Below are 57,671 nucleotides of genomic sequence, written 5' to 3'. Positions count from 1 at the left end.
GGGTCAAATGATTCAAAGCTTTTCCGAGGAGTTTGATGGAGACGCCTATGACAGGGCCTACCCCGAGCGTCAAAAAGCAACCATCTACTAATCCCAGCATATCCCTTACTCATCCCAACCGGGTGAGTAGGGACACTCGCATAGGGCATCCCCTTGATTTTGGGGAATATAAATATTCCAGAGGCATTTCCTCCCTCATTCCCAGCGAAAGACTAAGCCACGAATCCATTGCTTTATTTTTTCTCTTTGGAGATCTTGAAACCTATTTTGACTGCACTACCTAAGTAACAGCGGAGGCCAAAAAGGATCCGCATCCCTCAATACCTTTGCCTGTAAAGGGAAGGTGATCGGGGATAGATCACAATTCGCATGTTTTACTTGCGAAGACATGTAGTGTTGCTCAAAAGAGGACAGATTATGCGTCACTTAGACTTTAGCCCACTCTACCGTTCTACTGTAGGATTTGACCGCCTGTTTAATATGCTCGACAGCGTGAACGGTGATCAAAACACCGCTTATCCCCCTTATAACATTGAAAGAACCGGTGAAGACGCCTACCGGATTTCTATGGCTGTTGCCGGTTTTACCGAGGACGAGCTGGAAATCGAGACCAAAGAACACTCTTTGATTGTTCGTGGAGAAAAGACTCCAGAAGGTGAGGACCGCGAAGTTCTTTACCGCGGCATTGCATCGCGCGCCTTTGAAAGAAGGTTCCAGATTGCAGAACATGTAAGAGTTACAAACGCTTCACTGGAGCATGGCTTGCTTCACATTGATCTTCTCCGCGAAATTCCAGAGGCAAAGAAGACACGCCGAATCGAAATTTCGAATGGCGGCGCGAAAACTGCGAAGCAGATTGAAGGCGAGACCAAGAGAACCCACTAATTATCAAAACATCCCCGAAGGTCCCCTTTCTCCCCCCGATACCTTCTGGGAACAAGGCGCCCCGCGATGAGCGGGGCGTTTGTGTATGACGCGCCCACTTTGCGTAATTTTTCCACGAAACCCTTGATAAGTAATATAGAATCTCCGCAATCAGACATAGTTTGCGCTCATGCGCTCAAGCTGCATGCAAATGTGATGGAGTGGATGCCCCACCCGGCGGCATCGCAATGTGCCATATTTACGATTGAAGCAATCGAAGATTGGGAAGGGACATCCATGGCAGAGGTTAGCATTATAGGTTTAGATTTGGCAAAGCACAGTTTTCAAGCTCATGGTGCGGCACCAGACGGCAAGGTTTTATTTCGACGGAAATTGTCACGCGGGCAGATGTTACCGTTCTTTGCCAAACAAGAACCTTGTGTTGTGGCAATGGAAGCTTGCGCTACTGCCCATAGTTGGGGGCGAGAAATTCGCGCTCTGGGGCATGATGTTAAATTGATTCCCCCAATCTATGTGAAACCATTTGTAAAACGTCAAAAAAACGATGCAGCTGACGCGGAAGCCATTGCGGAAGCAGCGTCGCGCCCCACAATGCGTACGGTTCCGATAAAATCAAAGGATCAGCAAAGTCGCGCCGTGTTATTCCGTAGCCGCGATCTTTTTGTACGTCAACGTACTCAGTTGATCAACGCCTTGAGAGCTCATTTGGCTGAGTTTGGCTGCCTCGCACCAAGAAAGGCGGTACACGTTAAGAAACTGGCTGAGGCTTTGAATGCTCCGAACAGTGACCTGCCTCCTGTGGTGCTTCAACTCGGTCAGATCTACCTGGAGCAAATTGCACTGCTCACAAACCGGATCCAGTCCCTGGAAAAGCAGCTTCGAATAGAAGCGAACCAGGACAAGGCTGCGCAAAGATTGCAAACCATGCCCGGAATAGGGCCGATAACGGCCATGGCGGTTACAGCATTTGCCCCATCAATGAGCACGTTCCGCCGAGGGCGGGACTTTGCCGCATGGCTGGGGCTTGTGCCAAAACAATATTCAACAGGGGGAAGGCAGATCTTGGGCCGAACCTCGAAAATGGGCCAGCGCGATATCCGAAGGCTTTTGATCATCGGAGCTATGGCACTCATTGGTGCTGCCCGGCGGACGGGGAGGCCAGAAAGCTTATGGCTTGGAAGAATGCTTGAAAGAAAACCAAGTATGGTGGTGGCTATCGCGCTTGCAAACAAAATGGCTCGTAGATTGTGGGCTATGTTGGTCAAAGATGAAGACTACCGAAACCTGTCCCCGGCTAAATAGGTGCTTCAGGACAGGTCCGTCGGGATGTGAGGAGGGCTTTGAGCAGTAAGGGTAAACGATCGACTAGATCCGACTTGGCATAACCAGTCTTTCGCACCGGGCAAAAAGCCCGCAAATGTGTATTGGAGCCAAGTTGCGTATCTCCATACCGGCCCGCGGCAAATGCAGCGCCGCACAACGAGGCCTGACAGATGACCGCAACCGATCACATGCCAAAATTGCTCGAAAAACAACTTGCAAAACACGGGGCATCCACAGATGCTCAATATGACGCAGGATCTGCCCTATGTACGCAATTCTTTATATAGGCGCGCATTGACACCGACAGCGTTCACATAAAAGGACCGCAGAAGTAAGCAATGTTTAATTTTAAATGGAAATGATGAATAATCTGCGCCACTTCAGCTGGCGCAGATTGATCTATAGAAGTCCAAGGAACTCCATGACAGATTCTTGTGTGGTGGCAAAACTTGTGACCAAGCGGATCATAGCTTCATCATCGGGAAGCCCTGGTGCGGGCCAGTCATAAAACCCCACGCCCGCATTTTGCAGTTTTGTAACCATGTCTTTTTTCAAGACCGGAAACAGCTCATTGGCCTCAGGCCAAACCGGCAGGTGAATCCCTTCAGCTGCAGAAAGTCCCTTTGCCAGAACTTGTGCCATTTTATTGGCGTGTCGCGCTGTGTGCAGCCAGTTGTCATTTTCGAAGTAGCCTTCGAACTGGGCCGAGATAAACCGGCTTTTTGAGAACAGCTGTGCGGACCGTTTGCGCAGGTATTCAAAGCCCAGGCTTTCTTGTGGGTTGAAAAACACCACAGCTTCCGCGCACCAGCAGCCATTTTTCGTTCCGCCGAAAGACAGAACATCGACGCCCTGTTTCCACGTCATCTCGGCGGGCGTTACATCCAGTGCCACAAGTGCATTGGCAAAGCGGGCTCCATCCATATGCAACGGAAGTTTGTTGGCTTTTGTCACGTCCGCAATTGCCGCAATTTCCGCGGGCGTATAGATCGTGCCGACCTCAGTAGACTGGGTAATGGAGACTGAAGCGCGCTGACCGTGGTGCACCACGCCCACAGGCACGGCCTCCATAGCAGCAAGCAGCCCTTCGGGGGTAATTTTACCGCCAGCCCCTGCAATACCTTTGATCTTGTTGCCCTGCGTTGTAAATTCCGGCGCATTGCACTCATCCACATTGATGTGTGCCTCTTCATGCGCAAAAATTACTCCACCGGGTTTGGCGTAGTGAGCCAAAGCCAGAGAGTTGGCAGCCGTGCCAGTAGACACGAGAAAAACTGCAACTTCTTTTTCAAAGACCTCATTAAACTTCTGCTCGATAGAGCAGCTTAACGGATCAACACCATAAGCGGGGGCAAAACCGCCTGTGTGGCGCCCCAAAGCAGCCATTACCGCCTCAGTTGCACCTGCCCAGTTATCACTCGAAAAGTTCATAGAAAGCCCTTAACAGCTGGCATTTTATTAGCAAGCCACTTTCTAAGATATAACCCCATTGGAAAACAGGTTCAAAGCAGTTTCTTAGATAACAACCTGTCTAAAGACACAGAACCCGCCCCTTTCAACACAAGGTATGCAAGAAGAAACACCCAAAACAACCTTTGGTCGGCAATAAGGTGATGGGGGTTGCTGTCAAAGAACCTGCCGATAGCTGTTTCATCAACCATATGACCGAAGATATCAACGTAAGTCATGGCCGCAAGGAAGATAATCATTCCAAAACTGGCCAACCTTGTAAAAAGCCCCAGCAGGATTAAGAGAGGTAGAACAAACTCGCCCCAGGTTCCCAAGATGACAATCACTTTCCAAGGGAAAAAAGTAATTTGCTCTGTATCGTAGCTCGCCGCTTCAAAGAGGCTGGGCAGAATCTGGGCGTATGCGCCACTTGAAGGCTGCACGAGACCAGACCAACCTTCCCCAAGCTTGGTAAAAGCGGAATTCCAGAAGAAATACAGCAAGGCACTTGAAAAAATAAACCGTGCAGAAAGGCCTAAGAACCACTCTCCAGCAAGCCGCTGCAACCAGCTGAAAAAGCCCGAATACATTGATAGGATCACGGTTCCCCCCTTATTAGTGTCACGCACCCGCCTTTATTGCACTCACCATACCCGAGCCTACAAGAATAGAAAGGCAATTGGAAAGCTCCAGATTATACCCCGCCGATAGCGTGTGCTCAGCCGCCTCTTCAATTGTTTGTCCCGCCTTCAAGGCTTTTAAGAACACAAAGCTGGCCATGTCCAGAACTGTCAGTTCCACATCTTGTGCGGGCCTGCATACCAGCACGTTTTCCCCGAAAAGGGGCGTGTCTTGGGGCCGATTATTCAACCGGTTCAGGTGAAAAAGCGTTGCAACTGGATAGTTCGAGGACAGTAAAAAGGTGGAGGGGTGAAACGCAAAGCGCACGCTCCCAAGGTTGGCAGGATCAAGCTGCGCAAATTGGTCCTTACTGAGTGGAGGAACATCCTCACTATGAAAGGCGCGCAGCCATGCCCATTCAAGGACCGCCACATCTTTCAGGTAGGCATAGTCTTTTAAGGGAGGAAAAGCCTCAATAAAGGCTGAAAACTCCCCGCCATACTCGCTTAAAACCGGCTGCCGAGGCGGGTGGGCACGGATAAACTCGGCGGCAAGAGCGGAAAAATACTCCTCCCCTACCATTTCCTTAATTGCCGGAAAGTTGGCCCCCAACGCTTCAACCAGACTGCTCATGACGTTGTTGCGGTAGACATTGAAACGCTTGTTGGAGACTTTTCCTTCGCGGCCCATAACCCCTTCGGGGATATCGGCGTTTGCATCCAAAAGCCCCTTGGAAAATTCAAGGAGCACAGAAGGTGCTCTGTCTTTATTCGGCAGCAATGGACTTTTCCCTGTCTTTCTCCAAGTTCCCTTGTCGGTTCAAAATAGCTTCGGCCCGATACGCTTCCTTTGCAAGGACAGGCCACTGGGGAACATTGGCATCCCACTCAATGAGCGTTGGCCGCCTGCCCGTCTTTTGAACCGTCTGCTCATAGAGAAGCCACACAGGATCACAGACCTCCCTGTCGTGGGCATCAATCAGCAAGTCATAACCATGTTCGTCTTCGTCTTGTGCATGCCCGCCCAGATGATACTGCTCAACATGCTCAAGAGGAAACGACGAAAGATAACCTTGAGCAGAATATCCGTGATTAGTGGCGGAAACGAAGACATTGTTGATATCCAGAAGCAGCCCGCATCCGGACCGGTTCACAACTTCTTTCAAAAAGTCGGTTTCTGAATATGTGCTTTGTTCGAAAACCACATAGGTACTAGGGTTTTCAAGAAGGATCTTGCGCCCGAGCACTTCTTGAAGCTGGCAAATGTGGGAGACAACACGATCCAGCGTTTCCCGTGTATAAGGCGCGGGAAGCAAATCGTTATAATAGTGAGTATCATGGGTGGACCATGCCAGATGCTCGGAGACTAAACCCGGCTCATAGCGATCGACCACACTTTTCAAACGCAGCATGTGATCACGGTTCAAAGAACCTTCCCCGCCAATGGACAGGCCAACACCGTGCACAGAAAGAGGGTAGCATTGCCGGATCTCCTCCAGATAGGCGTGGGGTGCACCACCAGCTCCCATGTAGTTTTCCGCATGGATTTCAAAGAAGGCCATCGGCGGTTTCGCCTCCAGAATTTCCCTGTAGTGCTCGGCTTTCAAGCCAACACCTGCCCCGCCTGACACAAGCGCCTCTACCCGCTGCTGGTTCGAGCTCATTCACTCATCCTTTGCTCTTTGAGCATTAACAGGAAAAGCCGCAGTAGGACCCGCGGCTTTCCTTCAAGATCTAAAAACTTTTAGGACTTTGGAAGATCACGGTCCAGAGCAGTGAGAGAGCCCATACGGCCATCTGGAAGCTTCATGTCTTCACATGTACCGGCAGGAACGAGCGTCCAAGCATTGCCCTGATAGTCAAGCGTGGAAGTGCCTGCACATGTTGTACCTGCTCCAGCTTTACAATCGTTTTTTCCAGCGAGAGAAACACCATAGCACTTTTCTTTGCCTGCTGCTTGAGCATCCACTGGAAGGCTCATGCCAGTTACGGCAGTTGCAAAGGCACTAGCGAGAACGGCAGCTGAAACATGTTTTTTTGACATAAAAATCTCCATAAAAAGTTGAGGGGCTTAGCTCTATCGGTTGCCCTTGAAGGAACAATGGCGCTTTTCCCGTTCAACTGGAATTCAAAGCAATGTTACAACCGCGTCAGAGAGATGGAAAAAAGCACTTTTTCTATCGTTTTATCAATAAAGGCAATAAAAAATTCTAATAAGTCTACTCAAATTACAACCAAGACAGCAAAAAGAAAAGAAATTTGATTTTTAATTCTCCGTGTATATCCTATTCTTGCTTGTCTGGGTAAAAAAAATCTGTAAAACTATGGGCATATCAGAGTTCTGATTATTTAGCACAACCCCCTATTGAAAGCATTGTGATTACTTCACTGCTGCAAAAGGGCGTGAGCAACGCCTCAACTTTACAACAGACTCTGAACTTTACTGCGTCTTGAAATGCCGCTCTCCGGTTTTGGAGACAAGGAACCGCTGGCCAAGAGCACAAGCCCACATTGATCGATGATCAACCACTGGCTTTTTCTTTATAGCGCATGTGCGCTTACTGGCCTGCACCGTCCTGACTCTCGTTTTTGTTTAAGCGTATCTTGTCCTAAAATCGGTATTCTAGTTTCGAAGATGCGCACTCAAAACAAAGCACCGCCCGTTTCAAAAGGCAGCACCCCTCCAATCGGGCGCTGCCTTTTGAAACCGGACGGTGTACGTGCCTTTAACCCGATTAAGACAGGCCTAGTGTATAACTGTCATATGGTTTGACCATAATCGGCCCGCTTACCAGATAGAGGACCTTGCGAATGAACCAGCTCCCCTCTGGCGAAAACAAAATTTCGGCCCCAGAAGCTGCTGTTAATCAAGGGTTATACCAGCCCTCCCGTGAACATGACGCCTGTGGTGTGGGCTTTATTGCCAACATCAAAGGTGTTGCCTCTCACTATGTGGTGCAAAGCGGGCTTCGCATTGTTGAAAACCTGACCCACCGCGGGGCCGTTGGCGCAGACCCGCTTATGGGCGACGGGGCGGGAATGTTGGTGCAGATACCCCATGACTTTTTTCGGGAAGAGTGCGCCAAGGCGGGATTTGATCTTCCTCCCAAAGGACAGTACGGCGCTGGCTTTGTTTTTTTACCCAGCGACGAAGCACAGGCTGCCCAATGCATCTCGGTTATAGAACGCTGCGCTCGTGAGATGGGGGTGCATATTTTGGGATGGCGCAATGTACCGGTGGACAACAGCCCCCTTTCCAAAAAGCCAGAGGTTGCCGCAACCGAACCCGTTTCAAAACAGGTTTTTGTGAGCGCCCCCAAACACACGGGAGACAAAAACGCAGGCGAGACCTGCCTGCTTGAAGGTGACGAGCTGATGCGCCGCCTTTATGTGCTGCGCAAAGTGATCTCCAATCAGATCCGCAAGGAGGTCACACAGCCGCTTTCAAACTTTTATATTGTCTCGCTGTGTAGCCGGACCATCGTCTACAAGGGCATGTTCCTCTCTTATCAGCTGGGTGCCTACTACAAGGACTTGACGGACCCACGTTTCACCTCCGCTATTTCACTGGTACATCAGCGCTTTTCTACAAATACCTTTCCAAGCTGGGAGCTTGCCCACCCCTACCGGATGGTGGCCCATAACGGGGAAATCAATACCTTGCGCGGCAACGTCAACTGGATGGCGGCACGCCAAGCCTCCGTCTCTTCCAAATTGCTGGGCGAGGATATCCAGAAGCTGTGGCCGATTTCCTATGAGGGACAATCCGATACGGCCTGCTTTGACAATGCCATCGAGTTTCTGGTGATGGGCGGGTATTCGCTTGCCCATGCAGCCATGACCCTTATTCCCGAAGCATGGTCACAAAACCCGCTTATGGATAACAACCTTCGCGCGTTTTACGAGTATCACGCCCAGATTATGGAGCCTTGGGATGGCCCTGCGGCCGTCACCTTTACCGATGGCAGGCAGATCGGCGCAACGCTGGACCGCAACGGCCTGCGCCCAGCGCGGTATATTGTGACCGAAGATGGCTTCGTGATCATGGCATCGGAATCCGGCACACTGGATGTTCCAGAAGAAAAGATTATCGAAAAATGGCGCTTGCAACCGGGCAAGATGTTCTTAATCGACTTTGAAGAAGGACGCATTATAGATGATGAAGAACTCAAGCAAAATCTGGCCAAAGCCCATCCCTATCAAAACTGGCTGCAACGCTCCCAGATTATTCTTGAGGATTTGCCGGATGTAGACGAGCGGGCCCCCGTTGCCGGCGAAACATTGCTCGACCGGCAACAGGCCTTTGGGTATTCGCAGGAAGATATCAAACTGCTTATGGAACCCATGGCCACCATTGGACAGGAAGCCATTGGATCTATGGGAACCGATACGCCGCTCTCTGTATTATCGGACAAGACCAAACTGCTTTACACCTACTTTAAACAGAACTTCGCTCAGGTGACAAACCCGCCCATTGACCCCATTCGCGAAGAACTGGTCATGAGCTTGAAATCTTTCATCGGGCCAAGGCCAAACCTGTTTGATATGGATAGCCCTTCATCGGTAAAACAACGCCTAGAAGTCCATCAGCCTATTCTCACCAACGCGGACCTTGAGAAAGTGCGCGCCATTGGGGAGCTTCCCGGTAGCCAGTTCCGTACGCGGACCCTTGATACCTCTTATAAGGTAGAGACAGGTGCTGCGGGAATGGAGCCTGCCCTTGAGGCTTTATGCCAGAAGGCGGAAGCTGCTGTGCATGATGGGGATACGATCATAATCCTTTCTGACAGACGGGCTTCGCGTTCTCGTATCCTTATCCCCATACTGCTAGCGGTGGCGGCGGTACATAACCACTTAATCCGCAAAGGGCTACGCACCTCTGTCGGGCTGGTTCTGGAAACCGGTTCGGCGCGGGAGGTGCACCATTTTTGTGTTCTGGCCGGATACGGCGCGGAAGCCATCAACCCCTATCTGGCTTTCGAGACCCTGCAATCCATGCAGTATGAAGGCCTTTTGCCGAGCGAAGTGGACGCGCAGGATGTTGTGACCCGTTACATCAAGTCCATCAACAAGGGCATCTTGAAGGTCATGTCCAAGATGGGAATCTCCACCTATCAATCCTATTGCGGGGCGCAGATCTTCGATGCGGTAGGGCTGAACTCCGATTTCGTGGATCGCTATTTCTTCGGCACTGCCTCTCTTGTTGAAGGTATCGGGATTGAAGAGATCGCTCAAGAGACTGTGCGGTGGCAAAAAGCGGCCTATGGGGATGGCCCGCTGCTGCGCCGCTCGCTTGCAGTTGGCGGCGAGTATGCCTACCGTATTCGCGGGGAAAACCATATATGGACCCCCAACTCCGTTGCTCACCTCCAGCACGCAGTGCGCAACAGCATGCCCGAAGAATACAAAGCGTTTGCCCGGGAAATAAACGGGGAAACCGGTCGCTTTACCCTGCGCGGCTTAATGCGCATTAAAAGCGCCGAGGAGCTGGGGCGCACGCCCTTATCCCTTTATGAGGTGGAGCCTGCCTACAAAATTATTCACCGCTTCTCCACGGGGGCCATGTCGTTTGGCTCCATATCCCGCGAAGCGCATACAACTCTGGCGATTGCCATGAATACGCTTGGCGGTAAGTCCAATACCGGAGAAGGGGGTGAGGAAGCACAGCGTTTTACCCCGCTGGAAGATGGCTCCCCCAACCCCGAACGCTCCGCCATTAAACAGGTTGCCTCCGGTCGGTTTGGCGTGACGGCAGAATATCTGGTGAATGCGGACATGATCCAGATAAAGGTGGCCCAAGGGGCAAAGCCTGGAGAAGGTGGCCAATTGCCGGGACACAAGGTTGATGCGGTTATTGCAAAGGTGCGCCACTCCACGCCCGGGGTGGGCCTGATCTCTCCTCCGCCCCACCATGATATCTACTCCATCGAAGATCTTGCCCAACTGATTTTCGATCTCAAAAATGTAAACCCTTACGCGGATATTTCTGTCAAGCTGGTGTCGGAAGTGGGGGTTGGGACGGTTGCCGCGGGCGTTGCCAAAGCGCGGGCGGACCATATTACCATTTCCGGCTTTGATGGCGGCACCGGTGCCTCGCCCCTCACCTCCTTGAAACATGCTGGTTCCCCTTGGGAGCTGGGCTTGGCGGAAACCCAACAAACCCTTGTACTGAACGGGTTGCGCTCGCGGGTTGCCCTTCAGGTGGACGGAGGCCTGCGTACGGGCCGTGATGTATTGGTCGGGGCTCTTTTGGGGGCCGACGAGTTCGGATTTTCCACCGCCCCCTTGATTGCTGCGGGCTGCCTGATGATGCGCAAATGCCACCTCAATACATGTCCGGTTGGCATTGCCACACAAGACCCCGTTTTGCGGCGGCGTTTCAAAGGCCTGCCTGAACATGTGATCTCCTATTTCTTTTATGTGGCGGAGGAGCTGCGCACCCTTATGGCCGAGCTTGGCGTGCAGACTCTGGGCGAACTAATCGGACATTCAGAGTATCTGGACCAGCAACAGGCCATTGACCACTGGAAAGCAAAGGGACTGGACTACACCAAGCTGCTGCACAGGCCGCAGGCCAGCCACGCCGAAAGCCACCACACTATCTCTCAAACCCACCCCATCAACCAGATTCTGGACCGGGCCTTGATTGACAGGGCGCACGCGGCTTTGGAAGGGGGGGAACCCGTTGAGCTGTCTGTGAACGTCAACAATGTAGACCGGTGTGTGGGCACCATGCTTTCGGGTGAGGTTGCAAGGCGCTATGGCGACAAAGGCCTTAAGGACGACACCATCAAGATTAATTTAAACGGAACGGCTGGCCAGTCCTTTGGCGCATTTTTGGCTCGCGGCATTACGCTGGACCTGACAGGAGATGCTAACGACTATGTGGGCAAAGGGCTTTCAGGCGGAAATATTATCATCCGAAAACCGCAGGAGACTCCGGTTGTAGCAGACCATTCCATTATCGTTGGCAACACGGTTCTTTATGGGGCCACCAGCGGTGAGGCTTACTTCAACGGCGTTGCAGGCGAGCGGTTTGCGGTGCGTAATTCCGGCGCAACGGCTGTTGTGGAAGGGGTTGGCGACCATGGCTGCGAATATATGACCGGAGGCATTGTTGTGGTTCTGGGCCTCACGGGACGCAACTTCGCGGCTGGCATGTCTGGCGGCGTGGCCTATGTGCTGGATGAGGATGGTTCCTTCAAAGCCCGTTGCAACCTTGCCATGGTAGATCTTGAGCCGGTGCCGGAAGAAGACGACCTGCTGGAAATGTTGCACCACCACGGCGGCGACCTTGAATCCAAGGGTCTTGTGGATCTGGATGCGGACATGACTATCCACGACAACGCCCGTCTACATTTCTTGATCTTCTGTCACTATGACTACACGGGCTCCCACAAAGCCCAGATGATCCTGAATCATTGGGAGGCCTATCGTACCCGTTTTGTAAAAGTGATGCCCGTTGAATACCGCCGCGCTCTGGAGGAGATGAAAGAAGCTCGGCTCGGGATGGAGGGCGTTCTTTAGGCCCCTTTTGACGCTTTTCGTGTCAATGGAACACATTGGACGCCCCTCTCCTTACGGCGTATCTGCGAAGACGGGAGACCCGCTTTGGGAAAAAGATACGCGTACACTCTGAGTTAAAGCGTGTTCACTTCGCTTGATTTTGTCCCGCACCAGCGGACCCCACGAGGAAGAGCAATGGGAAAAGTTACAGGTTTTCTTGAATTTGACCGGCAGGAACAAAAGTACCAGACCGCCTCTGACCGTATTCGCCATTTCAAGGAGTTCTCCGTTTCCCCAACCGAGGAGGATATCGTCCGCCAAGCGGCCAGGTGTATGGACTGCGGCATTCCCTATTGCCACGGAGATCAAGGATGTCCGGTCAATAACCAGATACCGGACTGGAATGATCTAGTCTATGCCGGTGACTGGCGCACGGCTTCAAGAAATCTGCACTCCACCAATAACTTCCCGGAGATTACCGGCCGCATCTGCCCTGCCCCTTGCGAGGAGGCCTGCACGCTTAATCTTGAAGATGTGCCGGTAAGCATCAAATCCATAGAAAAAGCCATCGCCGACCGGGCGTTCAAGGAAGGCTGGATCAAGCCGGAAAAAGCGGCCCGCAAGACGGGGCGCACTGTGGCGATCATTGGGTCAGGCCCTGCAGGCATGGCCGCCGCCCAGCAGCTGGCCAGAGCCGGACATACGGTGCACGTTTATGAGCGCGAAGCAAAGGCTGGCGGCCTGCTTCGCTATGGCATTCCGGATTTCAAGTTGGAGAAGGCCTCCATCGACAGGCGTATCAAGCAGATGGAAGCAGAGGGCGTCACGTTTCATTACAACTGTGATGTGGGCACGACCGTCTGCCTCCTTCATCTGCGAGACCGCCATGATGCCACCTTGATATGTACCGGAGCAGAACGCCCTCGTGATCCTCATATTCCCGGTATGGATCTGGAAGGTGCACATTACGCCATGCCCTATCTGGTGCAGCAAAACAAACGCATCGGCAAAGAAGCTAATGAACACGCGATACCAATTCTGGCTGGGGGCAAACATGTTGTCGTGGTTGGCGGCGGCGATACGGCCTCCGATTGTATCGGAACAGCTTTCCGGCAAGGCGCTCTTTCTGTCACCCAAATGGACATTCGCCCCATGCCGCCACTGCGTGAGGACAAGATGGCATTCTGGCCATACTGGCCCACCAAGTTCCGCACCTCCACCTCACAGGCAGAAGGGGCCGAACGGGAATTTTCCGCAGCTACACTCCAGGTCACCGGCGACGCTACCGGCAGGGTAACGGGGATCAAGTGCGCGAAAGTGAATGAAAAGCGCGAGCCCTTGCATGGCAGCACCTTTCACCTGCTTGCAGACCTTGTTTTGATCGCCATAGGCTTTTCCGGCCCCTTGCTGGGCACATACCTTGAAAACAGTGGGCTGGAGCTGGACGAGCGCACCAATATCAAAGCAGATACGCTTTCCTATACAACCAACATAGAAGGGGTTTTTGCCGCAGGCGATGCCCGCAAAGGGCAATCTTTGATTGTCTGGGCCATTCGCGAAGGCCGACAAGCCGCCTGCTCCATTGACCTGTTTCTTATGGGAGCTACGACCCTGCCGCGTTAAATTGGAGCTTTCTCACAGTTCACTTCATCCCCAAGATGTTCGTAACGGGTGCGGCAGTCTTCAAACGAAAGCTGTCCCTACTCCGCCGGATTATTTTCAAGGGCGCGCTGGGCGATGGCCCGTTGCATGATCCATTCGCTGCTTTGCTTTTCTTCAAAGCTCACCTCGTCAAGCCATTCTATGGCCTGCTGCCAGCGGCTCGCGCTGTCGTTGACAAATGGGTCTACAAAGCTGCTGCGCATCTCCGCAGGTCCATTATATAGTCCCATGGCAAAACTTTGCTGGGTACGCATCAAGCTCTTTGCCATACGCTGTTCATCTTCAGTGAACTGGCCACCTTCATTGCTGGAAACCGCATAAAGCGTCCTGCGATCGAAATCGGAAAACAGAGTGTTCATGTCCTTCCCCCCGTTTGCTCCTTGCAAATCATAGGGTTCACCGCTTTCCGAAGCAGCGCTGAGCTTTTCATCAAGGCTGGTGCGTGCGAGCCGCGCAACCTCGTTGAAGGTCCTGCCCTCAGAGAAGGTTTGAGAAGCGGCATCGTCAATAGATGCCGTCAAGGCAGAGGGGGAAAACCCTTCACGGACCGGGAAAAACTGGTCATAATAACCAGAAGTCTGCAGCTCTTCTTCCTGCATGGCGTTTTGAGCCGCAAGAGCTATGGAGACCTGATCCGTATAGGGCGTTTTAGTGGCTTTTTGAGCACTTTCAAAAACGCCGTTCGCTCCCTCCTCCACCTTGGAAGCGAGTTGTTCTGCATTACTTAAAGATGTCTGATTAACAAGATTGGTATAGCCAATTTTTGAAATCACCAGAGGAACTCCTCACCTTTAAGAGATCAATGAACAAAGGAAGAAAACTCCCGACAAACCAGAGCAGATTAAAAGGGGTACATTGCCCCAAGCTTTCCAAACTAGTTTGAACAACGCTTGCTCATGAAATAGGCTCTCGACCTGCCCCAAAAGTTTCTTACATGCTCTTAATAAAATCATTTGACCAATTGGTCAAAACACCATGTTTTTGCCATGATTTGTCACCAAATTAGTAAAAGTGATGGAGATACCATCATCGTTTGACAGACCAAAGCCGGTACCAACAGCATACAAAACAGTAGCTGGCATAGACTAAACTTTATTTTAGTCAAAAATCACAAGAATATAAACAAACAATAGCTTTGGTCTTCTTTAACACCAATATCAAACCACTCTGAAATCAAAGATTATTTCAGATGAGGACGAGTCATGTCTGAATTACATAAAAAGTACTTAAGAGTGCACAAGCTGACAAGTGTTCGGAAGCTGAAACAACCGGTGTGTTGGGGCTGCTGGCATCGTATCGCCCCTGCAGATTTCGATAGACTACAGGAACAAAAAGCATAGGAACGGAGAACATGCATGATAGATATCTTGAAGTGAGTAATGACTCGGTTTCCGATCTGGATCTGTCCCCTATACTCAAAAAAGTTACAGCTCCGGAAGATATAGGCGGGTATGGCTGGCCGCAAGAAGACGCACTTCGGTTATTAGAGGAATACCGTAACTTTCTTCGAAGGGTACAAGACAGGATCAAAAGTCCAGATAGCCATGCACTGGAGCGCCACTCGCCTCCCAGTGTAGAAGTCGACATTCTCTGGCACACACATATTCTTTTTACGAGTAAATATATGGAGGATTGCCAGCGTCTCTTCTCTTGTTACCTGCATCACGAGCCAAAGGTGCCGGAATAAACACCATAAGTGTGGCTGGTAGATTTAGAGAAGTACCAAGCTTGGCCGCTAACTTTAGGCTTAAATCAAATATAGTTTGTCGAAGACCGTCACCAGCCTTCGACACTAATTTAAGTCCCAATGGACTATCTGCTCCCTCTACGCAGCGCGAACAGAGCCCAGAAAGTCGGAAACCGCTGTTTTCAGTTCGGTAGATGCACTGCTCAGCTCACCTGCGGCCTGATGCAGGTGTGAGGAGGCTTCTTTGGTGTTCGTGTAACCACCATCCAGATCTGTCACACTGGACGCCACTTGCTGCACCGTGTGGTGAGCATCAGACAGGGAACGGGACATATCTTCTGTCGCCATTTTCTGATCTGAAGCAGCGGTACTGATAACCTCAGAGATTTCACTGATCTGGTTGATTGTGGAGCCGATGGTGCGAATGGCTTCCACGGCCTGTTCTGCCACTTTTTGAACGGACACAACCTGCCCCGCGATCTCTTCGGTGGCCTTGGAGGTCTGGCCTGCAAGGGTTTTCACCTCGCTAGCTACAACCGCAAAACCTCGACCTGCCTCGCCCGCGCGTGCCGCCTCAATGGTGGCGTTGAGGGCCAGAAGGTTGGTTTGCTCTGCAATCTGGTCGATCAGCTGGGTGACTTCGCCGATGGCCTTGCCGCTTTCCACCAAACGGCCAACAATCACATCGGTTTCCTTGGCATGGATAACCGCTTCCTTGGCAATGCTGGCAGCCTGAGACATGTCATCGCCAATGCTTATGGAAGATTGTGAGATATTGTCGGTTGCCTCAACAACATACTGAACGGAGCCTTGCGTGGTGATGGCCGCATCCTTGGAGGAGGCTATCGCCTGAGAGACGCCTTGAATGCTGCTATCAAGATCGCTTGAGCGGGCTTCCACTGTCTGGCTGATGGCCAGAAGCTGGTCTATGACACTGCCAACGCTCTGCTCGAACTTGGTTGCCACTTCCGCCAGTGTACGCTTACGCTGCTCGGCGCTTTCAAGGTCTTTGGCCACTTGGGCCTGCGCTTCCGCGTCTGCCTTTTCCTTCAACACGACCCGGAAGGTCGCTACAGAACGGGCAATCTCGCCTATTTCATCGCGGCGCTTTGTCCCCGATATATCAATATCCAAAGACCCCTCGGCAAGGCGTTCCAGATCGGCTTGCAACGCGCGCATGGCTTTCATCATGCTGCGGCCCATTTTGAAGGCCAAGCCCAAAAACACCAGACCAATGGGCGTACACACAAGCGCAATATAGCTGAGCTGGGAGATGATCAGTTCATTCAAGGTTTGCGTATTGCCACCCGAGCTCAACTCAACCCCAGCACCAATGGCATCCGTCAGGCTTTGGTACAGCGTGACAAATGAAAAGACCGTTCCGCCTCCCATAATGGCCAGTGCCAACAGAACGATAAAGACAAATTTCCCGATTATCGAAAGTTCGAGGATACGTGAGAGCCCTTGAACCATAATTCCTCCAGCTACAGCGTGATTCTCGCGGCACACTATTGGGGAACTTGGTAAATAACCCCTTTCTAAAAATTAGGTATATCTACTTTTGTTATAAATTATTTACAAAGTTTTACAGTATCTGAGACTTTAGTAGGGTGGCCAACGCGGGTCATCCACACGCCCCGCCACATTCGGCATGTCCTCACCCGAAATGGTGAGGGTGTGATGGGGGGTGCCGGGAATCGGTTCAAGCACTTCTTCCTCACCGGAAATCAGCTTCACTTCCGGAGATGTGAGACGTCCAGTAAGCACCATGAAGTTGGGATCATCCTTCACACCTTCAAAAATGAAGGCGCTGGCGCTGCCAAATACGCGGGCAATTTCCTTTTCAACAAAGTAGGCAATTTTCCGATAGCCGGACCATGTGAAGGAGTTGCCGTCTTTGGTGCGAAGCTGCCGTGTTTTACCCGAAACATCAGGACCTTCTCTGGTATAGATGCCATTTTCATCCAAAAAGGCCCTCCAGATGTCCACAAACACACCGCCCGCCGGTTCTACCTGCTCCACATAAAGGTCATTCAAAAAACTGAAGTTTGCGGATTTGGAGTAGTCTTCTGCCGGGGCAAGACCAACCCAGATAAGAGGCAGCTGCTCATTGCGTACCGCGGCAACCATGGAGGCAACCCGGTAGCGGTATTCTTTGGTCCAGTCCCGCGACTGAAAGGGAATCACATCTTCTTCAATGGAAATATCCCCATCATCGGAGAGCCCCAGCATGACAACAACCAGCCCCACATCTTCCTTTTCCAAGGTGGTGACGATTTCTTCCGGCCAGTCGGGCTCTTTGCTCTTCACCAACCCAACCCCGGGATAGGTGAGCTTTTTCACCTTGATGGAAGGCGTTTGCGCGTAAACAGCCTTCAAGCCATCAGCAACGCCTTGTGCCAGACCATCGCCCACCACCAAAAGGGTTTTGGCATCTTCGCTTTTGGCTTCTTCCTTGATAACCGGCGCGCTGGCGACCGCAGGGGCCGCCCTCCGGCTTTTGCGCCGCGTTGTGGAGCGTTTATAGCGGCGGGTTCGTTTTTGTCTGGCTTGAGGTTGTTTCTTTTTGGCCGAAAGCCCAAACAGGCGGGAGAAAAAACCGCCGCCCGTCGGCTTGCTCTTTTTCTGACTAACTTGTGCCTGAGCGGGAGTGGAAGAAAAAGGTTCGGCTGCGAACACGCAGGTCAATGCGGCCACTAACACAATGCTCCACAATATGCGGATCACTTTCATCTCAAACTCCCGGTTCAATGTCCCGGGAGCACCATAACCTTTATAATTACAACGGGAAATTAATTAGTTTTCCCGTTTCAACCTTTCCAGCAAAAGCTTTGAGTCATATCCGTCAGGCGTCATGCCTCTGGCAAGCTGGTATTTGCGGATGGCGGACTGGGAGCCTGGGCCGATTCTTCCATCAATCTTACCGACCGGATATCCATTGCGCGACAAGAGCTGCTGCAACTGCTTTCGCTCTGAAAAACTCAAGGGTGTATCGTTGCGCGGCCAGCTGGCCTGAAATGAGGATACTCCCAAGATCCTGTCACCCAGATGCCCTACGGCCAGAGCATAGGAGTTGGAGTTGTTGTAGCGCTTGATAACGTCGAAGTTTTTAAGTGTCAGGAACGCCGGACCTTTGGAGCCTGCTGGAAGGTACAACTTGGCATGATCGCTTTTGCGCGGGAATGCGCTGCCATTGGCCCGTGTTATGCCCAAGGTTTCCCACTCGCCCAAAGAGCGTGCGGACTTCTTGTTGGCAAGGGCGTAGTTAAAGCCACTTGGCAGCTGGACCTCATAGCCCCATGTCTTGCCGGTTTCCCAGCCCGATGCCTTGAGATAGGCGGCGGTTGAGGCCAACGCATCAGGCACACTGTTCCAGATATCGCGTTTTCCGTCTCCGGTAATGTCCACCGCGTAGGCTTGATAGGTGGTTGGGATGAACTGGGTGTGACCCATGGCGCCAGCCCACGAGCCGGTCATCTTGGAGTGGTGAACATCCCCGTTCTGCAAGATTTTAAGAGCGGCTATCAGCTGGGTACGACCGAATTTCTTTCGCTTGCCACCATCATAGGCAAGGGTTGCCAGTGAGCGGATGGTGCCTCTGACGATCTTCGGATTATCCAGAATATGGCCGTAGGAGCTTTCCATGCCCCAGATAGCCACAACCGTGTAACGAGAAACGCCATAGCGCTTTTCGATGGTATCCAGCCAAGCGGACCATTCCGCTTCAGCCTCTGTTCCGTTTTTGATACGCCTGTCGGACACAGCCCTGTCCAGATAACTCCACACAGCCTGTGTGAACTCCGGCTGATTTTCTGCGCGGCGCAAAATTTCCGGATCAGGCGTCATGCCTTTAAACACCTGCGTGTAAAGGGAGCGGGAAATACCGGCACTGCGTGCTTGTGGCCAGAAGCCTTCCACCCACCTGTCAAAAGCCGGAGCCGCCGCAGCCTGCCCCACTAAAATGCTGCCAACAAATAAGGCACCAAGTGCTGCCCTTATGACCCCAATTACCTGCAAAACCGTCTCCTGTTTCAGCCCGTCCAAGAACTCTTTGGCCCAATATAAAGTGATAGGGGCCCGTTTATTGACTAAAGCTTGTCTAAAACATGGCTATACTCCATGACAAGACAGAATTAACGCCAAGGCAGGCCAGATTTTGGATAAGAATTTAATGTGTTTTTTCTGTCAGTGCCTTATGCGAAGGCCAGCCTCTATAGTATTACTGTGAAAACTATTTGGACTCTCGGCTGCCCTGAAATTGCTATAGGTATAACGGGCAGTTAAAGCAGCACTTTTTGAAAAAGCCCAAAGAACACCAAGGGAACCTTGCATTTCCCTCTCCGAGCCGGACATCCCTTTATAATCCCTATAGGAATAGCTAAGGGAGGCATCAGCAACCAGATCCTGCGTTATCTGACGGGCATATTGCAACTCGCCTGAATAAAGGATGGAGCCGGAAACACCTTCTAAGTGAGAGCTGTCGAAGTAAGTAACCACGGACGCACTCACTGTATCGCGCCGCGTTGGAGACCACACAAAGGCAGTATCGAACAAGAGCCCTTGAAGATTTGGCAAATGGTGATCTTCTGGCCGTTCCTCTCGCCAGCCAACGGACACCTCTCCCCTCAGCTTGGGTCCACGGTCCAGATTAAAGCCCGTTCTCAGATGGTATCCAGTGGCATCCCGGTTAAACCCACCCGCACAGCACCGGTCATACTTGCGCAGCAAGACACCACCTTCAACAAACGGGGCCACCATTCCCCCTGCATTCATGGAGAGACGCAAGCTGGCGTCAAACAAGGAGTTGTCCCTATCTTCTTCAGCGCGATCACTGCCTTCATCATAAAATGTGCGCTCAATGCCAGCTTGGGCAGAAACCAGCATGGGACCTATTTCTTTTTCCACGCTCACCGCTCCGCGCAGGTCATGTACCAGATCTGTCCTGCCTGTTTCACTGGCATTTTCCGCGGAGGCCCGTTCTTCACGGGTCAGGGAATAGGATGTTTGCAGGCCGACTTCGAACCCGCCTTTCAAGTCCAGACGCAACTGCCCCCCTGCCCCCACCTGAGGCTGGTCATCTTCCGTGTCTTCAATGAACGACTGCAGACTACCTTCCATATAGGCTTCGGCATAATGGCGATCCCAATCCGAACGCAGAGCGACAAAGCCCTCCAGCCTATAAAAACTGCTGCCTTCCCCTGATGCGGAGCTAGATGCGTTATCCGTATAGCCCCAGCCCGCACTCAGCTCGGGGTAAAAAAGAAAAGAGCGTAACCGCAGCCCCTCGGGCCGGTCTGACAGGGTATCGCCATCAAACACGTCAAGCATGGGGTCGGGAGCTACCAATTGCCCCAGTGCGGCCACCCGTTCCGCACGTTGCAGCTTTTGGGCAAACGAGGCCTGTGGCCCCTGCCGGCGGCCTTCACTATATATGCGCGTTAAAGATGAAAGCTCCCGCCCGTTGGTCTTTACGGTTCCCTCAAGCACATCTTCGTCCGCAGCTCCATCCATCAAACCACGCAGAGGAGGCGCGTTTTCCTGTGCCTTAGCATTGCTTGTCAAGCCAGACAAAGCCGCTACACCAAGAATCACTGTCAGATATTTAATGGATGCTTTCATAGTTGGGAAAAAAGAACTCTCTGCAATATATTTCCGACGCACTATGAAGAACAATGGGTCAATTGTAGTTAATAGACCCTTGAATTTTTATTAGAAAGTTTGATTGTTCTGCGCATAAATTGGCTCTAGAAGCTGAATAACCTTGTGGTTAGAACATCAAAATGACAGATTCTTTGAGTTAACAACTGTCCATTTTCGGCAACAGACCACCTAAATTCGGGCGCAATAGAAGAGTATCGTAGATGCATATGCCTTCGTTTCAGCAACGGGAAGAAACCAAAGTGGAAGTCAACCAGGAATGGCTGAATTCCGCGTGTCGCACGTTGGAAGCAGAGAAAACCGGCGTTGACTCGCTGTTGACTTCCCTCCAGAACGGACTGGGCGCTCCATTCTTGAAAGCCGTTGAGACCATTGGCCAATCCAAAGGCCGGGTTATTGTTTCCGGCATCGGTAAAAGCGGACTGATCGGCACCAAACTGGCCGCCACCTTCGCATCCACAGGCACGCCTGCCTTCTTTGTTCACGCAAGCGAAGCCAGCCACGGTGACCTTGGCATGATTACCGAGGAAGACGTTGTTATCGCCATTTCCTGGTCGGGAGAAACGCAGGAACTGGCAAGTCTTATCGCCTTCACCCGCCGCTTCCGTGTGCCGTTAATCGGCATTACCTCCAAATCCGAGAGCGCGCTTGGACGGGCCTCTGATATCTGTCTGGAATTGCCAGCTGTTCAGGAAGCTTGCCCGCACGGCCTTGCCCCCACCACCTCCACCTTGATACAGATGGCCATTGGGGACGCATTAGCCATTGCCCTGCTGGAAGCGCGCGGCTTTACCGCCAGTGACTTCAAGGTCTACCATCCGGGCGGAAAACTGGGTGCCACTTTGCAGCATGTGCGTGATGTCATGCACTCCGGCCCAGAAGTCCCTCTTGCCCCTGTAGGGACTTCCATGCGCGAAGCTATTGTCTTGATGACACAAAAGAGCCTTGGCGTTCTGGGTATCACCAATGGCCTTGGCCAGCTGGTTGGCATTATCACCGATGGTGACTTGCGCCGCCATATCAGTTCCGACTTCCTCGACAAACCCGTTGAAGAGATTATGACTGCGGACCCTAAAACGGTCACGGAAGATCTGCTTGTGGGCGCGGCACTGGACATGATCAACACAATGGGCATCACGTCCCTGTTCGTCGTGGACGGGAAACGCCCTGTTGGCATCGTCCACCTGCATGGCTTACTGCGTGTGGGAGCAGCTTAACGCTGCATTCCGTTTGATCGGGTTCGACCAAACAGCAAGAGTTTGCTCAACATAAATATGTTAGAGCGCAAAGCGTGAATACAAATGAACGTGATGCGCTCTAACTGCACACAAGGGCTATGCCCCTAAAACCCTGAGGGCCGCTCAAGACGTTGGCCCGCTTTTGCTATTGACTATCCGGAACGCTCTTTTCCTGCGTAACCTCATGCAGCCAAGAGCTGATTTTACGCATCGCCGCACTGTTATTTTGAGGATCATAAAAATCTCCAATAGGGACATGGGCCGTTTGACTTGGGCTCCCTTTGGTATTTTCGAGCAGCAGTCGTTCCGTATTAGACCCCCACGTCTCATAAACTTCGTTGGTACGAACTGAATCCACGACCTTGTCCTCCAAGCCATAAATAAATAATGCAGGGACATCACTTGGCGCCTTTTCCGACCGAAATGCCAGATCTATGAACTGGGCGAGAGGCAAGAGGGATTTTGTGGGATAGCAAACAGAAAAAGCATAGAACTCTCTCAAGGTTGCCTGCATGTTATCACAGCGGGTTGGGCCTAAGAGTGCACGTACCACGAGAGATGCATAGGGAGCCGTGATCAAACTTGTGCCGAAATACTCAAGCTCATATGAGGGAGAAACTAAGATAATAGCTGCAATATCCTCTTGGTATTCATCCTTGGTTTTTAAAAGCCAAGTGGCTAATGCTCCCCCCAAGGACGTTGCTATGATGATTGTCTTGTCCCCAATTCTCCGGCCCACCTCGAAAGCCTCGGCGGTATCGTTCACCCAGTCATTATAGGAGACTTCCCCCATGGCTTTGATGGTACGCCCGTGGCCTGCCAACCGCGTATAAAACAAATTGGCCCCCAGCTCAGCTGCCATATTATCCGGTATGGGGCGGATTTCCTCTTTACTGGTCGAGAACCCATGAATGCTTACGATGGAATAGGCTGTCTTCTGCTTTGAAGCTGGGTCATTCCAGATGATCTGCTTTTGCAGGCCCGGTTTTATATCGGCAAATTTAGCCTCCTCATGCAGAAGATATCCTTCAACATCCTCAGGGATCTGTGAGGGAGAAAAGCTGAGTGAGATGGGCGTGAAGATCGTTGTGTGCCAGCCATATCCGACAAAAATGATAATGAGAACTAATAGAATCCAACGCATATGTGCCCCAATCAGCTTTAATTTCTTCCAGCTAGGCGGGTACCATTTCTTAATCCGACATCGCAGCACTGTGACAGATGGTATTTACAGACAAAACATAAACTTGAATGCCTAATAAACTACCCAAGCTGGAAGTGGTAACACGGCACCCGTCTGCCCGGCCTGAGCAATAAATTGAGGGATTTTATCTTGCGTGGAGAGGTCGATATTGACGGTGTCTGCGGAGGGTAAACGCCGCAGATCACCACATTAGCATAAAAAATAAAAGTTAGAGTGCGAAGAGCGAATGGAAATGAGTGCGACGTGCTCTAAGTCACCTTTTGCACCTTCAAGCTCACCCCTTCAATTTCCACAATCTTCACTTTGGTTCCAACGCTCGTATCATCCCCGCTGATGCGCCAGATGGTGCCATCAATATGCAAGGTGCCCTGACCGTTCTGGATCGGATCAGCCAACACAAATTCACGCCCAAGGTAACGGGAGCCACGCTGGTTCAGCTCCGGGTCGCCCTGCGTCCTGGTGATTTTCATCATGAAAGAGCGGCCAAGAACCAGAGAAACCACGGAGGCCGCGAGAAACAGGCCCAAGGACCATTGCCAGCTCAGTTCCACAAACAGTGCAACCCCGCCCACAATAAAGGCCGCGAGGCCAAACCAGACGAAAATCCATCCGGGCGCGGCCACCTCCAACCCCAGAAGAAGCAGGCCAAGAACCCACCACTTCCAAGGGCCAAGCATATTTACAAGATCAATCAGCGCACTCATTCACTGTCCTTCGAAGTGCCCACACTTGGCACGCGGGAAGAGGAACGGCGCTCCTTTGCTTCCTGCGAGAAAGTATCCTTGGCAATCTCGGCAATTCCTGCCAGTGACCCGATCACGCTGGTTGCTTCCATGGGCACAATGAGGGTTTTCTGGTTCGGAGATTTTGCCAGCTCACCAAAGGCCTCGACATATTTATTGGCCACAAAGTAATTGATTGCCGCCACATCTCCTGTGGCAATAGCCTCTGACACCAACTTTGTTGCCGTTGCTTCCGCTTCGGCAAGACGTTCTCGGGCTTCTGCATCACGGAACGCGGCTTGCTGGCGACCTTCTGCCTCCAAAATCAAGGACTGCTTGACGCCTTCCGCCTTGTTGATTTCCGCTTGGCGGTCGCCCTCGGCTTCCAAAATCGAGGCGCGCTTTTCACGCTCTGCCTTCATCTGGCGGCCCATGGCGTCCACAAGGTCAACGGGCGGGTTGATATCCTTGATCTCGATGCGGGTGACCTTCACTCCCCAAGGCTCGGCAGCAGCATCCACCACGCGCAGCAGACGGGCGTTGATTTCGTCGCGGTTGGAAAGAAGTTCGTCCAGATCCATGGAACCCATGACACTACGGATATTGGTCATGGTGAGGTTGAGGATGGCGTTTTGCAGGCCCATGACCTCATAGGACGCACGCGCTGCATCCAGCACCTGATAAAAGGTGACACAATCAGCGGTGACAGAGGCATTATCCTTGGTGATAACCTCTTGTGCCGGTACGTCCAGCACCTGTTCCATCATGTTTACCTTGTAACCAACGCGGTCCAGAAACGGGATGATCAGGTTAAGACCCGGCTTCAAGGTCGTCCTGTAACGCCCGAACCGCTCGATGGTGTAATTATAGCCCTGTGTGACTGTTTTGATCCCCGCAAAGAAGACGAGAACGATAAACCCCAGCAGGGCGATTAGGAAAATATTTAACCCTAAAAATTCCATAGATAAACCCACTCTCAATATTTAAAAATTACGGAGATTCCACAAAATATAAGTACACTTTTTATAGAGTGTTCTTTTTTGCATTCCAAGAAATTTCAAAGCTTTGAAAAGAGAGGCGTAAAGGGCGCAGCCGGGTTGCAAAGCATGCCGGATGCGCTCGCGTCAGACTGGCACGATCTGCCTATTCACATCAAAAGGGCTTTAAATCCAGCCAGCCAGCTCGTTCTTGACAATGGCATGGATGGTTTTCATGCCCGGTTCGCTGTCATTAAGGCAAGGGATGTGAGTGAACTGTTTGCCGCCATTTTCCTCAAAAATTTCCGCGCCCTCGCCAGCAATTTCTTCCAGCGTCTCCAGACAGTCAGCTACAAACCCCGGATTCATGACCGCGATTCGTTTCACGCCCTCTTTAGCAAGCTTTTCGATGGTTTTGTCCGTGTACGGCTGAAGCCACTCTTCAGGGCCGAAACGGGACTGGAAGGTAACCTGCAGCTGCTTCTCATCCATACCCAGCTTTTCGCGCAGCAAACGCGTGGTTTTCATGCAGTGGCAATGATAGGGATCCCCTTTTTTAAAGTAGCTCTGGGGAATTCCGTGGTAGCTGGTGAGAATGACCTCCGGCTTTTCCGGCAACTGCTCAAGCGTCGCCTCCACCGAGGCTGCCAGAGCATTCACATAGACAGGGTGGTCATGATAGGGCGGCACTGTGCGCAGGGCCGGTTGCCAGCGCATGTCCATGAGCACGCGGAAAACCTCATCATTCACGGTTGCCGTGGTGGATGCGGAATATTGCGGGTAGAGCGGGAAGACAAGAATTCGCTCACACCCTTCGTCTTTCATGGCCTGCAGACGGGAGCGGATGGACGGATTTCCGTAGCGCATGGCCCAATCCACCTTCACGTCAGTTTCTTCAAACTTGAAGGCCTGCTTCAGTTGCTCGCTCTGGCTGCGGGTGATGGTGCGCAGCGGGCTTTCATCCAGCTCGTTATTCCAGATTTCCTTATAGGCTTCGCCGGATTTTTGCGGGCGCTTGGACAGCACAATTCCATGAAGGATGGGATACCAAAGCAGGCGCGGCCACTCGATAACACGCCGGTCTGAAAGGAATTCTTTCAAATAGCGGCGCATGGACCAGTAGTCGGTTCCGTCAGGAGTTCCAAGGTTTATCAGCAAAACGCCAACTTTTCCGGCGTCAACAGGAGGGTGCTCGTGTGGCAATGTCCCCGTTGGCGCCTGTGTGGTGCTTTGTGCTCCTGACATTGGATTCTCCCTTTAATTGCATAGAGCATTTAAATAGAAGGAGTTTCCCCCGACTCCAAGAGTTCAACAAAGATATCCTAATATAAAGTGGCGCTGCCCCCGCCTAGAGCGTCCTCTCGTCGGAAATAACCTTACCATCATTAGGAAGAGTACCTAGGTCAACCAGTTCCACATCCCCCGACAGCCCTGTATTTTCCTTAAGGGCTTGTTTGAGTTCCCCTATCAAGCTCTCATCCTGCCGTGGTGATTCTGCCAGTAAGATCATGTGGTCGCGCTCCTGCTTACGCAGCACATTCAGGCGCAGCCGCCCCAGTTCCCCATAGGATTTGCTGATTCGGTTGATTTGAACCGGATCCACAAACATACCCTTGACCTTGGTGCGCTGGTCGGCACGGCCCATCCACCCTTTCAAACGCATGTTGGTGCGCCCGCAAGCCGAGGCACCTGCGACAACCGCAGAAAGGTCTCCTGTAGCGAAGCGGAAATAGGGGTAGCCCCCGTTCAAAGTGGTGACAACCACTTCGCCCACGTCTCCCTGCGCCACCGGATCACCGGTGCCGGGCGTGACGATTTCCACCAGATAGCCCTCATTGACCACCATTCCCTCCTGAGCTGAGCTTTCATAGGCAATGACGCCCAATTCCGCTGTGGCATAACACTGCTGCACGCGAATGCCCCTGTTCAAATAGAACTCCCGGAGGGAGGGAAACAGCGCGCCGCCGGAGACAAGCGCTTTGTCGATGCTGGAAATATCAGCACCCAGTTCATCAGCCCGCTCTATTATAATTTTCAAGTAATCGGGCGTGCCCGTATAGGCCGTTGGGCGGTAGCCGGAAATGGCGGCAACCTGCAAGTCCGTATTGCCCGTACCTGCCGGAAAGACCACAGCACCCAAGGCCCGAAGGCCTTCATCCATTATGAAGCCGCCCGGTGTCATGTGATAGGAGAAGGTGTTGTGCACCCGCTCGCCCCCGCGAAAACCTGCGGCATGCAGCGCGCGTGCGCAGTTCCACGGGTCTTTGCCACTGCCCTGCATTTCCCAGATGGGGCCGGGAGACATGAACACACGCTGCAGACCAAAAGAACTTCCATTGGACAAGCTTCCCAGCCCGTTTTCTTCGGCCAGCTTCGCAACCAGATCGCTCTTGCGTAAAACGGGGAGGTTTGCCAGTGCTTCGCGAGAGGTCACGCTGTCAGGGTCTACCCCTTCCAAATGCGTGTGCCAGCCCTGCCCGGAGCCTCTGGCCTTTTTTAATAAAGCGGGCAACTGCGCGAATTGGTCAGCTTCCCGTTTTCCCATCTCTCTGGTTTCCAGATGGTCATAAAACTCCAAATCCATTCCCCCACTCCCATTTCTGCGGGCAGGCATCCGGTGCTCTTTGCCCTGCCCCCGTATTCGCTGCGGCCTGCTAGTTCCCCAGCCCCACCTCGTCAACAATTCCGCCAGAGCACCCTTGTTTTGCAGAGGGCGCATTTTCCAAGAGATCGGCAAAGGCCGCCCCTTCATTCAAGGTGCCTTGCAAATGAATTCTCAATTCTCCAATCAATCTGCGGCCCCCAACCACATCACAGTCCACTTCCACCTTGGCACCGGCCCCTTGGCCAAAAGCTTCATCAAAGGAATTTCGGATGTCTTCCGCCCCGATGTAATCTCCGATATTTTCAGAAAACAGGGTGTTCACTGCAGACAGGTTCAGCTGTTCCATAAGGTCCAGCGAGTGATCAAAATATTGCTGCGCAGTGCTGCCGTAGCAGGTGCCGTGTTTATACCACTCGTGGCGGTGCAGGTAGGAGGCATAGCCGGGCATGATTTTCTCAAGGTCCTTGCGAAGCTCTTCACTCAGCTTCAACTTGGGAAGTTCTTTCCAGTTGCCGTTCTTGTCTGTCAGGCGGATCACATCGGACACACCGCAATAAACGTTCCCACGGGGCTGTGGCCACAGGCCATGCAGCACAAGGTTGGAGGCATCGAAGCGGTTCGAATTTTGTGTTTTACATTCGGTTTTACTTGGTCTGGTTTCGCAAAAAGACGGTTGCCAGCTGGCGGCAAGAACATAGGCGGGGCTGCCATCAACCCCTGAACCAATCTCACCCGAATTCCCACGACCCTCGCCCTGTTCCGCCTGTTCTTTGCTCAAGTACTCCCCGCATTTCGCGTTCACCCACCTTTGCTGCGGTTTCGTCTCCTCAATGAGGATTTGATAGTACTCGACGGGTTCCTTGTTTTTGCCGATTAAAGTGTAAGCTTCATTCACATTTACAGACAGCTCACCCGGATTGGTTCTTTTTTTGAAGGATTGATAGGCCGGACAGGATTGTTTGGCGACAAAATACCCCTCCATTTTGATTTGAGCAGAGGCAGGCCCTGCCAGAGATCCAACAACCCCTAAAGCCACCAGTAAACGTGGAAATATCATCGACTTCTCCATGAACAACACCCAGCTTCGCTGCGTTTTTGCCTATTAAACCGATAGTCTGTTTAAATCCCATGACTACAACCGGCTATGAAAAATGTATTTCCACCCCAGCTTGAAAGCGGTGTGGTGCTCGAGGGTACACCACACCGCAGTAGGTCAATATCATCAAGCACTTGCTGCTTGGGGGCAGCGCTCATGCTATCAACCTAAGCCAACCAGCGTTTGCGGCGCTTGTAGTGCTTTACATTTTTGAAGGATTTACGCCCCTCACCGCCAACGCCCAAATAAAACTCTTTCACATCCTCATTCTCTCTCAAGGATGCAGCGTCCCCATCCAGAACAACGCGCCCTGCTTCCATAATGTACCCGTAGTCTGCGTATTTCAGTGCTACATTGGTATTCTGTTCGGCCAGAAGAAAAGACACACCCTCTTTCCGGTTCAGCTCTTTTACGATTTCAAAGATTTCTTCCACCAGCTGCGGGGCAAGGCCCATGGAAGGCTCATCCAGCAAAATCATCTGCGGCTTGCTCATAAGTGCCCGCCCGATGGCGCACATTTGCTGTTCCCCGCCCGAAGTGTAACCCGCCTGTGATGAGCTCCGCTCTTTGAGCCTTGGGAAATAGGCATAGACTTTTTCCAGATCCCGCTTGATGGCCGCCTTGCCGTCCTTACGTGTGTAAGCACCGCTCAAGAGATTGTCTTCTATGGATAAATGGCCAAAACAGTGCCGGCCTTCCATGACCTGAATACAGCCACGGCGCACCAGCATGTTAGCCGATAATGCCTGAACTTCCTTTTCATCAAACAAAATTGTCCCTTTAGTTACCTCCCCCCGCTCGGCCTGAAGCAGGTTGGAGATGGCTTTCAGCGTGGTGGTTTTACCCGCGCCATTTGCCCCCAGCAGAGCGACAATCCCCCCTTTGGGAACGGTGAGAGAAACGCCTTTGAGCACCAGAACCACGTGATCGTAAATCACTTCAATATTGTTCACGCTCAAAATATTGGCCCCGTTTAATTCGGGGGAAATTTGGTGTTGTGCTTGAACGGCCATAGCAAAGGCTCCGGTGAAAACTGGTTTTCTCGTGAAGGGAAGCGGGCAAAACCACCAGCCGGCTTCCCTTTTTCGTTAAACGCGCTTAATTGCAGGCAATGCCATCGCGGCCCGGCCACGGCGCATTGTTCCTGGCGTATTCGGCAGCCTTTTGCGCTTCCAACGGGGCAATCACCTCCCGATCAGCCAACAGCATATCGCCGGACTGGGTGAACTTCTTGCCGTCCCACTCCAGAAGCCATGCACCCGCATGCCCTGTGTGGTTATCGCAGGAAGTGGAGAAGGGAGCGGCCATTCCGGCCATACCAAGCTCTTCCAAAGTTGCCTTAGAAATATCCAGATTTTCCAGCCCCCAGCGCATTTGTGATGGCGTGATGTCTGCGGTCCCAAAGTGCTTTTGCGCAGCCTTTATGCCCTCAACCATGATCATGGACATGACCACACCGCGCTGATAGAACACCGTGTCCAGATCAGCCTCGGATTTCACATAGGACTTACCCGCATCCACCACGTGTTTCTTGATGTCGGCAATGACCGGATAGTCGCCCGGAACGTTGAAGGACAAGGAACGGTAACCCTTGCCCTTGTTGCCCAGCGCTTGCAAGTCTCCATCAGAGCCGGACCACCAAACGCCCACGAACTGATCCATTGGGTAGCGGGTTTTGGCTGCTTCGGTTAGTGCGCCCGCATTCATGGCACCCCACCCCCACATAACCACGAAATCAGGCCGTTCGCGGCGGATTTGCAGCCATTGGGATGACTGGTTCTGCATTTCTTTCAGGCCCACGGGAATGGTGAGCAGCTCGAACCCGTGTTTGGCGGAGAGCTTTTCCATTAAGGGAATAGGCTCCTTGCCAAACGGGTGATCCAGATGCAGCAGGGCGACTTTCTTACCCTTGAGGTTATCGAGGTTCCCCTCGCTGATACCCTGCAAGATCATGGAGGCCCCATCCCAGTAAGACACTGGCGGGTTGAACGCCCATGCAAAGGTATTGCCGTCGGACATGGGCGAGAAGCCATAACCGGGAGCGAGGATCGGGATTTTATCAACGTTGGTGCGTGGCAGAACCTGAAGAGTAATACCTGTTGACCACGGCTGGGTGACAATGGCATTGCCCTTGGTCTTTTCATAGCACTCCACACCCTTTGTGGTGTTGTAGGCGGTTTCGCACTCTTCAAAGTCGATCTTGATACCGCCAACGCCCCCGTCCCGTGCGTTGAGCATTTCCACATAATCGCGCTGGCCGTTCATCAAAGGTGTGCCGGTGGCTGCAAAAGGTCCGGTGCGGTAGGCCATGTTTGGTGTATAAAGCCCTTCCGCCGAGGCCATGACCCCGCTGCATGCCAGTGCAAGCGATCCCGCAGCCAAAAGCTGCGCAAATTTAGTTATTTTCATTCCGTTTCCTCCCAGTTTCTCCGGTTCGGAGCACCTTTCCCAAGCTCTCCCAAAGCTCTTAGTGGGGGAAAGGCCATATAATCAGTTTTTCGCGGATCAAGCCCCAAAGACGGGCTAGACCCAGCGGTTCCACAATCAGGAAAAAGATAATCAAGGCCCCCACGATCATCACATTCACATGCTCCATTGAGGCGGAGTGCACCTCAATGCCCAGCGCCTGCGGCAGGCTATTCAGGACAACCGGCAGGGCCACGATGAAGATGGCGCCCAAGAAGTTGCCCATGATGCTACCAAGGCCACCGATGATGGCGATGAACAGGATTTGAAAGCTCATGGGAATGTCGAACAGGTTCGGCTCTGCCGCCCCTTTCCATAAAAACACCATGAGCGCACCGGCAATACCCACCACATAGGAGCTGACCGCAAAGGCACTGAGCTTGGCGCGCATGAGGTTGATGCCCACCAGCTCGGCGGCGATATCCATATCCCGCACCGCCTTCCACATGCGCCCGTAACGCCCGCGGGTGAGGTTGATAAGTCCGAAGGTGATGACACTCACAACGCCCAGCACAAAGTAGTACTGTGTCATGGCCGTTGCAGTCGGGCCGGTGACCGTGAGGCCGAACAGATCCAGCGTACGCACTTCAATGGCGCCCGAGGCGTTGTAGTTGTAAAGCCATGCCCATTTCTCGAAGAGCCAGACCAGAAAGAACTGGGAGGCCAGTGTGGCGATGGCCAGATAAAAGCCCTTGATGCGCAAGGACGGCAAGCCGAAGGCCACGCCAACGGCAGCAGAAAAGCAGCCGGAAAGTGCCAGCGCCAGAATCAGGTTCATTTCTGGAAATATGGTCGTGAGCTTGTAGCAGGCATAGGCCCCAACGCCCATGAAACCGGCGGTGCCCAGCGAGAGCTGGCCGGCAAAGCCGGTGAGGATGTTAAGGCCCATCGCCGCAAGAGCATAAATGAGCACCGGCACCAGCAGGGCCTTAAAGGTGAACTCGCTGGCGGTAAGCGGAAACACCACAAATGCGGCAAGCAGCACCACCATGAGCAGCCATGAATCCTGCTTGATAGGAAACAGGGCCTGATCTGCCTTGTATGTGGTTTTGAACTGGCCGGAGGTATTATAAAACATCTGGTTTCCCTCCCTTATACGCGCTCGATGATGCGCTCACCAAACAGCCCTTGCGGACGGAACAGCAGCACAATGAGGGCCAGAATGAAGGCGAACCACGTTTCCGTGTTGCCACCTAGCAGCGGTTGACCCCAGTAGATTTCAAAGAGCTTTTCCAATAGGCCAATGGCAATGCCGCCGATGATGGCACCGGAAACGGATTCCAACCCGCCCAGCATAAGCACCGGCAGAGCCTTATAGGCAATCACCTCCAGCGCGAACGACACCCCTGCCCGCGCACCCCACACGATGCCGGTGGCAAGGGCTATGACACCGGCAATGAACCACACAATCACCCAAATCGTGGAGAGGGAAATTCCTACCGACAGCGCCGCCTGATGGTCATCTCCCAGCGCGCGGATGGCGCGGCCCATAGCGGTTTTGTTCAAAAACGTGAGCAAGGCAATGACCAGAACCACCGCCATGCCAACGGCGGCAAGGTCCTTTTGCTCCAGCAGCACGAAACCGCCGAAGGGCTCGAACTCGAACGCGCCCGTTGGAATGCCCAGCGCCTCGGTGATCATAACTTTGTTTTCGCCGCCAAAGACGAATTCGCCAAAACCCACGAGAAACAAGGTAATGCCAATCGTCGCCATGAACAGGATGATGTCGGGTTGGCCGACAAGCGGGCGCAGCACCACCCGCTCCACCGTCATAGCCAGCACATACATCACCGCCAGAGTGAGCGGCAGGGCCAGCCATGCAGGCACGCCTTTTTCATGCAGGCCCACCAGCGTGAGCGCGGCGAACACCACCATGATGCCTTGGGCAAAGTTGAAAATGCGCGAGGATTTGTAAATCAAGACAAAGCCCAGCGCGATGAGTGCATAAAGCACGCCCGAGACAAGCCCCTCCCAAAGGACCTGAAGCAGAAAGTCCGGCGCGTCATACATTTGAACAAACGGATCGACAAAAATATTATATAAAAGTTCCACCTGAGCCCCCCTTAGTGTGAAACGCCAAGATAGGCATCAATGACTTCTGGATTGTTTTGCACGTCCTCTGGCGGGCCATCGGCAATCTTGCGGCCATAGTCCAGCACCACGACGCGATCGGACAGGTCCATCACCACGCCCATGTCATGCTCGATGAGGGCGATGGTGGTTCCCATCTGTTCGTTCACCTCAAGAATGAAGCGGCTCATGTCCTCTTTTTCTTCCAGATTCATGCCCGCCATAGGCTCGTCCAGAAGAAGTAAGTCCGGCTCCATGGCAAGGGCCCGGGCCAGCTCCACCCGCTTTTGCAGGCCGTAAGGCAGCTTGCCCACGGGCGTGCGGCGGATGTGCTGGATTTCCAGAAAATCGATAATCTCTTCAATGCGCTCACGGTGCTCGATCTCCTCGCGCAGGGCGGGGCCATAGTGGAGCAGCTGCCAGAATATGTTGCGCTTCATGCGCACCGAGCGCCCTGTCATGATGTTGTCCAGCGTGGACATGCCCTTGAACAGAGCCACATTTTGAAAGGTGCGGGCGATGCCTTGGCTCACCGCCAGATGCGGTTTCATGGAGCGCCGGTGCTTGCCTTTGAAGGTGATCTTACCTTCCTGCGGCTGGTAGAACCCGTTGATCACATTGAGCATGGAGGTTTTACCGGCTCCGTTTGGGCCGATGATGGCGCGAATTTCCCCCTTCATAACATTGAACGAGATATTGGTGATAGCCTTCACACCGCCAAAAGACAGGGAAACATTTTGCAGATCCAGAAGCACATCGCGCTGTTTTTCCACCTGCTTCCCCTCTATTGCGGAACTAACCAGAACATTCATTCTGCTGCCTCCATAACCGCTGCACCCGCACCGCTGGCATGGGGCTGTAGATCTCTGATTTCCACGGTGGCCTCGATGGTGCCGGAGCGCCCATCCTCAAAGCTCACCGTTGTCACCACATGCTTGCTGGTGCTGCCGTCATAAAGGGCGGTGATGAGCGGTTCATAACGCTCGCTCACAAACTTGCGGCGCACTTTGAGCGTGCGGGTCAACTCCCCGTCATCGGCATCCAGTTCTTTATGCAGGATCAGGAACCGCCGGATCTGCGCCTCTGCCATGAGGTTTTCGCGGGCTAGATCCTGATTGACCTGATCTATGTGCTCCTCGATCATGCCATAGACCTGTGGGTGCGCGGCCAGCTCCTGATAGGAGGCATAGGCGATGTTGTTGCGCTCGGCCCAGTTGCCCACGGCCACCAGATCAATATTGATGAAGGCAGTGGCAAAATCCTGCTGATTGCCGAAAATAACCGCCTCTTTGATATTGGGAAAGAACTTGAGCTTGTTCTCGATATATTTAGGCGCAACCATATGACCGCTGGTGAGTTTGCCCACGTCCTTGGCGCGGTCGATGATTTTGAGATGTCCGTTTTCCAGGATCATCCCAGCGTCCCCCGTCTTCACCCAGCCCTCGGCATCTTTGGTTTCCTTAGTGGCCTCTTCATTCTTGAAATAGGCGTTGAAGGCACCGGGAGAGCGGTAAAGCACTTCGCCATTCTCGGTGATTTTCAGTTCCACCCCCGTAAAGGGAGTTCCCACTGTATCGGGATAGATTTCCCCGTTTGGCTGGGCAGTGATGAACACGCTGGATTCCGTTTGCCCGTAGAGCTGCTTCAGGTTGATGCCAAGAGAGCGGTAGAACCGGAAAATCTCCGGTCCAATGGCCTCTCCCGCTGTGTACGCCACCTTGACACGCGAAAAGCCCATCTGGTTCTTCAAGGGCGAATAGACAAAATAGGACCCGAGCCCATAAAGCACCCGCTCGCCGAGTGTCACTGTCTGCCCATCCAGAAGCCGACCGCCGATGCGGTTTGCCACTTTCAAAAAATAGTCGAACATGCGCTTTTTCAAGCCACTGGCATCTTCCATGCGCACCATCACATGGGTAAGCAGGCCTTCAAACACACGCGGCGGGGCAAAGAAGTAAGTGGGCGAGATTTCCTTGCGGTCTCCCAGAACTGTCTCCATGTTTTCAGGACAGTTGACGCAATAGCCAGCCGTATAAGCCTGCGCCACAGAGAACACATGGTCCCCCACCCACGCCATGGGCAGGTAGGCCAGTGTGCTTTCCGTGTGGTCCAACCCATCAAAACTATTGGCGTTTCTGGCGGAAATGATGAGATTGTCAAACGTGAGCATGACGCCCTTGGGGCGGCCCGTGGTACCGGAGGTGTAGAGCATCACCGCCACATCGCTTCCCGACCCGTTGGCAATCCCTTCCCGCCAATGCTTACCTGAGATGGTAAATTGCTGCTGATGGCGGCGCCCTATCTCCTGAACCACCTTGAACTCACTCAGGTCCGTGTGGTCATAATCTCGCAGGCCCTTCGGATCCTCATAAATAACATGGCGCAGCTCAGGGAGGTTTTCGGCAATGGACAAAACCTTGTCCACCTGCTCCTGATCCTCCACAATGGCCATCGTGACTTCTGCATGCTGTAAAACGTAGGACATTTCATCGGCAATGGCATCCGCGTACAAGGGAACCGGCACCCCGCCGATCGCCTGCACTGCCACAATGCCCCAATAAAGCTGCGGGCGGTTGGCGCCGATAATGGCAACCTTTTCACCTTCCTTGCAGCCCAGCTGTTTGAGCCCCAAAGAGAGGTTCTTCACTTCCTCATAGGTCTCGCGCCAGTTCCACACCTGCCAGATGCCGAGGTCCTTTTCCCGAAAAGCCGGATTGCTCGGCCATCGCTGTGCATTTTCAAGCAGCAGCTTAGGAAAAGTATCGCCACCCCCTCCCGTTGGCTTCGTCATTCCCCCTCCCCTCATGTTCTATGCATGCAGAACATGTTTTTCTATTTCAAACCAAAGTATTGAACCTCAGCACATGAAATTCTCGCCCTCCCAAGCCAAAATCTCAGCAATAGAACAAAAAATATGACTACCGCATTCAACTAGTAGTCACATTTTATCTACATTATACTTTAGTAAGACCCAATAGCAAATCATTTAAACCTAGAGTATCCAATAGGAATACATTATCTATTGTACTATAGTCGACAGAAGCTTTAAGTTTTATTTTGCATCGCAATAGAACAGTTAGGGAAGCTTCCACCACCCTCCACCCCATACAAGAGAACTGCGGCTACCATGCTATAGATTTCAATGGGATACCCTGCACGGTGGGCGAGCCGAGACAGGCTGAGCAGCGCACAAAAAAACCGCCGAAGAAGCCTCCGGCGGTTTAATATTCATATCTTGAAACACCCTATCCGTAGATGACTTCCGGCAGCCATGTTGCCAGCACAGGGAAGAACCACAGGATCACCAGCATCAAGACCTGAATGAGGACAAACGGAATGATGCCCAGATAAATATCCGAGGTCTTTACCGTGGGCGGCGCAACACCGCGCAGATAAAACAGGGCAAAGCCGAACGGCGGAGTGAGGAACGATGTTTGCAGATTCACTGCCATCATCACGCCAAGCCACGCCGGATCCATGGGCTGGCCGTTGGGCATTTCCAATTGCAACAGAACAGGTGCCACAAGTGGAACCACAACAAACACGATCTCCAGAAAATCAAGGAAGAAACCCAGAACAAACATTACCGCCATAACCGCCACAATGGCGCCAATGGCTCCGCCGGGAATGCCGTTTAAGATATCGTGCACCAGCTCTTCCCCGCCCAGATCACGGAAGATGAGTGAGAAAAACGTTGCGCCGATGAGGATGACAAAGACCATACAAGTGATCTGTGTTGTCGATTCCATCACCGGAACAAGGACCTTTTTCGCCAGAACCCTGTAAAGAGAAACAAGGATACCAAAGGTGAAACCGGCACAGAAAATGGCGGCAAGCACTATGCCGATCATATCCTTGGTGGGTATGACATTGCGGGCAACGCGCAAGTCCATAAACGATGTGAGAGTCAATACACCCACAAGGGACACCACAGCCACATAGATTGGCCATGCCCGCTGCTCGTTCAGCCGGTATCCTGCCAGCAAAATGGACCCCACAGCCCCCACGGAGGCCGCTTCCGTTGGCGTGGCAATGCCCATCAAAATGGAGCCTAGAACTGCGATAATCAGGGCCACAGGCGGAATGAGTGCATGTAGAATCTGAGAAAGCGAAGGCGCGTCCCCTTCCCGCTCCGGCATGGGCGGAGATTTATGGGGCTGGGTAAACGCCACAAATAGCTGATAGGCAATATAAAGGCCCACCAGCGACAGACCCGGCAGCAGGGCACCGGCAAACAGGTCTCCTACCGAGAACGGTTCCGGTGACCAGTTACCCATTTCCCGCTGCGCTGTCTGATAGGCATTAGAAAGCTGGTCCGCCAGAAACACCAGTACAATAGACGGGGGAATGATCTGCCCCAGTGTACCCGAGGCGGCAATGGAGCCGCAGGCAACGCGCGGACTGTAGCCATTGCGCAGCATGGTTGGCAGGGACAAAAGGCCCATTGTTACCACCGTTGCACCAACGATGCCGGTAGAGGCGGCAAGCAATGCGCCCACGATGGACACGGAAATACCAAGTCCGCCGGGCATGCGGCCAAACAGGCGGCCCATTGTCTCCAGTAGCTCCTCAGCCACTTTGGAGCGCTCCAGCATAACACCCATGAAGATGAACAGGGGAACGGCAATGAGCGTTTCATTGACCATGGTGCCGAAGATGCGGCTGGGGATGGCCCCCAAGGTGACAGAACCACCAAAGAAAGTTGAAATCAAAGCGAAAATGAGCGCAACGCCCGCCAAAGTAAAGGCGACCGGAAAACCGGCCATAAGGCAGATACAGGCAGCTGCAAACATAAGTATATCAAGAGAATGAAGGATACCGTCCATCTCCATTACTCCTGACTGATTTTGAAGCTCTCCAGAGCTTCTTTATCGCCCCGCAGAGCGTAACTGGCGCGAATGATAATGGCGATGCCCTGCAAGCCAATCATCACCGCAAAGGCGACAATAGCACTTTTAAGCAAGTAGCGCCCCTGAATGCCAGAGGTTTCCTGAGACCCCTCCAGGATTTCCCAGGAGCTGACAACATAGCCCCACGACACATCCACAATAACAGCGCACATAGGCAGAAGGAAAAAGATACAGCCCAGCAAATCCACGAGGGCTTTGGCCTTCGGATTGGCATCGCGGTAAAATATATCCACCCGCACATGCCCATCAACACTCAAGGTGTAGGCCGCTGCCAGCATGAACAAAAACCCATGCATATACGTGATGGATTCCTGCATCCAGATGGAGCCAAGCCCAAACACATAGCGCATGACCACGACAGTAAACTGGACCAATACAATTCCCAGCGTCAGCCAGGCACATGTCCGTCCCACACCACTATTAAAAGCGGTAATCAGATTCATGAGGGCGCGCATCCCCGCCTCTTTTTGTTGCAGCCATTCCAGAGCATTGCCAATACATCTATGAAAAGCTTCAGAAAATAAGGGCCAAACACCTCCCGGCCCCAAAGAAACCGGCTTTCCGCAGGACTGCGGAAAGCCATCGCATCACCTAAAAATAAGTGCAGCTAGCCCAGAACGCGCTCGCGGGCTTCAAGGTAAGCACCCTCGGAAATCTTGTCCCATTCACCAACTTCGGAGCGGGCTTTGATGTAGCTCTCATAAATGCGTCTGGACAGATCATCGGTCTGACCTGCTTCCTTCACGACATTTTCAGAGACACCTGCAATAGCGTCAAACACCGGATCAGGGAACTTCTTCAGCTGAACATCATGTTTCTTGACCAGTGTTTCCAGCGCTGCACCGTTGTTCCAGTTGAACTCGGAGAACATGTAGTTGTTTTCCGCCATACAAGCGTTTTGGACAATGGCTTGATCTTCTTCTGAAAAACTTTCCCAGAGCTCTTTGTTCACGCCGCATGAAAGGCCGGCACCTGGCTCATGGAAGCCGGGGTAATAATAGAACTTGGCAACCTTGTAAAAACCAAAGGCCAGATCGTTCCAAGGGCCAACCCACTCGGTCGCATCAATAGCACCTGACTGGAGAGCTGGGAAAATTTCACCGCCCGGCAGCGCAACAGCAGTGGCACCCAAGCGGCGCAACACTTCGCCGCCAAGGCCCGGCATGCGCATTTTCAAGCCCTTCAGGTCTTCAAGGGAGTTCACTTCCTTGTTGAACCAGCCCCCCATTTGCAGACCGGTGTTGCCTGCCATGAACGGCTTGATGTTAAACTCGCCTGCAAGCTCGTCCCAAAGCTGTTGACCACCGCCAATGTTGATCCACGCATCCAGCTCGTTCGCTGTCAGGCCCATTGGAACGGATGTGAAGAAGTTGAAGGCCTTATGCTTGCCCTGCCAGTAATATTCAGCGCCGTGATAAAGATCGGCGGTGCCGCTGGACACTGCATCGAAACTTTCAAAGGCTGGAACCAGTTCACCGGCAGCATAAAGCTTCACGGAGAGACGGCCACCGGACGAGGCGGTGATGCGGTCTGCAACGCGCTGCGCTCCTGTGCCAAGGCCCGGAAAATTCTTCGGCCATGTTGTCACCATTTTCAGCTCGCGCTTACCTTGCGCCAATGCCGGCGCGGCAAGGGTTGAAGCTCCAGCAGTTGCCCCTGCGGCCAAACCAGCGTTTTTCAAAAAACTACGACGATCCATAAAAACTCCTCCCACGGGTTTCTTAAGGCAGTCTTTTGAGGTGAAAACCCGATATTCTCCCACCTCATAGCACAATCTTATATTGCGATTTTTTACATTACTTTTTTAAAGCGCATCCAGAGACCAGATACAAGCAAAACCGAAACGCTTTCTACGAATTATTTTACAAGGTAAATTTCTGCATTAATCTGCTATTTTTTTCATCATTTTAGAAACTATCAGAAAGAGAGGCTGTCCTGTACTTTTGTTAAATATCTTTTTCCTAGTAATTGTGTCTCAATATACAAAGATTACCTAGTGAAAATACGAAGAAAATCGCAATTCGAAAAAATAAATTAAAAGTATAAGAAACTTAACAGAAAACTCCGCAAGAAAACCCAGCTGTATTTCATAGATCATATTTTGTAATTAGTTTTTCTGGGGTCCACACCCTTGAGTATCTCCAATACCAGAAGCGCCTGCAGTTACTTTAAAACTGCCGAAAATACGGGCAATGGAACGGGTGGTTTTCCAAGTTTTCTCACAGGCCGTCATAAACAGTTTATGGTCGCGCGCCCATGCCGAACAGCGCGAACCACAAAGGCACACTAAGAGAAGACCAAAGCATAAAGGTGCATTCCTCAGCTCCAGAACGCTATAGGTGAAGATTTCCAGATATTGACCATTTTTGAATTTATAATTTCGATGAACATTAAAAATCTGTCATATTGAGCCAGAAATCGCCTTAGCGATGGACTATAAATTCCTTCTGAGATTATGTACGGGAGGAAACATGAACGCGCCAATGACAAAACCTCTATCTATTTCAAATCCCCATACCCCCTTTGACCACCCTGAATTTGATGGGCACGAGCAAGTTGTCTTTGCAAACGATACGGCCTCCAGCCTTCAAGCCATCATTGCAGTTCACGACACAACGCTGGGACCGGCTCTGGGGGGATGCCGCATGTGGCCCTATGCAAATTCCGGGGAGGCCCTGACAGATGCCCTGCGCCTGTCAAAGGGAATGAGCTACAAAAATGCGCTGGCGGGTTTGCCCATGGGAGGGGGAAAAGCCGTTGTCATCGCCGATGCGAAAACACAAAAAACGCCGGAGATGCTCGTTGCCTTAGGCCGCCACATTGACCGTATGGCAGGCTCTTACATTACCGCTGAAGATGTGGGCATGAGCGACAGGGATCTGGAAATCATCAGCACCCAGACAGCCCATGCTGGCGGCACCAAGGCCCGCGGGCTGGGTAACCCTTCCCCCTACACGGCACAGGGCGTTTACATGGGCCTGAAAGCTGCGGCCCGCCACAAATTCGGCAGCAGCAACCTGAAGGGGCTTAGAATTTGCGTAAAAGGAACGGGAAGTGTCGGAGCAACCGTTGCACGCCTTGCCCATGCAGAAGGGGCCAAGCTGTGGGTCGCCGATGTTTACAAGCCAAACCTTGAGCGCATGGTAAATGAGCTGGGTGCAACACAAGTTGAAACCAGCGAAGCCCACAAGGCAGATGTGGACATATTCGCCCCTTGCGCCCTTGGGGCGGACCTGACCCCCAAAACTATCAGGGAAATCAAAGCCTCCATTATCAGCGGTGCGGCCAACAACCAGCTTGCCTCCCCCGACGATGGGGAAGCGTTGCACCAGCGCGGCATTTTATGGGCCCCTGATTATGTGATCAACGCCGGCGGCGTCATCTCCATCGGCCTTGCCAAACCCGGTGATACAGACGACACCTATGTGCGCCAGCAGGTGGACGCAATCGGAGATACCTTGACCAAGATCTTCGATCGAGCTGCCAAGGAAAACCAGCCAACAAGCCTGATTGCCGACCACATGGCCATGGAAATCATTGCTGCGGGTAAGGATAAAAAGGCTATGACGGACGCTTAAGGCCCATTAGCAAAAAACGCTGAAACTGATACCGGTTTCACACCAAACGAGAGGGCTACTCCCCTCTCGTTTTATTTCACAGCATCCAATCAACACTATTAGAAGCTTGGATGCCCATTCAACGTACTTCACGGGAGAGTTTTCCGGTAAATCCCTGATGCGGGGCGCCGGAGATGGTTTTTAGAGCACACCGCGTTCACGCAGCGCGCTCTAGCTTATTTACATTGAGCCGTTTTTGTGGCTCAGGTGGCACCAATCAGCCAATCTCGGCCCCGCCATCGGCACGGATGTCGTGTGCGCCGAGCAACTGGCCTTTTTGGGGGCCGATGATCATGCCCGCGTGGCCCATTGTGTCGCTGTAATCTTCATCCAACACCTCAATTTCATGACCAAGCCGGTCCAGACCACGCAAAGCCTCCCCGTCAAAGCGGTTTTCTACCCGCAAGCACGTTTCATCACCGCCCCATGTGCGGCCTAGCAACCAGCGCGGTGCTGTAATGGCCTGTGCAGGTTCCAAGCCGTGTAGCACAGCCCGTGTAAAGATCGCCGCTTGTGTTTGTGGCTGCCCCTCTCCGCCCATGGTACCGTAGACCATGGTGCGTCCATCATCCAAACGAGCCATTGCGGGGTTCAGTGTGTGGAACGGCAAACGACCCGGGAGCAGAAACTGAGGCTTTTCCGGATGAAGCTGAAAACTGGAGCCCCTGTTTTGCCATGTAATTCCGGTGTGTGGCAGCACGCATCCGGACCCGAACTCCCAGTAAATAGACTGAATATACGAGACACTGCGCCCAGCACTATCCACGGCGCCCATCCAGACGGTATCGCCTTTTTGAGACTGATGCGGCCACGGTGCCGCCTTTTTAGCGTTGATCTCATCAGCGCTGGCAGCCATCCACTTTTGTGTAAGGTAAGCCTTCGGGTCTTCCGCGCTATAGCGCGGGTCGGTCGCCACCCTGTCCCGCAGGATATAGGCTTTCTTTGTAGCCTCGACTAACCCGTGAAAATACTCGGTGCTTTCTGGCCTACAGGCTTTAAGCTCATCGAATATTCCGAGGATTGCAAGGGAGGCTAGGCCTTGGGTTGGCGGCGGTGCATTATATAACGTGCCTAAGCTGGTGCGCAGTTTAAGCGGGTTGCGCAGCTGCGCCCGATAGGCTTGCAGGTCCGCCCGCGTGAGCGGAGCACCCATTTCCTCCAGATCATCTGAAATGGAAGCCCCCACATCACCGCGGTAGAATTCCTCAAGTCCTTCATGGGCAAGGTGATCCAGCGTATCCGCCAGACGAGGCTGCTTTTGAAGCTCCCCTTCCTCTGGCAGCTCCTCCCCATTTTTCAAAAACACCTGAGCAAACCCCGGCGCTTGCTTTAAGGCCTCCAAGTGCTGCCGGGTGAGACGGGCTTGTGAGCGGGAAACAGGCGAGCCGGCCTTGGCGTGCCCGATCGCAAAACCCAGCAAGTCGCGCAGTGGCAGGCCGCCACCAATCGCACTGGCTATTTCATGGGCTTTCTGCCAACCGCCAACAACACCTGCCACCGTGAGGGCAGCCAGAGGACCGCGTACCGGGATTTCGCCAAAACCCTTTCCTTGATAAAACGCGGCAGTGGCTTTGCTGCCTGCGGGGCCACAAGCCTCGATCACTTTCGGCGGTCTTCCCGGTTCGCTCACCAGCCAGAACCCGTCACCGCCCAAACTGTTCATATGAGGATACACAACCGCAATAGTTGCTGCAGCCGCGATCATGGCATCAAAGGCCGTGCCGCCCGATCTTAAAATTTCAGCACCTGCTTCCGCTGCAAGTGTGTGCGGGGCAACAACCATCCCCTTCGTTGATGAGCGCGTTTCCAAGGCAATCCTCGACAGGTTTTACAACTTAGCTGTTTCTATAAGTATTTCAGGGAAGTACAAGCCCGCAACCAGATAACAGGCCCCCTGACCTCCCGAAAGCTTGTTCACCTTCTCTTTACGGTCCGCAAAAAATCCAAAAGACGGCCCGTTGCTTTCTCCCAAGACAGATCCACCAGATGGGCATCCTGCTCTGGCTCGTGATTGAGCGCATAGGTGACCACCTCCACAAATTCACGGGTACTCACATATGTAAGGCAGTTCTTGAACTTACAAAAATAAAGGTTGCTCTTATGCCGAGGAATAATCACAAACTTGCCCATGGCCAGCGCTTCCGCAGTTGTGGTACAAAAAACCTCACTTTTTGAAGGGTTTATGAAGATTTTATAGGCTGCGAGGTCAACGTGGGGCTGAGCTGTTATACCCTTATAAGAAAATTCCAGGTTCTTGTGCGCCGCATAGTCAGTGAGCGCAGCAAGGTTCCCTTCTATACCATAAAGGTCCAGATCCAGCTTGAAAGGAAGGTGAGATACGAGATCAAGGAGATCAAACAAGCCCTTTTCTTTTATGAGCTTACCGCAAAAATAAGCGGACTTTTTAGTGGGGGTGTTTTCCAGAAAAAAGCGCTGAGGAATACCGTTAATAGGGACTACAGCCGCCTCTCGGAAAACCTTGTACAACGCAGAGCTAAGAGCCACCACTGCATCACAATGGCGCAACAGTGAAATTCTTAGGTAGGTTTGAATAAACCAAAGAGGAACAATGCCTTTTTGTTTCCGGTTCGAAGCGATGTACTGCGAATAGTTCGTATGCAGTATTCCTACTGCAACTCCAGCCAGTTTCCTATAATTATCCAGTGGGTTGAAGGCTTGCAGATGGTCCACATCTTCAACGAGAAGATAATCACATTTTTCAATAACCCTTCTGAAGGGCGCATTGGTAAAAATTGATTTGTATGTCCGGTGGAAATAGGCTGGATAGTACTTCAGCTCAAAATTCAATTCCTCGATTTCCATAAATTTTCGTATGAGATCAGTTTGCTCTTCCTGCGTTTTGAATATCTCTCCATTTTGGAAAGCATGCTTTTGATCAGTTTCTTCCAGCCAGGGAAGATACAAAGTAACAGTATACCCGTGGTCAGAGAGAGACTTCGCCCGCCACAAGGTGTTAATAGAGGTTCCCGTTCTCCAAGGATACGCGCTGGAAGTAACAAGAGATATATAGGTTTCCCTGCCCTTTAAGCCCGTTATCTTTCGCTTGGAGATTTTCATAGGCGCCCGGAATGTAAGTGGACATATAGAAGATGGCTATTCCAAATGGATAGAAGACCATATGTTCTTACAGGGGGAACCTTAAAGTACTTTTACACTCGCCTATACGTTACAGGCGCAGGAGATGAACTTTAATCAACCGCTTCAATCAACTTATTCATTATGGAGAAATTAATTTCCTTCACCTTCTCCTGGTCAACCGTAATCAACTGTTCGAGATCCGTGAACTTTTGCATTCTATAATTACTTTTATCTAAGTCCAGAGTGCCCAGATCTACCCCATACTTGTCATAGATGTAGTGTGCATCTTCATTATCACTATCAATTACCGTTGAAACCCTCTGGTGCAATTTGGGCTTCGTGTAGTAATCGAATTTTCCTTTTTTCCGCTCAGCCTTTTTAATTTCACTCAGCAGCTTTCGGGTTCTCGTCTGGTTTTTGGGTTTACCTTTCTCATAGGATACTTTTTGATACTCAAGTAAAATCTGCATTCCTTCAGCCGAAATGGTTTCATTTTGCGTGTAGTGGGTCAGTTTAGGAGACTTGTACACGTCTGGAAGATAGTGCTTAAAATAGTCAGCGATAATATCACCTTGGACCAAAGCATCTTTGGCGAATAACCTTGGTTTGAGTTCCCCAAACATCTCCCAGTTCTGTAAACTATTCCCATATTTCAACATTGTTGGACGAACAATTCTGTTGGCCGACTTGAAGCTTTGCTGCAGATAGGAAAGGTAAAAGTCAGAGGGTTTTCGCAAGTAAACAACAATTTCCACTTCAGAAATAAAGTACAGATATTTTTCCATAATATCTTTCCAGGCATCCACATTATACAGCCTGAAAAAGTGTTCACCGGACAAAACAAGAGTGTGAGCTTTGCTGGAGAGTGCCTGCTTGGAAATAGACGCCCAGTATTGTTGTGATAGCTTGATAGCGTTGAGGCTTGAGTACTGCCTTTGTATTTTCCTTAGAAGTGGCGAGGCACAGATATTGTGGTTATCATGGCTCCCGAACAGAGGATAGCAATACCCCCTCTCTGCAAGCAGCTGAGAATTATTCTTCAACGTTTTTTGAATTGAAGATGTTCCCGTTTTGGGAGTGCCTATATGTAAAATTAATTTCACTTTAGATCCCGATATAATATTTTCTTATGATTTAAATATTTATCTTTACTTGAGTCATTAAAGATAAGAAATTGGCATTATTTAATGAAAGAAATTTAATATCTATATTTACCAGATATCAATGTCGACTCTTTTCAAGAGTACGGTAAAGGCGCCTCTGCGGCTATCTGGAAGTTTTCGTTCTTCTAGATATAAGCCCCAAAAAACGAATAGTAAAAAATCCGAGAATGAAGCCCAGTCCCGCACTTATAATTCCTTCAATTGTAATCGGGAGAGCTGGCTCGAAGTTGTGCAATGTGGCTTTGCTCAGTGCAATATCCGGAGCACGTAAAAACAGCCAGATCCGTTCAAACGGCTTTGCTCCATTCATGTCAGCGCGTTGTTTTTTCAAGGCCTCCAGACGCTCAAGCGCACTGGCAACGCTTTCACCACGTTTGCGAATGAAGCCATCTGGACTGCGTGACATATAGACGAAAGCCTCGTTCACACTCAAATTCAGGAACTGGGCATCTTGCATAAACGCGCGTTTCACTTCCTCCAGCGCATCAATGGCCCCGCCAAGCCGCTGGCGGTATTGCTGGGAAAACTCGGGAAGCTGGGAAGCAAGAACTGCGAGCCCTATGCCGCATAAAAGCGCTAGAATTCGGATCATTCCCTTACCCCCTGTCAAACTTCACAGCCTTGGGATGTTTACAGGCACACCCCAAGGCTGGACTATAAACATACGCTCTTAAGTCAGCGAAATAATACCCGCGGCTCCTTCTTCTGTCCCAAAAGCCAGCCTCGTTCCGCTTTTATCCCAATCCATTGCAGTGACCTGCCCATTACCCGGGCGGCGCAGAAGAACTTCGGCGTTATCACCAAAACGAACAGCCATGATCATGCCATCTTGATAGCCAATGGCAAGCATGTCTTCTTTGGGGTGGCAGCAAACTTGCGTAACAGAGCTGTCTCCGCGCACACCAAGCTGCAAGGGCTGCTGCCCCATAGGGCCGTTTTTACCGGTAAATGGCCACAAAATGGCAGCTTCCGCCCCAGATGTTGCCAAGTACTTTCCTTTTGCGGACCAGCTGATGGATTTCACTTTGTTAGGGTAGCCTGTCATGCGCATGTCCTGACTATCGGTCAAGCGCCAGCCGTGAAGGGCGTTTTCCTGCATGGTTGAGACAACATACTTGCCATCGGGCGAATAGATCACACCGCTATGGGCACCATCCCAATGCAGTTCCTGCGGGTCACCCGCCGCATTCACCCACCAAAGAGTAACACCGTTATAGCGGGCAGTTGCAAGGCGCATTCCCTTTGGAGCAAAGGCCAAGCCACCAACAGCACGCTGGTGCACGAATTCCTTTTCCTCTCCGTTTTTCAGGCGCACCCAAGCGGTGCGGCCAGAGGCAAAGGCGATGGCGTCTTGCGGGCCACAGGCTAAAAGGTCGATCCACTTGCGCGGGCGCTCGGTTATGAAGGTTGCGGACCCATCCGCTTCCACACGAAAGATTTTGCCATCCCCGCCACCGGTTACAAGCGCTTTTCCATCTTGTGTGCGGGCAGCACTGAGCAGCCCGTCTTTATAAACGGGCGTGAGCGCTTCTGGACCACCGAGAAAGCGAACCGTTCCATCCCCCACCGCAAATGCGGCAGTATCGCCAAGAAAGTGTGCGGAGACTACATAGCCTTCCGCTTCCAAAGGAGCAATTACAGTCACATTTCCCCCTTAGGCCGCACAGGCTTCAAAAGCTTTTTTGAGTGCATCATCTTTCAAGTTGCGACCGATGAAGACCAAACGGCTCTCGCGCTTTTCATCCGCACCCCATTCGCGCTGGTGATCGCCTTCAACAATCATATGCACGCCTTGAATGACGTAGCGCTGCGGATCGTCTTTAAGCGCAATAATACCCTTAAGGCGCAAGATATTTGGCCCCTCAACCTGCGTCACCTCATTAATCCAGCGGAAGAAAGTCTGCGGATTCAAATCGCCGCCCTTGAGCGAGATGGAACGCACGGAATGAGGGTCTTCATGATGGTGCTCGTGGTCACAATCAGGCCCGCATTCATGATCGTGATCATGATGGTGGTGATGATCGTGATCATGGTCGTGGTCGTGATCGCAATCAGGCCCGCATTCATGGTCATGATCGTGCGCGTGAGAAGCTTTTTCGAGAAACTTTGGATCAAGGTTCAATATACGGTCCAGATCAAAAGCACCCCGGTCCAGAACGTCCCGAAGGTCCACATTACAGCGCTCTGTATGTACCAGTTCCGCATAAGGGTTGATCTTGCGAATGGTTGCTTCCACAGCTGCCAGCTGTGCGGCATCCACCAGATCGGTCTTGTTAAGCAAGATAACATCGGCAAAGGCGATCTGGTCTTCCGCCTCTTGCGTATCCTTCAAACGCTGCTGAACGTGACGAGCATCCACAACTGCCACCACCGCATCCAGCTTGGCTGCCGCGCGCACATCATCATCCATAAAGAAGGTCTGCGCAACGGGAGCCGGATCTGCAACACCGGTAGTCTCCACGAGGATTGCATCAAATGAACCCTTGCGCTTCATAAGATTTTCAACGGTACGAATAAGATCTCCGCGAACGGTACAGCAAATGCAGCCGTTGTTCATTTCGAAAACTTCTTCGTCGGATTCCACCAGAAGGTCATTATCAATGCCGATCTCGCCGAATTCGTTCACAATCACAGCATACTTCTGGCCGTGGTTTTCGGTGAGGATGCGGTTCAGCAATGTGGTTTTGCCTGCGCCCAGATAACCGGTCAAAACGGTAACTGGAACGCGGGTGTCAGTGGCTTCTGACATCTATTTCTCCTATGGAAACTGAAAGGGGGCTGGCAAGCCCCAAAACTCTAAGGTAATATAATCAGTTCAAGCCATAGGAAAAGGGCTGAGGAGCATTAAAACGGGGTTTCTTCCGCAGTAGCGACTTCTCTTTGCGGCTCCATTACCAGAAACAAACGGGAGGGATGAACAGAGGCCAAACCATCCAGCTCGTCCTGATCGAACTGCATGACCATTTTCCCTTGGCTGTCCATCATGGATAATCCTGTTTCATCCGCCCAGACCCAAGCATTCACCTGCAAGAAGGATGAGCTGATACCTGCACAGCCTTCAAAACTGAGTGCGTTTCCAAAACCGCCGGGGGCCAGCTCCGTTTCAAGTACCACGGTGCATTGCCGGGCTGAAAGAAGGTCTAAAATGGACCAGATGCCAGAGTAAAACTGCGCGCTTGCCGGCAAGGTGCCACAACAAACACCCACAAGAAAAAATGAAAATACAGCCGAATTGTACTTGGATACACCTGTCATGAAGCCACCCCATATCAACAAGCATGGGACCAGCCTACCTAAAACAAACTAAATTATAATTAAAGATAGATAAGTAATATCTATAGAAACTCTATAAAACCACTAGTTAAATACAATCATACCTACAATAACAGCCATAGCAAGAAGACAAAACAACTTAAATTCAGTTACATCATCAGATATAGGATATTTACGCGGCATAGTTTTAGCTATCCTTCTACTCGATCTTTTTTTGAACAAGACCTTTCGAACAGCGTATTCTATAAATTTTAAAAATGCATAAAATCCGTAGTTATATATTGACTAAAGGTGCCAGACGGGTTCCGAAAGCCGGAGCGCTTTCGCGAATTTGCAAGCTTGGCTGGATCATATGGGTTTCCCCTGAGGGACTCGCCTCCCCGCGCAGTTGCCTGAGCATCATCTGAGCTGCAACCTGCCCGATTTCAAAGGCCCCGTTGTCCACGGTGGTCAGCGCCGGAGTGCGGTTCTCTACCCCTTGCGTGTCATCATAACCTGTGATGGCAAGATCTGGTCCCGGTTCAATACCCAGCCGTCGGGAGGCAGACATGACGCCCAGCGCCACCAGATCATTAAAGCACATGACGGCCGTCGGGCGGTTTTGTGCAGCCAGCAGATCCTTTACTGCATTTTGCCCATCGGTCTGGGTCATCAGTTCCGGCACATCGATCTGATCAGCGGGGTTAATACCAGCCTCAATCAACGCATCGCGCCAGCCGCGGTTTCTATCTCGTCCCGGAGAGCTTTTGCGCCTGCCCCCGAGCATGGCGATACGCCGATGACCTTGCTCAATGAGATGCTTGGTAATGCTGTAGCTGCCAAAGTAGTCATCGCCGCGCACGCAAGGGGCATTAGCACCCTCAACCTCGCGGCAAACCAACGTCATAGGCACGCCGTTGGCAATGACCTTGTTAAGGGACTTTGCCGTTGTGCCAATGGAAGGACACAGGATGAGCCCATCCACCCGGTGCTGGAGCATTGTTCCAACAAACTTGTCCTGCTTGTCCACCAAGTCACGGTGGTTACAGATGAGGATGGTTTTATCATCCTCTGACAAGGCCTCTTCTAGCCCGTAAAAGACCTCTGCAAAATAAGGGTTCTGAATATCGTGAACAGCAACGCCAATCATATTGGAGCGGGAGGTACGCAATGAGGCCGCAGAACGGTCGTAAATATAGCCGACTTCCTCGGCGTAGTCCTTTACGCGCTTTCGGGTTTTTTCCGCCACCAAGGGCGAATCCCGCAGGGCCAGAGAAATGGTTGCGGTTGAAACTCCCAAGTTTAAAGCAAGGTCACCAAGCTTTAAACGCTTATTATCATTGGCCACGTTGTGCAATTCCCATCATCAGCACCATCTCTTCCCTGTGACATTTCCAAACCGGAGTGTCCAGAGTTTTCCTGAGCATAAAGAGTATAGCAAGAGTTTAACTCACGTGGAATTACCACCTTTGTGTATACAAGGCTTCTTCAGACCTTTTAACCTCCCGTTTTGGGATAAGGAGATATACAATGATATCAACCGCATATGCTCGAAAAATGGCCGAGTATAACATTTGGATGAATCAAAAAATCCACGCAAGCGCCCATGAGCTGACGCACGCGCAACTGGTTGAGGATCGCGGTGCGTTCTTCAAGTCCATTCTGGGCACTTTAAACCATCTCATTGTAGGGGATATTTTTTGGCTGAAACGCTTTGCAAATCACCCGGCAAACTTTGACAGTCTCTCTTCTATGCACTCCGTCCCTTTCCCCGAGGGGTTGGACGCACAGCTCTATTCCGATTTGGCGGGTCTGGAAAAACGCAGGGAGGAGCTGGACCAAATCATTCTAGATTTTTCCATGGAGCTTAGGGAGGACCATTTGACCACGGTTCTTCCGATCGTGAACTCCAAAGGCATCCCTTTTGCCATGCGGCTTGGAGATTTTCTGGCGCACTTTTTCAACCACCAAACCCATCACCGCGGGCAGGTAACCACCCTTTTCTCCCAGTTTGGCAAAGATGTGGGGACGACAGACCTGTTATATTTGCTCGATAATATTGAAACCGACGCGAAAGCCTAGGCAAAAGCTTGACCTTCGACCTACAGGCGAACTGTTGCAAAGGTACGCAAGGGTCAACCTGCCAGTTCATGCTCTAGTGAGTCTAAAGGTTTGGTTGCAGAATAACTCTCTGGCGGTGTGGGCACCGCTCCGCCAGACAACAGGTTCTGTTCCAGCCTATTGAGTATGCGTTCCAAATCTCGCTTGTCTTTTGCTTCCAGACCGGCAAACGCCTCCTCTTCAAGGCGCATCCAGATTTTGTCGATGGTCTCGATACACTGAACACCTTGCGCCGTGAGGTAGACTTTGGTCAAACGCCCATCCGTCGTACAGTAACGACGCTCCACAAACCCTTGAACAGACAACCGGCTGATCATTTTGGTGACCGTTGGCGGCTGAACCCCCAAATCCTCGGCAAGCCTGCTCATGGTATAACCGTCATTTTCGCTCAAGAGCTTTAAAAGTGTTTCCTGCCCCGCGTGTAGACCGACCTTTGCAAGAAGCGCCCCTGAGCGGGTGCGGTGTGCTTTGGCGGCCTGAGCCAAGCGCAGGGTCAACGACTTTTGAAAATTGAAAGACATGCTGAAATTTCCCGATAAATAAAATTTAGGCACCTAAGGACAGGCGAATATCTTTCTATTTATCCGTACTCTGTAAAACTAATGTGACAGTACCTTTAGTTTGTTAGTTGGTAAGGGCTTGCTCGATGGCGCCCAGCGCCCGTTTGCAATAAACGCCGTAGTCCGCGCTGGTTCTGAAATCCTTGCCTCTAGGATACGGGACATCAACGGCAAAATCTTCAAAAATACGCCCCGGCTTTCGTCCCATAACCACCAAGCGGTTGGAAAGGTAGACACTTTCATAAACCGAGTGGGTGACAAACAAAATCGTCCAGCCAAACTTTTGCCAAAGGCCGAGCAGATCATCATTGAGTTTGTTGCGGGTGATCTCGTCCAGAGCCGCAAACGGCTCATCCATAAGCAGGACTTGAGGATTTGTGACAAGAGCGCGGGCAATGGAAACGCGCATCTGCATGCCGCCGGAAAGCTGCGAGGGGAGGCTTTTGGCCACATCCTCCAGCCCCACCAGTTCCAAGGCATCCATAACCCTATCCTTCGCGAGGGCTTTAGATACCCTAGAGATTTTGAGGGGGAAATAAACATTGTCGAAAACACTTGCCCACGGCATCAAAGTGGGAGACTGAAAAACAAAAGACAATGCATGCTCGCTGGCAGCTTTTGCGTGCCCCAAGGTTTGACAGGACGATGCAGGCCAGTTGATTTGCCCGCTGCTTGGTGAAGACAGTCCGGCCAACATGCGCAAAACTGTTGACTTTCCGCAACCGGAAGGCCCGAGAAGGGAAACGAAATCACCTTTTTTCACATGCAGCGAAAACCCGTCCACGGCCACCACATCATTGTCGAACCGCTTGGAAATATCTGCCATGGAAAAGGCGGTCTGCTGCCCTAAATCCACGCTATGTAAGTTCAAAGTGCTTGCTCCCCGGATCTCATCGAACTGCCTGTTAAAAAAAACGGCTGAGGAGTGATAGCAGCAACATCTCCTCCATGCACCCTCACATCCTTAAAAAAGATGTACCTCAAAAAGGAAAACCGGAAACTTCAGTAATTCGGGCAACGTTAATTGTAGAAGTCTTTGTGAAACCCGAGATATTTTTTGGAGAACCCCTCGAGAAAGGCTACACTCCAGCCAGTTTCATTCAGCAGGACTTTCAAAATGGGCAGTTTGCCGCGTCGCCACTGGCACGAAATGACAACAGAAGATTTTGGAGGCGGAAACACCGGAGACTGGATTGCCGTTCTCCCCATTGCGGCCATTGAGCAGCATGGGCCGCACCTGCCCGTATTTACGGACACCTGCATTGCGGAAGGGCAGCTGGCTGAAACTATCAAGCATATGCCAGAGGATCTTCCTGTCACGTTTTTGCCCGTTCAGGCCATTGGCGCATCTGATGAGCACATTTCCTATGCTGGCACGCTGACCTATTCATGCGAAACGGCCATGGACACATGGCGGCAGATTGGGGATGCTGTACACAGGGCGGGCATTCGCAAGTTTGTGCTGGTAAGCTCGCACGGGGGCAACAATCCGCTTATGGAGGTGGTGACGAGAGACTTGCGTGTGCGCCACAACATGTTGGCCGTTGGCAGCAGCTGGCTGCGCTATGGGCAGCCGGAGGGCGTTTACCCGAAAGAGGAATCCCTTTACGGCATCCACGGCGGCGATGTGGAAACCTCCATCATGCAGGCCCTTCGGCCAGACCTTGTGAGAATGGATCTGGCCGAGGATTTCAAATCAACACAGCTTCAGGCGATCGAGCAATACAGCTACCTTCGCGCCCATGGACGCCACCAGTACGGCTGGATGTCCGAGGACCTGAACCCGAAAGGGGCCATGGGCAATGCAAAGGCAGCTACACCCGAAAAAGGTCGGGCTTCGCTGGAATTTGCCGCCAAGGAGTTCATCAAGTTACTGACCGATGTGCACGCTTTTGACGTGAACCGGCTCGGGAAACTTTGAAGGCTATTTAAGCTCGCCCATTTCCAAGGCAATTTCCCAGCCTCCAGCGTCAAAGCCCACAAAGCGCTTGGCGCTGGCCTGAACCAGTGGACGCTTGATCAATGAAGGCTCGCTCACCATAAGGGCAATCGCGCTTTCCTTGTCCACCACAGCCTCTTTTACTTCATCTAGCTGCTTGCGCCATGTGGTGCCACGTTTGTTCAAGATCACGTCCGAGCCAAACTCATCCATGAATTCTTTCAGAACCACCGTATCCACACCATCTTTCTTGTAATCGTGAAACGCATAGTCAATGCCAGCGGCCTCTAAAAATTTACGTGCCTTTTTTACAGTGTCACAATTTTTAATGCCGTAGAGTGTCAACACAGCTCTCATCTCCCGTTTCAGTATCCAGTTAGATTTGATAGAAAATTATTCGATCTTTCTTATAAGTGTGAAAGCCAGCGAAAGAACAGGGTGATACACTTGCCTCCACAAGTTCAAAGGTAGTGAGAGGAATTTTGCCCGAATCTACCCTCAAAAGTCGTCGACGGCCTGTACCATGAGCAAGAAACGCCACACTACATCTGGTCACACCAATTTACTGCAAAAATTGAGGCTTTATTCCGGCCTTGTCCTTTTCGTGTTTGCGACCATGCACTTTATCAACCATGCGTTTGGGAACTTCTCCATTGACCTGATGCAGCAAGGGCAGGCGGTTCGTGCATTTATCTGGCAGTCCTATCTAGGCTTTATGGTGCTTTATGCCTCCTTGATCATCCACGTTGTATTTTCTCTTTGGAAGGTGCTGCAAAGGCGTAGTTTCCGTTTGCCATTATGGGAGGCGACCCAGCTGGTACTCGGGCTGATTATTCCTTATTTCCTGTTTGCCCATATCCTGATGACCCGCGGCGCCAGCATGAGTTTTGGCACTGAGGTCGATTACCCCCATGTGCTTTCCGCCCTCTGGCCCGCCTCCTTCTGGCAGCAAAGCGCCCTCATGCTAGTGGTATGGGTGCATGGTTGCCTTGGCATTCATCTGTGGCTGCGCCACCACAGCTGGTATGGCAAAATCAGCCCCTACCTTTTTCTAGTGGCCATTGCCATTCCCATCTTGGCGACAACTGGCTGGACACAGGCTGCCCGCACACTTGTTCTTACAGGTGCACAAGCTACCAACTTCAAACCCGGAGAAGTGGATGTTCTGAAGACCTACATTTTCTGGTCCCGGCAGGCGCTTTTCCTTGTGCTGGCTATCATTGCCCTGATTGTTGTGTCACGAAACATTATCTCCCGTCTGCAAAAGCGTATTGTTGTCACCTACCCCGGCGGGGCCAAGGTTCGGGTTGCCCCTGGCCCGACCCTGCTTGAAATCAGCCGGGAGGGTCATATTCCCATGATGTCCGTTTGCGGCGGCAAGGCGCGCTGCTCAACTTGCCGGACACTGGTTTTGAAATCGGATGAGCCTCTACACAGCCCCAATGATGCGGAAGAGCTGGTTCTCCAACGTATTCGTGCAACAGAGGGCGTGCGCCTTGCTTGCCAGCTCAGGCCCAGTGCCAATATCTCCGTTTACCCCCTGCTTCGAAGCAAGGACATGCCCACCCCCTCCAAAGTGGGCATGGATGCCTATGAATGGGGCGTGGAAAAGCGTGCGGCGATCATGTTTATAGATCTTCGAGATTTCACCAAGATTTCCGAAAACCGGTTCCCCTACGACGTGGTTTTTCTGCTGAACCGCTATGTAAAAGGCATGAGCCGCGTCATTATCGAAAACGGTGGCTTGATCGACAAAATCATGGGCGACGGCATTATGGCGATCTTCGGGATTGAGGAAAAAGGACAAAACGGCTTCCAAGGTGCTATCAAGACCATTTCAAGCGCGGCGAGCGAGCTGGAGCGCATTAACGCCGATCTTGAAAAACAGCTGGATACCCCCTTGCGTATCGGCATTGGTCTACATGCCGGTCAGGTAATTCTGGGCCGCATTGGGCTTAGCACCGGAAATGATCTGGAATCCGGCCTCACTGCGCTGGGAGACACTGTAAATGTGGCCAGCAGGCTGGAAACCCTAACAAAGCAATATGGTGTTCTTGCCATGGTGTCCAACAAGACATTTGCAGTCGCTGGAATGGATGCAAAAGACTTCGGTGAACAAGTGGAAGTGGATATCCGTGGACGGGCGAAACCTCTTAAAGCCACACTCATCAATAATGTTAGTCAATTAGTTCAAGTGGTTACCACCAAGCTTCCCAATACGAAAGCTGCAGGTTGATACATTTTGCGACAATTACGCATATTTTACGCCATAATTTATACGAGTATCACTGCTAGAAGCAACTCTGTCGGGAGATGAAGGATTTACTCTGGAAACGGGCGGCAGTGATACACCCAATAAAATGCTGTGTGTCCAAAACTGCAATGTTCACTGCTGCATGCTCCTGACACTTGGCATGTGGTATCCCCCCATCCACCCATGCCCACCCCGGCCTCAGTACTTCTGATAGGAAGAGCTGAGGCCCCCCCCCTACTCTTCGTCATTCGCACAATTTTCTATATGGAATTTCACGGGCATATGTCGCTTTTTGTCAGCTTCGGTTGACCTTGCCCGCTTAAAGTGGCCAGTAAACTTTTTAAATTATAGTGGTTTTGTATTCACTCTGCTCAGGAAACTAGGAATGACAGCTTTCAGTGCAACAACCGCACAAACGACATTCAAACTGGATATTTCCGGTATGAGCTGTGCTGGTTGTGCCTCTCGCGTAGAAAAATCTCTTCAAAATATTCAAGGGGTTGAGCAGGCACGCGTCAACCTTGCACTGGAAACCGCGGAAGTGAGGGCACAAGATCAGATCAGTGCCCGCGAGCTGATAGAGGCGGTGGAAACCACCGGCTACACAGCCAGCGAACACGAAACGGATGTACAGGCTGCCCGATTCGCGCGGGAGCAGAGCGAACGGGCCGACAGACGGGATGAAAAACACACGTTTTATCTCCTCGTGTTTTCCGCGCTGTTCAGCCTGCCGCTTATTTCGCACTTCATTGCCACGCCTTTTGGGCTGAACTGGAGTTTACCAGCCGGACTGCAATTGTTTCTTGCAACGCCCGTGCAACTTATTGTGGGCGCAAGATTCTACAAGGGCGCTTTCGCAGCGCTACGCCATGGCACCGCCAACATGGATACACTGGTTGCCCTTGGCACCTCTGCCGCTTACGGATACAGCGTTTACCGCATATTCGCCGCTGAGGCTGATGGCAGCGTTCACCTCTACTTCGAAGCCTCCGCCATTATTTTAACACTTGTTCTTTTTGGCAAATATCTGGAGCACAGGGCCAAGCGCTCCACGACGGCTGCCGTACGCGCCCTTGCCTCTCTTCGGCCTGAGACTGCGACCCGCATTATCGGTGATGAGATTGTTGAGGTTCCCATTAACACATTGCGCCTTGGCGATCTTATTCTGGTAAAACCCGGAGAGAGCATTCCAGCCGACGGGATTGTGGTGGACGGGCAAAGTGAGGTGGACGAATCCATGCTCACCGGTGAAAGCCTGCCCGTTCCCAAAGCTATCGAGGCATCTGTTACAGGAGGAACCTTGAATGGGTCCGGTGTTTTGCATGTGAAGACAACAGCTCTGGGCGAAGCGACACGTCTGGCTCAGATCATCCGGCTGGTGGAAGGGGCACAAGTCTCAAAGGCTCCGGTCCAGCGCCTTGTTGACAAAGTCGCCGCGATTTTTGTTCCGGTGATCCTTGGTATTGCTGCCTTGACTCTGACCCTATGGCTTTTACTGGGCGGAAATGTTGATGCGGCCTTTGGCGCTGCGGTGTCGGTTCTGGTTATTGCCTGTCCGTGTGCCTTGGGCCTTGCAACCCCGACGGCT

Annotated in this window: 49 protein-coding genes (2 of these 49 only partly in view); 13 read left to right on the top strand and 36 right to left on the bottom strand. The window is 51.9% G+C overall.

Features of this window, described 5'->3' with window-relative positions; genetic code table 11:
• The 3 genes from P6574_RS02565 to P6574_RS02555 form a co-directional block, all read left to right on the top strand.
• Nucleotides 1-91, top strand: partial view of a pyridoxamine 5'-phosphate oxidase family protein gene (locus P6574_RS02565; protein ID WP_310618828.1) — the 3' end only. Its footprint begins 530 nt before the window's first position; only the last 91 of its 621 coding nucleotides appear in the window; its start codon lies beyond the left edge, outside the window; its stop codon occupies nucleotides 89-91.
• Between the two features lie 326 nt (nucleotides 92-417).
• Complete coding sequence (locus tag P6574_RS02560; RefSeq protein ID WP_310618827.1) at nucleotides 418-885, top strand: Hsp20 family protein; 468 nt, start codon at nucleotides 418-420, stop codon at nucleotides 883-885.
• 276 nt (nucleotides 886-1,161) lie between these two features.
• The gene (locus P6574_RS02555; RefSeq protein WP_310622079.1) at nucleotides 1,162-2,187 is read left to right on the top strand and encodes an IS110 family RNA-guided transposase; all 1,026 of its coding nucleotides are present in this window, start codon (nucleotides 1,162-1,164) and stop codon (nucleotides 2,185-2,187) included.
• 420 nt (nucleotides 2,188-2,607) lie between these two features.
• On the opposite strand, the gene P6574_RS02550 is transcribed toward P6574_RS02555, so the two are convergent.
• The 5 genes from P6574_RS02550 to P6574_RS02530 form a co-directional block, all read right to left on the bottom strand.
• A complete protein-coding gene (locus P6574_RS02550) occupies nucleotides 2,608-3,639 on the bottom strand; it encodes a threonine aldolase family protein (RefSeq protein WP_310618826.1) in 1,032 nt (343 codons plus the stop codon).
• A gap of 71 nt (nucleotides 3,640-3,710) precedes the next feature.
• A complete protein-coding gene (locus P6574_RS02545) occupies nucleotides 3,711-4,286 on the bottom strand; it encodes a DoxX family membrane protein (protein WP_310618825.1) in 576 nt (191 codons plus the stop codon).
• A complete protein-coding gene (locus tag P6574_RS02540) occupies nucleotides 4,279-5,028 on the bottom strand; it encodes an HvfC/BufC N-terminal domain-containing protein (RefSeq protein WP_310618824.1) in 750 nt (249 codons plus the stop codon). The genes P6574_RS02545 and P6574_RS02540 overlap by 8 nt, the downstream gene beginning before the upstream one ends.
• A 16-nt stretch (nucleotides 5,029-5,044) precedes the next feature.
• Entirely contained in the window at nucleotides 5,045-5,941 is an 897-nt protein-coding gene (gene bufB, locus P6574_RS02535; RefSeq protein WP_310618823.1) for an MNIO family bufferin maturase, read from the bottom strand.
• Between the two features lie 80 nt (nucleotides 5,942-6,021).
• Nucleotides 6,022-6,321: a BufA1 family periplasmic bufferin-type metallophore gene (locus P6574_RS02530; protein WP_310618822.1), complete on the bottom strand. Its 300-nt coding sequence runs from the start codon at nucleotides 6,319-6,321 to the stop codon at nucleotides 6,022-6,024.
• 767 nt (nucleotides 6,322-7,088) lie between these two features.
• Here P6574_RS02530 and gltB point away from each other — a divergent pair.
• Nucleotides 7,089-11,804, top strand: coding sequence for a glutamate synthase large subunit (gene gltB / locus P6574_RS02525; RefSeq protein ID WP_310618821.1), 4,716 nt, complete (start codon nucleotides 7,089-7,091; stop codon nucleotides 11,802-11,804).
• 174 nt (nucleotides 11,805-11,978) lie between these two features.
• Nucleotides 11,979-13,406: a glutamate synthase subunit beta gene (locus P6574_RS02520; RefSeq protein ID WP_310618820.1), complete on the top strand. Its 1,428-nt coding sequence runs from the start codon at nucleotides 11,979-11,981 to the stop codon at nucleotides 13,404-13,406.
• A gap of 77 nt (nucleotides 13,407-13,483) precedes the next feature.
• Here P6574_RS02520 and P6574_RS02515 read toward each other — a convergent pair whose 3' ends face one another.
• Nucleotides 13,484-14,218 carry a hypothetical protein gene (locus P6574_RS02515; RefSeq protein ID WP_310618819.1) on the bottom strand — a complete coding sequence of 245 codons (735 nt, stop codon included), beginning with the start codon at nucleotides 14,216-14,218 and terminating at the stop codon, nucleotides 13,484-13,486.
• A 429-nt stretch (nucleotides 14,219-14,647) separates the two neighbouring features.
• Between P6574_RS02515 and P6574_RS02510 the strand changes: the two genes are divergently transcribed.
• Both P6574_RS02510 and P6574_RS02505 read left to right on the top strand, forming a co-directional pair.
• Nucleotides 14,648-14,785, top strand: coding sequence for a hypothetical protein (locus tag P6574_RS02510; protein ID WP_310618818.1), 138 nt, complete (start codon nucleotides 14,648-14,650; stop codon nucleotides 14,783-14,785).
• A gap of 11 nt (nucleotides 14,786-14,796) precedes the next feature.
• The gene (locus P6574_RS02505) at nucleotides 14,797-15,132 is read left to right on the top strand and encodes a glycine-rich domain-containing protein (RefSeq protein ID WP_310618817.1); all 336 of its coding nucleotides are present in this window, start codon (nucleotides 14,797-14,799) and stop codon (nucleotides 15,130-15,132) included.
• 138 nt (nucleotides 15,133-15,270) lie between these two features.
• Here P6574_RS02505 and P6574_RS02500 read toward each other — a convergent pair whose 3' ends face one another.
• The 4 genes from P6574_RS02500 to P6574_RS02485 form a co-directional block, all read right to left on the bottom strand.
• The gene (locus P6574_RS02500; RefSeq protein ID WP_310618816.1) at nucleotides 15,271-16,605 is read right to left on the bottom strand and encodes a methyl-accepting chemotaxis protein; all 1,335 of its coding nucleotides are present in this window, start codon (nucleotides 16,603-16,605) and stop codon (nucleotides 15,271-15,273) included.
• Between the two features lie 129 nt (nucleotides 16,606-16,734).
• Nucleotides 16,735-17,865 carry an SGNH/GDSL hydrolase family protein gene (locus P6574_RS02495; RefSeq protein ID WP_310618815.1) on the bottom strand — a complete coding sequence of 377 codons (1,131 nt, stop codon included), beginning with the start codon at nucleotides 17,863-17,865 and terminating at the stop codon, nucleotides 16,735-16,737.
• Nucleotides 17,866-17,928: 63 nt separating this feature from the next.
• On the bottom strand, nucleotides 17,929-19,149 hold the full coding sequence (locus tag P6574_RS02490) for a lytic murein transglycosylase (RefSeq protein WP_310618814.1): 1,221 nt from the start codon (nucleotides 19,147-19,149) through the stop codon (nucleotides 17,929-17,931).
• A gap of 168 nt (nucleotides 19,150-19,317) precedes the next feature.
• Complete coding sequence (locus P6574_RS02485) at nucleotides 19,318-20,751, bottom strand: outer membrane beta-barrel protein (RefSeq protein ID WP_310618813.1); 1,434 nt, start codon at nucleotides 20,749-20,751, stop codon at nucleotides 19,318-19,320.
• Between the two features lie 242 nt (nucleotides 20,752-20,993).
• Here P6574_RS02485 and P6574_RS02480 point away from each other — a divergent pair, with 242 nt between their 5' ends.
• Complete coding sequence (locus P6574_RS02480; RefSeq protein WP_310618812.1) at nucleotides 20,994-22,007, top strand: KpsF/GutQ family sugar-phosphate isomerase; 1,014 nt, start codon at nucleotides 20,994-20,996, stop codon at nucleotides 22,005-22,007.
• A 166-nt stretch (nucleotides 22,008-22,173) separates the two neighbouring features.
• Here P6574_RS02480 and P6574_RS02475 read toward each other — a convergent pair whose 3' ends face one another.
• The 15 genes from P6574_RS02475 to P6574_RS02405 form a co-directional block, all read right to left on the bottom strand.
• Nucleotides 22,174-23,172, bottom strand: coding sequence for an alpha/beta hydrolase (locus tag P6574_RS02475; protein ID WP_310618811.1), 999 nt, complete (start codon nucleotides 23,170-23,172; stop codon nucleotides 22,174-22,176).
• Between the two features lie 308 nt (nucleotides 23,173-23,480).
• Nucleotides 23,481-23,936: an NfeD family protein gene (locus tag P6574_RS02470; protein ID WP_310618810.1), complete on the bottom strand. Its 456-nt coding sequence runs from the start codon at nucleotides 23,934-23,936 to the stop codon at nucleotides 23,481-23,483.
• Nucleotides 23,933-24,916: an SPFH domain-containing protein gene (locus tag P6574_RS02465; RefSeq protein WP_310618809.1), complete on the bottom strand. Its 984-nt coding sequence runs from the start codon at nucleotides 24,914-24,916 to the stop codon at nucleotides 23,933-23,935. The genes P6574_RS02470 and P6574_RS02465 overlap by 4 nt, the downstream gene beginning before the upstream one ends.
• Nucleotides 24,917-25,117: 201 nt before the next feature.
• Nucleotides 25,118-26,176, bottom strand: coding sequence for a ferrochelatase (gene hemH / locus P6574_RS02460; protein ID WP_310618808.1), 1,059 nt, complete (start codon nucleotides 26,174-26,176; stop codon nucleotides 25,118-25,120).
• A gap of 103 nt (nucleotides 26,177-26,279) precedes the next feature.
• A complete protein-coding gene (locus P6574_RS02455; RefSeq protein ID WP_310618807.1) occupies nucleotides 26,280-27,515 on the bottom strand; it encodes a phenylacetate--CoA ligase family protein in 1,236 nt (411 codons plus the stop codon).
• Nucleotides 27,516-27,585: 70 nt separating this feature from the next.
• Nucleotides 27,586-28,593 carry a ribonuclease T2 gene (locus tag P6574_RS02450; RefSeq protein WP_310618806.1) on the bottom strand — a complete coding sequence of 336 codons (1,008 nt, stop codon included), beginning with the start codon at nucleotides 28,591-28,593 and terminating at the stop codon, nucleotides 27,586-27,588.
• Between the two features lie 206 nt (nucleotides 28,594-28,799).
• The gene (locus P6574_RS02445) at nucleotides 28,800-29,645 is read right to left on the bottom strand and encodes an ABC transporter ATP-binding protein (RefSeq protein WP_310618805.1); all 846 of its coding nucleotides are present in this window, start codon (nucleotides 29,643-29,645) and stop codon (nucleotides 28,800-28,802) included.
• Nucleotides 29,646-29,730: 85 nt separating this feature from the next.
• Nucleotides 29,731-31,041: an ABC transporter substrate-binding protein gene (locus P6574_RS02440; protein WP_310618804.1), complete on the bottom strand. Its 1,311-nt coding sequence runs from the start codon at nucleotides 31,039-31,041 to the stop codon at nucleotides 29,731-29,733.
• 58 nt (nucleotides 31,042-31,099) lie between these two features.
• On the bottom strand, nucleotides 31,100-32,176 hold the full coding sequence (locus tag P6574_RS02435; RefSeq protein WP_310618803.1) for a branched-chain amino acid ABC transporter permease: 1,077 nt from the start codon (nucleotides 32,174-32,176) through the stop codon (nucleotides 31,100-31,102).
• Nucleotides 32,177-32,190: 14 nt separating this feature from the next.
• On the bottom strand, nucleotides 32,191-33,108 hold the full coding sequence (locus P6574_RS02430) for a branched-chain amino acid ABC transporter permease (RefSeq protein WP_405048127.1): 918 nt from the start codon (nucleotides 33,106-33,108) through the stop codon (nucleotides 32,191-32,193).
• A 53-nt stretch (nucleotides 33,109-33,161) separates the two neighbouring features.
• A complete protein-coding gene (locus P6574_RS02425; protein ID WP_310618801.1) occupies nucleotides 33,162-33,980 on the bottom strand; it encodes an ABC transporter ATP-binding protein in 819 nt (272 codons plus the stop codon).
• Nucleotides 33,977-35,959: an AMP-binding protein gene (locus P6574_RS02420; RefSeq protein WP_310618800.1), complete on the bottom strand. Its 1,983-nt coding sequence runs from the start codon at nucleotides 35,957-35,959 to the stop codon at nucleotides 33,977-33,979. Before P6574_RS02420 ends, P6574_RS02425 begins: the two co-directional genes overlap by 4 nt.
• Before the next feature lie 454 nt (nucleotides 35,960-36,413).
• Nucleotides 36,414-37,994, bottom strand: coding sequence for a TRAP transporter large permease (locus P6574_RS02415; protein ID WP_310618799.1), 1,581 nt, complete (start codon nucleotides 37,992-37,994; stop codon nucleotides 36,414-36,416).
• 5 nt (nucleotides 37,995-37,999) lie between these two features.
• Complete coding sequence (locus P6574_RS02410) at nucleotides 38,000-38,521, bottom strand: TRAP transporter small permease subunit (RefSeq protein ID WP_310618798.1); 522 nt, start codon at nucleotides 38,519-38,521, stop codon at nucleotides 38,000-38,002.
• A 164-nt stretch (nucleotides 38,522-38,685) separates the two neighbouring features.
• Complete coding sequence (locus tag P6574_RS02405) at nucleotides 38,686-39,777, bottom strand: TRAP transporter substrate-binding protein (RefSeq protein WP_310618797.1); 1,092 nt, start codon at nucleotides 39,775-39,777, stop codon at nucleotides 38,686-38,688.
• A gap of 772 nt (nucleotides 39,778-40,549) precedes the next feature.
• On the opposite strand from P6574_RS02405, the gene P6574_RS02400 reads away from it, so the two are divergent.
• Nucleotides 40,550-41,656: a Glu/Leu/Phe/Val dehydrogenase dimerization domain-containing protein gene (locus P6574_RS02400; RefSeq protein WP_310618796.1), complete on the top strand. Its 1,107-nt coding sequence runs from the start codon at nucleotides 40,550-40,552 to the stop codon at nucleotides 41,654-41,656.
• A 256-nt stretch (nucleotides 41,657-41,912) separates the two neighbouring features.
• On the opposite strand, the gene P6574_RS02395 is transcribed toward P6574_RS02400, so the two are convergent.
• From P6574_RS02395 to P6574_RS02360, 8 genes are all read right to left on the bottom strand, one after another.
• Nucleotides 41,913-43,478 carry a gamma-glutamyltransferase family protein gene (locus P6574_RS02395; protein ID WP_310622090.1) on the bottom strand — a complete coding sequence of 522 codons (1,566 nt, stop codon included), beginning with the start codon at nucleotides 43,476-43,478 and terminating at the stop codon, nucleotides 41,913-41,915.
• A 131-nt stretch (nucleotides 43,479-43,609) separates the two neighbouring features.
• The gene (locus P6574_RS02390; RefSeq protein WP_310618795.1) at nucleotides 43,610-44,773 is read right to left on the bottom strand and encodes a glycosyltransferase; all 1,164 of its coding nucleotides are present in this window, start codon (nucleotides 44,771-44,773) and stop codon (nucleotides 43,610-43,612) included.
• A 131-nt stretch (nucleotides 44,774-44,904) separates the two neighbouring features.
• Entirely contained in the window at nucleotides 44,905-45,579 is a 675-nt protein-coding gene (locus tag P6574_RS02385) for a hypothetical protein (RefSeq protein WP_310618794.1), read from the bottom strand.
• Between the two features lie 481 nt (nucleotides 45,580-46,060).
• Complete coding sequence (locus P6574_RS02380) at nucleotides 46,061-46,549, bottom strand: DUF2937 family protein (protein WP_310618793.1); 489 nt, start codon at nucleotides 46,547-46,549, stop codon at nucleotides 46,061-46,063.
• A 78-nt stretch (nucleotides 46,550-46,627) separates the two neighbouring features.
• Nucleotides 46,628-47,602, bottom strand: coding sequence for a WD40 repeat domain-containing protein (locus P6574_RS02375; RefSeq protein ID WP_310618792.1), 975 nt, complete (start codon nucleotides 47,600-47,602; stop codon nucleotides 46,628-46,630).
• 9 nt (nucleotides 47,603-47,611) lie between these two features.
• Nucleotides 47,612-48,706, bottom strand: a complete 1,095-nt coding sequence (locus P6574_RS02370) for a CobW family GTP-binding protein (RefSeq protein WP_310618791.1) — start codon at nucleotides 48,704-48,706, stop codon at nucleotides 47,612-47,614.
• 95 nt (nucleotides 48,707-48,801) lie between these two features.
• Entirely contained in the window at nucleotides 48,802-49,212 is a 411-nt protein-coding gene (locus P6574_RS02365; protein ID WP_310618790.1) for a hypothetical protein, read from the bottom strand.
• A gap of 292 nt (nucleotides 49,213-49,504) precedes the next feature.
• Entirely contained in the window at nucleotides 49,505-50,557 is a 1,053-nt protein-coding gene (locus P6574_RS02360) for a LacI family DNA-binding transcriptional regulator (RefSeq protein WP_310618789.1), read from the bottom strand.
• 182 nt (nucleotides 50,558-50,739) lie between these two features.
• On the opposite strand from P6574_RS02360, the gene P6574_RS02355 reads away from it, so the two are divergent.
• On the top strand, nucleotides 50,740-51,291 hold the full coding sequence (locus P6574_RS02355) for a DinB family protein (RefSeq protein WP_310618788.1): 552 nt from the start codon (nucleotides 50,740-50,742) through the stop codon (nucleotides 51,289-51,291).
• A 53-nt stretch (nucleotides 51,292-51,344) separates the two neighbouring features.
• On the opposite strand, the gene P6574_RS02350 is transcribed toward P6574_RS02355, so the two are convergent.
• A complete protein-coding gene (locus tag P6574_RS02350; RefSeq protein ID WP_310618787.1) occupies nucleotides 51,345-51,851 on the bottom strand; it encodes a MarR family winged helix-turn-helix transcriptional regulator in 507 nt (168 codons plus the stop codon).
• A 103-nt stretch (nucleotides 51,852-51,954) separates the two neighbouring features.
• Nucleotides 51,955-52,761 carry an ABC transporter ATP-binding protein gene (locus tag P6574_RS02345; RefSeq protein ID WP_405048070.1) on the bottom strand — a complete coding sequence of 269 codons (807 nt, stop codon included), beginning with the start codon at nucleotides 52,759-52,761 and terminating at the stop codon, nucleotides 51,955-51,957.
• Nucleotides 52,762-53,007: 246 nt separating this feature from the next.
• Here P6574_RS02345 and P6574_RS02340 point away from each other — a divergent pair, with 246 nt between their 5' ends.
• Nucleotides 53,008-53,811, top strand: coding sequence for a creatininase family protein (locus P6574_RS02340; RefSeq protein WP_310618786.1), 804 nt, complete (start codon nucleotides 53,008-53,010; stop codon nucleotides 53,809-53,811).
• A gap of 3 nt (nucleotides 53,812-53,814) precedes the next feature.
• Here P6574_RS02340 and P6574_RS02335 read toward each other — a convergent pair whose 3' ends face one another.
• Complete coding sequence (locus P6574_RS02335) at nucleotides 53,815-54,186, bottom strand: ArsC family reductase (protein WP_310618785.1); 372 nt, start codon at nucleotides 54,184-54,186, stop codon at nucleotides 53,815-53,817.
• Between the two features lie 166 nt (nucleotides 54,187-54,352).
• Here P6574_RS02335 and P6574_RS02330 point away from each other — a divergent pair, with 166 nt between their 5' ends.
• Entirely contained in the window at nucleotides 54,353-56,065 is a 1,713-nt protein-coding gene (locus tag P6574_RS02330; RefSeq protein WP_310618784.1) for an adenylate/guanylate cyclase domain-containing protein, read from the top strand.
• Between the two features lie 403 nt (nucleotides 56,066-56,468).
• Nucleotides 56,469-57,671: the 5' portion of a heavy metal translocating P-type ATPase gene (locus tag P6574_RS02325; protein ID WP_310618783.1), read on the top strand. Its footprint extends 1,014 nt past the window's final position; 1,203 of the gene's 2,217 nt are visible here — the first part of the coding sequence; the start codon lies at nucleotides 56,469-56,471; the stop codon falls past the right edge of the window.

The organism is Pseudovibrio sp. M1P-2-3 (assembly GCF_031501865.1).
GTDB lineage: Bacteria > Pseudomonadota > Alphaproteobacteria > Rhizobiales > Stappiaceae > Pseudovibrio > Pseudovibrio corallicola.
Note: the sequence above shows the minus strand (reverse complement) of the source record. Positions and strands in the feature narration are given on the sequence as shown.

Bases quoted from the DNA above. Each gene is read 5' to 3' on its own strand.
- P6574_RS02560 (WP_310618827.1), top strand. From the start codon at position 418: ATGCGTCACTTAGACTTTAGCCCACTCTACCGTTCTACTGTAGGATTT.
- P6574_RS02555 (WP_310622079.1), top strand. From the start codon at position 1,162: ATGGCAGAGGTTAGCATTATAGGTTTAGATTTGGCAAAGCACAGTTTT.
- P6574_RS02550 (WP_310618826.1), bottom strand. From the start codon at position 3,639: ATGAACTTTTCGAGTGATAACTGGGCAGGTGCAACTGAGGCGGTAATG.
- bufB (WP_310618823.1), bottom strand. From the start codon at position 5,941: ATGAGCTCGAACCAGCAGCGGGTAGAGGCGCTTGTGTCAGGCGGGGCA.
- P6574_RS02530 (WP_310618822.1), bottom strand. From the start codon at position 6,321: ATGTCAAAAAAACATGTTTCAGCTGCCGTTCTCGCTAGTGCCTTTGCA.
- gltB (WP_310618821.1), top strand. From the start codon at position 7,089: ATGAACCAGCTCCCCTCTGGCGAAAACAAAATTTCGGCCCCAGAAGCT.
- P6574_RS02520 (WP_310618820.1), top strand. From the start codon at position 11,979: ATGGGAAAAGTTACAGGTTTTCTTGAATTTGACCGGCAGGAACAAAAG.
- P6574_RS02510 (WP_310618818.1), top strand. From the start codon at position 14,648: ATGTCTGAATTACATAAAAAGTACTTAAGAGTGCACAAGCTGACAAGT.
- P6574_RS02505 (WP_310618817.1), top strand. From the start codon at position 14,797: ATGCATGATAGATATCTTGAAGTGAGTAATGACTCGGTTTCCGATCTG.
- P6574_RS02500 (WP_310618816.1), bottom strand. From the start codon at position 16,605: ATGGTTCAAGGGCTCTCACGTATCCTCGAACTTTCGATAATCGGGAAA.
- P6574_RS02495 (WP_310618815.1), bottom strand. From the start codon at position 17,865: ATGAAAGTGATCCGCATATTGTGGAGCATTGTGTTAGTGGCCGCATTG.
- P6574_RS02485 (WP_310618813.1), bottom strand. From the start codon at position 20,751: ATGAAAGCATCCATTAAATATCTGACAGTGATTCTTGGTGTAGCGGCT.
- P6574_RS02480 (WP_310618812.1), top strand. From the start codon at position 20,994: ATGCATATGCCTTCGTTTCAGCAACGGGAAGAAACCAAAGTGGAAGTC.
- P6574_RS02475 (WP_310618811.1), bottom strand. From the start codon at position 23,172: ATGCGTTGGATTCTATTAGTTCTCATTATCATTTTTGTCGGATATGGC.
- P6574_RS02470 (WP_310618810.1), bottom strand. From the start codon at position 23,936: ATGAGTGCGCTGATTGATCTTGTAAATATGCTTGGCCCTTGGAAGTGG.
- P6574_RS02465 (WP_310618809.1), bottom strand. From the start codon at position 24,916: ATGGAATTTTTAGGGTTAAATATTTTCCTAATCGCCCTGCTGGGGTTT.
- hemH (WP_310618808.1), bottom strand. From the start codon at position 26,176: ATGTCAGGAGCACAAAGCACCACACAGGCGCCAACGGGGACATTGCCA.
- P6574_RS02455 (WP_310618807.1), bottom strand. From the start codon at position 27,515: ATGGATTTGGAGTTTTATGACCATCTGGAAACCAGAGAGATGGGAAAA.
- P6574_RS02450 (WP_310618806.1), bottom strand. From the start codon at position 28,593: ATGATATTTCCACGTTTACTGGTGGCTTTAGGGGTTGTTGGATCTCTG.
- P6574_RS02445 (WP_310618805.1), bottom strand. From the start codon at position 29,645: ATGGCCGTTCAAGCACAACACCAAATTTCCCCCGAATTAAACGGGGCC.
- P6574_RS02440 (WP_310618804.1), bottom strand. From the start codon at position 31,041: ATGAAAATAACTAAATTTGCGCAGCTTTTGGCTGCGGGATCGCTTGCA.
- P6574_RS02435 (WP_310618803.1), bottom strand. From the start codon at position 32,176: ATGTTTTATAATACCTCCGGCCAGTTCAAAACCACATACAAGGCAGAT.
- P6574_RS02430 (WP_405048127.1), bottom strand. From the start codon at position 33,108: ATGTATGACGCGCCGGACTTTCTGCTTCAGGTCCTTTGGGAGGGGCTT.
- P6574_RS02425 (WP_310618801.1), bottom strand. From the start codon at position 33,980: ATGAATGTTCTGGTTAGTTCCGCAATAGAGGGGAAGCAGGTGGAAAAA.
- P6574_RS02420 (WP_310618800.1), bottom strand. From the start codon at position 35,959: ATGACGAAGCCAACGGGAGGGGGTGGCGATACTTTTCCTAAGCTGCTG.
- P6574_RS02415 (WP_310618799.1), bottom strand. From the start codon at position 37,994: ATGGACGGTATCCTTCATTCTCTTGATATACTTATGTTTGCAGCTGCC.
- P6574_RS02410 (WP_310618798.1), bottom strand. From the start codon at position 38,521: ATGAATCTGATTACCGCTTTTAATAGTGGTGTGGGACGGACATGTGCC.
- P6574_RS02405 (WP_310618797.1), bottom strand. From the start codon at position 39,777: ATGGATCGTCGTAGTTTTTTGAAAAACGCTGGTTTGGCCGCAGGGGCA.
- P6574_RS02400 (WP_310618796.1), top strand. From the start codon at position 40,550: ATGAACGCGCCAATGACAAAACCTCTATCTATTTCAAATCCCCATACC.
- P6574_RS02395 (WP_310622090.1), bottom strand. From the start codon at position 43,478: ATGGTTGTTGCCCCGCACACACTTGCAGCGGAAGCAGGTGCTGAAATT.
- P6574_RS02390 (WP_310618795.1), bottom strand. From the start codon at position 44,773: ATGAAAATCTCCAAGCGAAAGATAACGGGCTTAAAGGGCAGGGAAACC.
- P6574_RS02385 (WP_310618794.1), bottom strand. From the start codon at position 45,579: ATGGAAAAATATCTGTACTTTATTTCTGAAGTGGAAATTGTTGTTTAC.
- P6574_RS02380 (WP_310618793.1), bottom strand. From the start codon at position 46,549: ATGATCCGAATTCTAGCGCTTTTATGCGGCATAGGGCTCGCAGTTCTT.
- P6574_RS02370 (WP_310618791.1), bottom strand. From the start codon at position 48,706: ATGTCAGAAGCCACTGACACCCGCGTTCCAGTTACCGTTTTGACCGGT.
- P6574_RS02365 (WP_310618790.1), bottom strand. From the start codon at position 49,212: ATGACAGGTGTATCCAAGTACAATTCGGCTGTATTTTCATTTTTTCTT.
- P6574_RS02355 (WP_310618788.1), top strand. From the start codon at position 50,740: ATGATATCAACCGCATATGCTCGAAAAATGGCCGAGTATAACATTTGG.
- P6574_RS02350 (WP_310618787.1), bottom strand. From the start codon at position 51,851: ATGTCTTTCAATTTTCAAAAGTCGTTGACCCTGCGCTTGGCTCAGGCC.
- P6574_RS02340 (WP_310618786.1), top strand. From the start codon at position 53,008: ATGGGCAGTTTGCCGCGTCGCCACTGGCACGAAATGACAACAGAAGAT.
- P6574_RS02335 (WP_310618785.1), bottom strand. From the start codon at position 54,186: ATGAGAGCTGTGTTGACACTCTACGGCATTAAAAATTGTGACACTGTA.
- P6574_RS02330 (WP_310618784.1), top strand. From the start codon at position 54,353: ATGAGCAAGAAACGCCACACTACATCTGGTCACACCAATTTACTGCAA.